Below are 57069 nucleotides of genomic sequence, written 5' to 3' on the forward strand. Positions count from 1 at the left end.
GTGGAAGCCGCCGCACAACTCGCGGAAGAAGGTATTGACGCCACTGTTATCAGCGTTCCATCTATTCGTCCCTGTAATACCCAACAGCTGCTGGCGGCCATCGCCCCCTGCAAGGCGGTGGTGAGCGTCGAGGAGCATAACGTCAACGGCGGCGTCGGCAGCCTGGTAGCGGAAGTGCTGGCCGAAGCCGGATGCGCCGTGCCGCTGAAACGTCTGGGGATCCCGGATGGACAATACGCGATAGCCGCCGACAGAGCGTCAACGCGGGCACGTCATGAGATTGATGTCGCTGGGGTGGTGAAACACGCCCGGGAAATGGTGACGCGACAGGTTTGCTGAAAATAACAACAACATCTTACTGGAGAAAAAGCAATGTCCCGAATTCCTCAACAACTGACGATGGGCGTGGTCATCGGCAACCGCGGGTTTTTCCCGAGCTATCTGGTGGCAGAGGCGCGCGAGCAGGCCATCGCCCTGTTTGGCCGCCTCGGTATCAACACCATCATGCTCGATCCGAGCCAGACCGAACTCGGCGGCGTCGAAACCCGTCAGGATGCCAAAGCCTGTGCCGAGCTGTTTCGCGCCCATCGGGATCGCATTCATGGCGTGGTGGTGCTGCTGCCCAACTTCGGCGATGAAAAAGCCATCGCCGAAACCCTGCGTCTCTCCGGCCTGAACGTGCCGGTGCTGGTTCAGGCCGAGGAAGATAACCTCGATAAAATGGGGCTCGCCACCCGCCGCGACAGCTTCTGCGGCAAGATCTCCCTGTGCAACAACCTGCGTCAGTATGGCATTCCCTTTACCCTCACCACCCAGCACGTCTGCGCCCTCACCGGCGAGGTGTTTGCGCAGGATCTGCGGCGCTTCGAGCAGGTGTGCCGCGTGGTGAGCAGCATGCGCGGGGTGCGCGTGGGGGCGATCGGTGCCCGTCCGGCGGGCTTCAACACCGTGCGCTACAGCGAGAAGCTGCTGGAAAGACTGGGCATTGCCGTGGAAACCCTCGACCTGTCCGAAGTCTTTACCCGGATTAAAACCCTGCGCGATGACGATATTCGCGTGGATGAAAAGCGCCGGATCCTGATCGACAACGCCGACGCCAGCCGCATTCCGGCGGATAAACTGGTGACCATGGCGAAGCTGTTTGTGGTGATCAGCGAGTGGGTGGTCGCCAACGACATCGACACCACCGCCATTCAGTGCTGGACCTCCCTGCAGGAGAACCTCGGGATTAACGTCTGCTCGATCATGAGCGTGATGTCCGGCCAGCTGATGCCGAGCGCCTGTGAAGTGGACGTGATGGGAGCGCTCTCCATGTTCGCCCTGGCGAGCAGCAATATGAATCCCGCCTCGATTGCCGACTGGAACAACAACTTCGGCGACGATCGCGACAAATGCGTCCTGTTCCACTGCGGTAACTTCGCCGCCTCCAGCCTTGAGTCTCCGCACATGGGCACCGCCGACATCATCGGCACCACGGTGGGGAAAGAGAACACCTGCGGCGCGGTCCACGGTCGTCTGAAAAGCGGGCCGCTGACCTACTTCCGCCTGAGCACCGACGATCTGACCGGCGAGATCAAAGCCTACGTGGGCCAGGGCCAGTCGGTGGACGATCCGCTGGATACCGTGGGCTGCCGGGCGGTGATCCAGGTTCCGCATCTGGAGAACCTGCTGAACTGGATCTGCCGCAACGGCTTTGAGCATCACGTGGCGATGAACCACTCCGCCAGCGCGGAGATCCTGCATGAGGCCTTTACCCGCTACCTCGGCGTCTCAACCTATCTCCATCGTTAAGCCAGGAGGCCGCCATGTCGGTAAGCAAGGAGATCATTATTGCCCTCGATGAGGGCACGACCAACGCCAAAGCGGTGGCGCTGGACGCAGGCGGTCACGTGGTGGCGAGTTTCTCCCGGGCGCTGGCGATCCAGACTCCGCACGACGGCTGGGTAGAACAATCCGCCGAACTGCTGGTGGAGGCCTCCCTCGACGTGGTGGCCCGCGCGATCGCCACCGTCGGGGTGGAGAGGGTTGCCGCGCTGGCGATCGGCAATCAGCGTGAGACAGTCGTGGGCTGGGATCGGGTCACGGGTAAACCTGTTGCCCCGGCGCTCAGCTGGCAGTGTTCCCGCACCGCGGCCTTTTGCCATCAGCTGCGGGAGCACGGCCACGGGCCGAACATCAAGGCGGTGACGGGCCTGCCCATCGCGCCGCTGTTTTCAGCCTCCAAAATGCGCTGGCTGCTGGATAACACCCCCGATGGCGCAGAGCGCGCCGCCCGGGGTGAGATCTGCCTCGGCACCGTTGACAGCTGGCTGCTGTGGCAGCTGACTCAGGGCCAGGCCTTCAGCTGCGACTACGCCAATGCCGCCCGCACCCAGCTGATGAACCTGCATACCGCCGACTGGGATCCGCAGATGCTGGCGCTGTTTGGCATTCCGCGCGCGGCACTGCCGGAGATCAAGCCCTCCAGCGGGCTGTTTGGTTATACCCGCGGCTGCCCGTCCATTCCTGACGGCCTGCCGGTGATGGCGATGATCGGCGACTCCCACGCCGCGCTTTTTGCTCACGGTCTGGGTGCCGAAGGCTGCGTGAAAGCGACCTACGGCACCGGTTCGTCGGTGATGGCCCCGGTCGCTTCCGCCCGCTGCGACGTCAGCGCGCTGGCGACCACCGTGGCGTGGCATGACGGCGACACGCTGGTCTACGGGCTGGAGGGCAATATTCCCCATACCGGCGACGCGGTGGCCTGGATGGCAGACAGCACCGGCCTCAGCGAGCTGCCCCAGGTGGAGCTTGCCCATGCGCTGAACACCCTGCCCCGCTCGGTGGACTCGACTCTCGGCGTCTACTTTGTTCCGGCGCTTACCGGTCTTGGCGCACCCTGGTGGGATGAAAACGCCCGCGGCATGATCCACGGCCTGAGCCGGGGAGTAACGCGAGCGCACCTGATCCGCGCGGCGCTGGAGTCCATCGCCTATCAGATAGCCGACGTGGTGCAGGCGATGCACACCCATCCGGGCTTTACCCTCAACGCACTGATGGTGGACGGCGGGCCGACAAAAAACGACTGGCTGATGCAGTATCAGGCCGATCTCCTCGGCTGCCCGGTGCTGCGCAGCGACGTGCCGGAACTCTCAGCCATCGGGGCCGCCCTGCTGGCGCGTAAGGCGCTGTTTAACCTCACCACCGCGCAGCTGCGCCAGTATCTGCCGGAACACGTCACCTTTACACCGGACATGGCGCGTCACGCCCGACTACAGAGCCGCTGGCAAGCCTGGCAGGAGGCGGTTGAGCGGGTAAGAACGTAAAAATGCCCCGTCCGGCTCATCACCAGACGGGGCAAATAAACGGGTGCCCGAACCAAACCGACAACCGGATAAGCGGGGATTGCTCCCCGCGTACCGCTACTTCTTCGTTTCGTAAGCGAGAACAGCTTTCACTTCCATATCACGCTCCTTAAAGCTCAGTTCGCATAACTGCTCGTGAACCAGAAACGTGACTCCCAGCACTGTTAAACTCAGAACCAGGATCGCCGCAAGGGCGTACTTGTTAAGCATGTCATTGCCTCCTTGCCAAGAAGGGGCTACCATCCAAATTGTTCAGGTTTGGTGTGGTAGCCCCGGTTGATGGAAACATCTCCGGGGCTTTTGCTTTCTGCCTCACCACACCTGCCTGAGCTCAGAAAGCATCAGGCACCCGCTGCAATACTACTCTCGTATTGCCGAAAAAATCGCTCTTTAACTGTATATTTAACCAGTTGAATAGCCTTTTCAGAATACGTTCAGATTACCGGGAAATCAGGCCGTTTCCGGACGCACATGAAACGTCTCAAGGCGTCTGATTTGTCGCCCTTCACTATCAAAATTGTCCGCCGCCAGCCAGGCGCGGATGGCCGCGTCCCGCTCTGACCATTCGCTGTCGATGATCGACAGCATATCGCTGTCGCGGTTACGGCCTTTACGCACCAGTTTCTGCCGCAGCCGCCCTTCCCAGCTAAAGCCGAGCCGCTCGGCGGCACGGCGCGAGGCAATGTTCATCGAATCGCACTTCCACTCCAGCCGACGGTAGCCCCGCTCAAATCCGTATTTCAGCAGCAGCCAGACCGCTTCGGTGCCGAGCGGGGTGTTTTTCATTTTTCGCGACCAGGTGACATGACCGATCTCCACCGAGCCCAGCTGCTGTTCGATCGCCATATAACAGACCAGCCCGACGGCGCGTTCGCTGTGACAATCGATCACCGCAAAGGGCACCAGCGCCTCGTCCTGCACTTTGCCCTGCAACCAGTCAACGGTCTCCTCTACGCTGGCGGGCTGATTGCTGGCAAGCCAGGTCCAGTCGCTGTCGTCGCCCAGCGCGTACGCCTCGAACAGATCTACCGCGTGTTCTACCGCATCCAGCGGTTCAAGGCGGCAAAAGCGTCCTTCCAGTACGCCACGCTCTAATACGTTGGCACCCTGCCAGCCGGGAACAGGATCGTTAACGGTCTGCCCCCATTTATTGATTTCCGGCACGCTACTACCTCTTTTTTTTGTTAAAAAATTGTTATTTCACAATACAGGATTGTTGGCTTAACGGTAACGCTGACCGCGCTAATAACCATAAATAATTCGTTATGCGCGACAGGAATAAGCTAAGCAGAATTAAGACTTTCCTAATTTCTGTCGGCCCCCCTAACGTAACGGTCTATAAAACAATCAAAAACAAGAATTTCAGGGATCGCTATGAACAAAAAACTCCTGCCGTTACTGGTGCTGGCTGCACTGTCAGCTACCGCACATGCCGCTACGCCGCCTGATACGCTGGTTGTTGCTCAGGGTCTGGATGATATCGTGAGCCTCGATCCGGCCGAAGCTAACGAGCTCTCCAGCATTCAGACCGTGCCCAGCCTGTATCAACGTCTGGTCCAGCCGGACCGCGATAACCCGGAAAAAATCACCCCGATTCTGGCCGAGAGCTGGGAAGCGGATGCGGTAGCAAAAACCCTGACCATCAAGCTGAAACCGGACGCGAAATTTGCCTCCGGCAACCCGCTGCGCCCGGAAGACGTGATTTTCTCGTATACCCGCGCCGTCACGCTGAACAAATCCCCGGCCTTTATCCTCAACGTGCTGGGCTGGGACGCCAGTAACATCGCCAGCAAGCTGAAAAAGGTGGATGACCACACCCTGCAGCTGCACTGGACGGCAGACGTCAGCCCGTCCGTGGCGCTGAACATTCTCTCCACGCCGATTGCCTCTATCGTGGACGAGAAGCTGGTCGCCGCCAACGTGAAGGGCGATGATCAGGGTAACGCGTGGCTGAAGATGCACTCGGCGGGCAGCGGCGCGTATAAAATGCGCGTCTATCAGCCGCATCAGGCTATCGTGCTGGAAGCCAACGCCAGCGCGCCGGGCGGTGCGCCAAAGCTGAAGAACATTATTATTAAAAACGTCCCGGATCCGGCCTCACGTCGTCTGCTGATTGAGCAGGGTGATGCGGACGTCGCCCGCGATCTCGGTGCCGACCAGGTCGGTGCCCTTAACGGCAAGCCGGGCGTCACCGTGCTGAGCATCCCCTCTGCGGAGCAGAACTACCTGGTCTTTAACGCGGGTAACAGCGCCAATCCGCTGCTGAATAACCCGGCCTTCTGGGAAGCGGCACGCTGGCTGGTGGATTATGAAGGCATCACCAAAGATCTGCTGAAAGGCCAGTATTTTGTTCACCAGAGCTTCCTGCCGGTCGGCCTGCCTGGCGCACTGGAGAACAATCCGTTCAAATTTGATCCGGCCAAAGCGAAAGCGATTCTGGCGAAAGCGGGTATCAAAGATGCGCACTTCACGCTGGACGTAGAGAACAAACCGCCGTTTATCACCCTCGCTCAGTCGATGCAGGCGAGCTTCGCCCAGGGTGGCGTGAAGATCGACCTGCTGCCCGCCGCCGGGAGCCAGGTGTATGCCCGCGTGCGGGCTAAACAACACCAGGCCGCTATCCGCCTGTGGATTCCGGACTACTTCGACGCCCACTCCAACGCCAGCGCCTTCGCCTGGAACGACGGTAAATCCAGCACCGTGGCCGGGCTAAACGGCTGGCAGATCCCGGAGCTGAATAAAGCCACGCTGGCGGCGGTCGCCGAGCCGGATCCGGCCAAACGCCTTGACCTGTATAAGCAGATGCAGGAGCAATTGCAGCAGACCTCGCCGTATGTGTTTGTCGATCAGGGCAAAACCCAGATTGTGGTGCGCAATAACGTGAAGGGTTATCAGCAGGGGCTGAATGCGGATATGGTCTGGTACGACCGCGTAACCAAGTAAGTTTTGTAGGCCGGGTAAGGCGTAGCCGCCACCCGGCATCTGGCCGCACAGACAGCCATTGCCCGGCGGCGCTGCGCTTGCACGGGCCTACGTCCCCTGGAACCACCCGGCAACAAGAGATTCCCATGCCTCATCTATCCACCCACGTGGCGCGCGTTTTACAGGGTCTGCTGACCCTGTTCCTTACGCTGCTCGGGCTTTTACTCGTGACCTTTGCGCTCTCCGCGCTCTCGCCGGTCGATCGCGTTTTGCAGATCGTCGGCGATCATGCCAGTCAGTCCACCTACAATCAGGTTCGCCACCAGCTCGGGCTGGATCGGCCGCTGCCGGTGCAGTTCTGGCACTATCTGGTTAATCTTGCGCAGGGCGATCTCGGCACCGCCAGCGCCACCGGGCAGCCGGTATTGCAGGATCTGCTCCACGCCTTCCCCGCCACCCTCGAGCTGGCTACCCTGGCACTGATTGTCGGGGCCGTACTGGGGGTGATCGCTGGGGTGCTGTGCGCCCGCTATGCCGGTTCGCCGCTCGACCTGGTTATCCGCACCCTCACCCTGCTCGGTAATTCGGTACCCATTTTCTGGCTCGGGCTGCTGATGCTGGCGCTGTTCTACGCGAAGCTACAGTGGAGCGCCGGGCCCGGTCGACTGGACGATATCTGGCAGTACACCGTTGAGCCGCGCAGCGGATTTGCGCTGATCGACACCTGGCTTTCCGGCGACATGGCGGCCTTTAAAAACGCCGTCAGCCATCTGGTTTTGCCGGTGCTGCTGCTGGCTTACTATTCGCTGGCGAGCATCACCCGCCTGACCCGCTCGGCATGTCTGAGCGAGATGAACAAAGAGTACATCCTGCTGGCGCGGGCCAAAGGGGCGGGCGAGATGACCATCCTGCTGCGCCACGTGCTGCCCAATATTCGCAGCACCCTGCTGACGGTAATTGCGCTGGCGTACACCACCATGCTGGAAGGGGCGGTATTAACCGAAACGGTCTTCTCATGGCCGGGAATTGGTCGCTACCTCACCACCGCGCTGTTCGCCGGGGATACCACCGCCATCATGGGCGGGACGCTGCTTATCGGCGTCTGTTTTGTGCTGATCAATAACCTGACCGACCTGCTGGTGCGGTTCACTGACCCAAGGGTGCGCTGATGCCGTTTTATCTGTTTTTACGTCGGCTGCGCCGCTCGCCAGCGGCATTTTGCGGGCTGGTCATCATTACCCTGCTGCTGCTGGTAGCGCTGTTTGCGCCGTGGCTGGCACCGCTGGATCCGAACTGGCAGGATGCTGCCGCCCGTCTGCAGCCGCCTGGTGCCCAACACTGGCTCGGCACTGACAGCTACGGGCGCGACCTGCTCTCAAGGCTGATCTACGGCAGCCGTCCGGCGCTGGGGCTGGTAGCCTTAGTAACGGTGATTACCTTGCCCGCGGGGCTGCTGGTGGGGATTTTATCCGGCTACTACGGCGGCTGGCTGGAGCGGGTGTTGATGCGCTTTACCGACGTGGTGATGTCGATGCCGCGCCTGATCCTCGCCTTTGCCTTTGTCGCCATGCTCGGTCCGGGGCTGGTCAACGGCGCGCTGGCGCTGGCCTTAACCACCTGGCCGGCTTACGCCCGTCAGGCGCGCAGCGAGATCCAGCGTCTGCGCCACAGCGACTATCTGGCGGCGGCCGAGATGATGGGCATCCGCGGTTTTCGCCTGCTGCTGGGGCATATTCTGCCGCTGTGTCTGCCCTCGGCTATCGTGCGTCTGGCGCTGGATCTGGCCGGGATTATCCTCGCCGCAGCCGGACTGGGCTTTCTCGGCCTCGGCGCGCGTCCGCCGATGGCGGAATGGGGGGCGATGATCGCTGACGGGATGCAGGTCATTTTCGATCAGTGGTGGATTGCCGCCATTCCGGGCGGGGCGATCCTGATCGCCAGCCTGGCCTTTAATCTGCTGGGCGACGGCCTGCGCGACGTGCTGGAGCCACAACATGACTGAACCCCGCATTATTGTCGATTCCCTGACGATTGATTATCCCGCCGCGCGGGTGGTCAACAACGTCAGCTTTACCCTGGGCAATGAACGCCTGGCCCTGGTCGGGGAGTCCGGCTCGGGCAAGTCGATGACCGCCCGGGCGCTGATGGGTCTGGTGCGCAAGCCAGGCCGGGTCAGCGCACAGACGCTCAACGTGCTGGGGCACGACCTTACCAGCCTGTCGCCGCGCGGCTGGCGGCAGTTGCGCGGCAACGAGATTGCGATGGTGCTTCAGGATCCGCGCTACGCCCTCAACCCGGTGAAGAACGTGCAGGCGCAGCTGGATGAGGCGTTAACCCTGCACCAGTCGCTGCCGCGCCGGGAGCGTCTGGACCGTATTCGGGAGCTGATCCACGCCGTGGGTCTGACCGACGCGGTGCTTGGTCGCTATCCGGGAGAACTCTCTGGCGGCATGGGCCAGCGGGTGATGATCGCCATTGCGCTGATCAACAACCCGCGGGTGCTAATTGCTGATGAACCCACCTCAGCCCTCGACGCCCGCCTGCGCAACCAGATCCTTGAGCTGCTGGTGGAGCAGTGCGCGCAACGCCAGATGGCGATGCTGCTGATTAGCCACGATCTGCCGCTGGTGGCGGAACATTGCGACCGCGTGCTGGTAATGTACCAGGGCGAAAAGGTGGATGAGATGGCGGCAAGCCAGCTTTCTCAGGCCACCCACCCCTACACGCAGACGCTGTGGACCTGCCGCCCTGATGCCAGCACCTACGGACAGATGCTGCCGACGCTTGATCGTACTCAGCCCTGGAAGGAGGCACCTCATGGCACTCGTTAATGTGGATCAACTGCAGGTGACCTTCGGGGAGAAAACGGCGGTCTCTGCCGCCAGCTTTGCCATTGAGCAAGGGGAAACCTTCAGCCTGATCGGTGAATCGGGCTGCGGAAAATCGACCATTCTGCGGGTGCTGGCCGGGCTGCAGCGCCAGTGGCACGGCAACGTTCAGGTGCTTGGCGACCGGCTCCAGCCCGGCGCGCGCTTTACCGGCGCGCTGCGGCGCAACGTGCAGATGGTGTTTCAGGATCCCTGGGCCTCGCTGCATCCGAATCACACCATCTCGCGCACCCTGGCGGAGCCGTTACAGATCCACGGCGAAACGCGGATCGCCGAAAAGGTGGCGGAGGCGCTGCAGCAGGTGGGGCTGGGTGTCGATGCGGGCAAGCGTTATCCCCACCAGCTCTCCGGCGGGCAGCGTCAGCGCGTGGCGATTGCCCGGGCGCTGCTGTTACGCCCCCAGCTTCTGCTGCTGGATGAACCCACTTCGGCGCTGGACATGTCGGTGCAGGCGGAGATCCTTAATTTGCTCAATCGCCTGAAACAGCAGCACGGGATGACCTATCTGCTGGTGAGCCATGATGCGGACGTGATCGCCCATATGTCAGACCGGGCGGCGTTTATGGCGCACGGAGAAATCCAGCACGTGTTCGATCGGGAGGCCATGCTCAGAGGTGAGCATCGGATGGGGTAGTGTCGTGCGGCGGTTTTGTAGGCCGGGTAAGGCGTAGTCGCCACCCGGCCCTGCAGATTACATCAGGTTCTTAAGCTGTTTCACCGTGGCATCAATATCGATTTCATCTTCGGAGAAAATGAAGGTTTTGCCCTGGAAGGTGGTGATCGCCAGTTTCTTCAACGTGCGCAGCTCGCCTGATTTCGCCGTGGATTTCGGGGCGATATTCCCCATCAGGCTCTTCACCGACAGCACCTCTTTATCAACTTTGGCGTCAGCAGACTCTTCTTCGCTGTAAACCAGATAAGACTTGATGGAGGTGATCTTATGTCGTTCGCCATCAATGAAGATGTATTTGCTTTCCGGGATAACTTTTACCGCAAACGCTGACAAACCCTTGTTGTTGGTGGTGGGTTCAAACGTCACTGCGGCATCTTTCTTAATCAGATCGGGGTTGGAGACCTTAATCACGTGAAAATAGCGGTTATCGCCGTTTTCATCTTTGATAAATCCAAAACCCTTATCTGCAAACCACGTTGTGATTGTTCCGTTCATCGCCTTTACCGCCTGATTAATCGTTTACCAACTCAATTTTTTGCCGCGCGCAGTGTAAAGCACATCGCCTGCCCAGACTACGTCTTTCGCGCAGGAACTACTCATTACCCCACTGATTGAGGAAATTGGCGATATCGTCAATGCGCTGGGTGTTGATGCCCGCTTCCACCGCCATCTCGGTCTGGGCCTCTTCGCTGATCTCTTCGTTATTCATTAAACGGGTGATCAGCAGCTGGAAATAGAGCGCCAGGGGATCGCGTTCGGCTTCACTCACCGGCGTTGCGGCTTCCGTCGTGTACTCATCCACGATGTCATAATATTTAATCGGTACGTCGTTGCTCATTCGTTATCCTCTGGGTGTCGGTTGCTGCCTGGATAATAGCATCCTCAGCTCTTTTTTTCCGCGAGCTCCACAATAGACTTGCTCATGTTGACCCCCGTAATCCCAAAACCGCTGGTCTCGTAGAGATGCCGGGCACGGGCATTATTACCCGCCACACGGAGTCTGATCTCTTTAAAACCCTTCTCACGTAGATGCGCTTCTAAATTGCGGAGAGTCTGTTTACCCAGCCCCTGCCCCTGACAAGCTGTGAAAATATGAAAATCATAGATAAACACTGAACGCATCATCGTATCGGGTTTGTACCAGAGATAGCCGACATGCCTGTTGATTTGATCTATCGGCGCAACAAGAGAGAGTAAAACGTGCCCATGCGTATTAACGCCCTCAGGAAGCATTTCGGCGATTTCCTGCTTTGCTCTGGCAAGAGAATCATGTTGAGAGAGCCCGTAGTTTGAGGCGATCTCCCCGGCATAATCATGAATAAAATAATCCAGATAAGCAGGATACTCATCTTCTGTCAGCGGACGAAATGAGACCATTGCTTACTCCTTAGTGTTAATAATCAGGACACTATTAATAACGATAAGGGCTCTGAAACGTCAAGGCAGACGGGTCTCTCCCACAGAGAGAGGGCGATTATCATCCGTTGTCTATACTCAACGCATTACAGACAACGGAGTGCGCTATGCCTTTACCCGACTTTCATTCCTCTGAACCCTACACCCTGGGCATCGAACTGGAGCTGCAGGTGGTTAACCCGCCGGGCTACGATCTGAGCCAGGACTCCTCTGCCCTGATCGACGCCGTTAAAAACGACATCAAAGCCGGTGAAGTGAAGCACGACATCACCGAAAGCATGCTCGAAATCGCCACCGGCGTGTGCCAGAACATCGACCAGGCAGCAGCGCAGTTTTCCGCCATGCAGCAGAGCATCCTGCGCGCGGCGGCGGTGCACCATGTCCAGATCTGCGGCGGCGGCACGCATCCGTTTCAGAAATGGCAGCGTCAGGAGGTGTGCGAAGACGAGCGTTATAACGCCACGCTGGAGCGCTTTGGCTATCTGATTTTGCAGGCCACGGTGTTCGGTCAGCACGTGCACGTGGGGTGTCGAACCGGCGATGACGCCATCTACCTGCTGCACGGCCTGTCGCGCTTTGTCCCGCACTTTATCGCCCTGGCGGCCTCCTCTCCCTATATGCAGGGCACCGACACGAAGTTCTCTTCATCGCGGCTCAATATCTTCTCGGGGTTCCCGGATAACGGCCTGATGCCGTGGGTCAACAACTGGCAGGCGTTCGAGGGGCTGTTCCGCCGCCTGAGTTCGACCAGCATGATCGACAGCATTAAAGATTTGCACTGGGACATCCGCCCCAGCCCGCATTTTGGCACCGTGGAGGTGCGGGTGATGGATACACCGCTCACCCTCGCCCACGCCATTAATATCGCCGGGCTGATCCAGGCCACCTCGCACTGGCTGCTGACCACCCGGCCTTATAAACATCAGGAACAGGATTTTCTGCTGTACCGCTTCAACCGTTTTCAGGCCTGCCGCTATGGGCTGGAAGGGATCCTGACCGACGTGCATACCGGCGAGCACAAAACCATCCAGGAAGATCTCGCCTGGCTGCTGGAGCGCGTTGCACCGTCAGCGGAGAAGCTGGGCGCAACCAGTGCGATTCAGGAAATTGCCCTGATGCTGAAACAGGGCAAGAGCGAGGCCCAGCGCATGCGGGACTTTATCGCAGACGGTGGCTCGCTCATCTCCTTAGTGCAAAAACATGCCGAGCTGTGGGCTACGAGTCCGTAAGCCGATGCCCCCACTCGCGCAGGCGCTGGAACACCACGAACAGCGCGGGGATGAAGATAATCCCCACCACCGTGGCCACCAGCATACCGCTGAACACCGTGGTGCCGATGATGCGGCGGCTCTGGGCTCCCGCCCCGGTCGCCAGCATCATCGGCAATACGCCGATAATGAACGACACGGCGGTCATCATCACCGCGCGGAAGCGGCGCGATGCCCCTTCCCGCGCCGCATCGACAATCGCCATCCCCTCCATGCGCCGCGCGCGGGCAAACTCCACGATCAGGATCGCGTTCTTGGCGGCGAGGGCTATCAATAGCACCAGACCAATCTGCACGTACACGTCATTGGCGTATCCCGCCAACCACAGCCAGACCAGCGCCCCGCCGATGGCGAACAGCACCGAGAGCATCACGCTCGCCGGGAGCGTCCAGCTCTCGTACTGGGCGACGAGGAACAGCCACGCCATGACCACCGCCGCCAGCACGATCCACATCGCCTGGTTGCCGGTCTGCTGCTCCTGATACGACATGCCGCTCCAGGCGTAGTCGTACCCGGCTGGCAGGTTTTCCGCCAGAATCTCTCCCATCGCCGCCATCGCGGTGCTGCTGCTCACTCCTTCCGCTGCCGAACCGCTTACCGAGACCGACGTGAACTGGTTGTACTGCTGCAGGAACGGGGCGCCGACCGTCGGCGTAATGGTGACGAGGTTGCTCAGGCGCACCCGCTCGCCGTTATTACTGCGGACAAACAGCTCGCTGATTTGCCCGGCGCGCTCGCGCCACTGCATCTCGTTTTGCATGACGACGTGGTAAACGCGGTTATTCACGCTGAAATCCCCGGCGCGCGTGCCGCCAAAGGCGGTCTGCAGGCTGCTGAAGATGCGCGACACCGGCACGTCGAGACGGGCAGCGCGCTCGCGGTCAACGGTCAGCGTCAGCTGCGGCACGTTGCTGCTCCAGGTGGTAAACACGCGGTTCAGCTGCGGGTGCTGGTTGGCTTTCGCCAGCACCTCACGCGTCACGCGCTCCAGCTCCGCCGGGCTCTGCCCCGCCTGCGCCTGAATGCGCAGGTCAAAGCCGGAGGCGTTGCCCAGCCCCGGCAGCGTCGGCGGCGCGAAGGTCATAATGGTCGCTTCCGGCAGGGCCAGCAGCTGGCGCTGCAGGGTGCCCATCACCTCATCCAGCGGCGGCCGCTCGCTCCAGTCCTTCAGCATGATGGAGATAAACCCACCATTGGAGGCGCTGGTGCCGTTGAGAATGTTAAACCCGGAGACCTGAATCACGTCCTCCACCGCCGGGTTTTTGGCGATTAATTCGCGCGCCGTAGCCATCACCGCCTCGGTGCGCTCCAGCGAGGCCGCTTCCGGCAGCTGAACGCTGGCGAAGAAGTAGCCCTGATCCTCCTGGGGCAGGAAGCCTTTAGGCATCGACATAAAGCTGAACGCCACCACGGCCGCCGCGCCTGCGGTGGCCAGCAGCGCCAGCCACGGGTGCAGGTTTAAAACGTTCACGATGCGGGTGTAGAAACCGCGCGTGGCGTCCAGCCCGCGGTTAAAGGCGCGATAGAGTGCCGCAGGTTTCTCCGGACGCGGACGCAGCAGCATCGCGCACAGCGCGGGCGTCAGGGTCAGTGCCAACAGGCTTGAAAGCGTCACGGCGGTGGAGAGCGTCACCGCGAACTGGCGATAAAGCTCGCCAACAATCCCCGGCAGCAGCGCCACCGGCACAAACACCGCCAGCAGCACCAGCGTCGTCGCAATCACCGGCCCGGCAATCTGGCGCAGCGCCAGCGCGGTGGCCGCCGTGCGGCTCTGCCCTTCCGCCATCAGCGTTTCGACGCTCTCCACCACCACGATGGCGTCATCCACCACCATGGTCAGCGCCAGAATAATGGCGAACAGGCTGAGGGTGTTGGCGGAGTAGCCGAGCGTGTAGAGCACCGCAAAGGTGCCTACCAGAGACACCGGGATGGCAAGCGCGACAATCAGCGTCGCGCGCCAGCTTTGCAGGAACAGGGAAACGACCACCACTACCGCCAGCATGGTCAACGCCAGCGAAACGCCGATCTCCTTGATGGTGGCGGCAACAAAGGAGGTGGTGTCGAATTTCACCTCATACATCAGGTCGTCCGGGAAGCGCGTCGAGAGGCGCTCCAGCTCCGCGCGCACAGCGTCGGCCACGCGCAGGGCGTTGGCGGACGGCGTCGGGTAGATGCCGAGGTAGGCGGAATCATGCCCGTTCAGCTGCGCGCCGGAGCTGTAGCTGCGCGAGCCAAGCTCGATACTTGCGACGTCCTTCAGGCGCACCAGCTGGCCCATCTCACCCGCGCGGATGATGATGTCGGCAAAGTCTTCGGCCTGGTTTAAACGTCCCAGCCCGTTGATGGTGAGGGTCTGCTGCTGGCCGTTAAACACCGGCGGCGTACCGACCTGGCCCGCCGCGCCCTGCACGTTCTGCTCGCGCAGCGCCTGCGCCACGTCGTCGGTGGTGACGTTCAGGGCATTCATGCGGTCCGGACGCAGCCAGATGCGCATGCTGTAGTTGCGCGCGCCGAACATCTGTACCTGCCCGACGCCCGGCAAGCGAGACAGCGCCTCGCGCACCTGGGTGCTGGCGTAGTTGCTGACGAACAGCGGCGTGTGGGTGTTATTCGGTGAGTAAAGACTTACCCCCATCATCAGGTTGGTGGCCCGCTTGCGTACCTGCACGCCATTTTGCTGCGCCTCGGTCGGCAGTTGCGCCACGGCCTGCGCCACGCGGTTTTGCACGTCGATGGCGGCAAGATCCGGATCGGTACCCGCCGCAAAGGTAATGTTCAGGCTGTACGAGCCTTCGTCCGAGCTCGTGGACTCCATATAGAGCATGTGGTCCACGCCGTTCAGCTGGGTCTCCAGTGGCGTGGCGATGGCCTCCGCCACGTCAGCCGAGCTGGCGCCGGGCCATGACGCTGACACATTCACGACCGGCGGCGTGATCTGCGGGTACTGCTCTACCGGAATAATCCTCAGCGCGATGGCCCCCAGCAGGGTGATGACCAGCGCAATCACCATCGCAAAGCGCGGGCGTTTGATGAAAAACGTCAGCATGATGGCTCCTTAATTCAGTATCTGAACGGTAGCGCCTGGCTGCACGCGCTGCGCGCCGTCAGTAATCGCTCGCTCACCGGGCTTCACGCCGGATGCAATCTGGAACTGCTGGCCAATCTGTCCGGCGACCTTCAGCGGGCGCATTTCGGCTTTGCCGTCGGCATTAATCACCCAGGCAAAGAACCCGTCGCCGTTCTGCTGGACCGCGGCGGCGGGCAGCGTAAGCACCGCCTTCTCGCTCATTGGGCGCAAAGTCACATTCACATTTCCGCCGGGCAGAAGCTGATGGCGCGGGTTAGCGAACTCGGCGCGCAGCATCACGCTGGCAGTGCGCGGGTCGATTCGGTTATCCACGGACGTCAGTTCACCGGGGATACGCTGACCGTTGCTGTCGATTAACGCCTGCCAGGCCTGCTTCATGGCGCTGATATCCGCATGCTGTCCGGCTTTGGTCGCAAACGCCCCCTCTTCCAGCGCAAAGGCGATGCGGATCGGATCGAGCTGGACCACCTCCACCAAAACGCCGCTCGCAGGGTTGACCAGGCTGCCGACGTGGAACTGGCTGTGCCCCACGCGTCCGTCAATCGGAGAGGCGATGCGGGTGTAGTTCAGGGTGACGCTGCGGGTGTCGAGACGGGCTTTCGCCTGCTCCAGCGCGGCGCTGGCGACGTCCCGCTGCATGCGGGCGTTATCCACGTCGTGACGGCTGATGGCGTTACTGCTGCCCAGGCTTTCAAAGCGGGAAAGCTGCTGCTGCGCCTGACGCAGCGTGGCTTCGGCGCTTTTCACCTCGGCCTGCGCCAGGCGCAGGGCGGCGCGCGGCTCGGCGTCGTCCAGCTCGAACAGCACGTCGCCCTTTTTCACGTACTGCCCGTCGCGGAAGTGGATTTTGGTAATCACGCCTTCCGTGCGGGCGCGCAACTCAACGGTGTGAATCGCTTCGATGCGACCCGGGATCTGACGCTCGGCGGCGTGGGCGGTCTGCTCCACGGCGGCGACGCGGACGGGAATGGCGGCAGCGAATGCGGGTTGCAGGGTGCAGGCGAGGAGCGCGAACAGGAGTGGGAATTTCATGGGAGTACCTCAGATGTGTTCCCCTCACCCCGCCCCTCTCCCGCAGGGAGAGGGAGGTCTGAGTACCCTCTCCCTGCGGGAGAGGGTTAGGGTGAGGGCAAAAAGTTATGCAGCCTTACGGAACCTGCGGGTCAGTCGCTTCTCGATTTCAACGACGAAGAACATCACGCCCGCCACCGCCAGAGTCACGAACCAGTAGCGCAGCGGCAGCGCTTCGGTGCCGAACAGCATCTGCATAAACGGCAGGTAGATAATCGCCGCCTGCAGCAGGAACAGCACGCCCGTCACCAGCCAGATACCTTTGTTTGCCAGCAGGCCACGGTTCAGGGAGAACCCTTCGGTGTTGCGGCAGTTAATCATGTACACCCACTGGGCGCAGACCAGCATCTGCAGCAGCACGGTGCGGATGAACTCCGCGCTGTGGCCGCGCGGGGCCAGCCAGGCTTCCAGCGCAAAGGCGGCAACGGCAATCAGGGTGCCGACGAAGGCCACGCGCCAGACGGCGTAGGCGTCCATCACGTGCTGCCCGGTCTGGCGCGGCGGACGGCGCATGATGTTGCGCTCGGCGGCCTCAAAGGCCAGGCCGAAGGAGAGCGTGGCGGAGGTCGCCATGTTCATCCACAGAATCAGCACCGGCGTCAGCGGAATGATGTTCCCCGCCAGCAGCGCAATCACAATCAGCAGCCCCTGCGCAAGGTTGGTCGGCATGATGAAGAGGATGGTCTTCTTCAGGTTGTCGTAAACGCGACGCCCCTCTTTCACCGCGCTGGCGATGGTAGCGAAGTTATCGTCCGTCAGGACCATGTCCGCCGCTTCTTTGGTCACTTCCGTCCCTTTGATGCCCATCGCGATGCCCACGTCCGCCTGACGCAGCGCCGGCGCATCGTTCACGCCGTCGCCGGTCATGCCGACTATCTCGCCTTTATCCTGCAGCGCTTTCACCAGGCGCAGCTTATGCTCCGGGCTGGTGCGGGCGAAGATGTCATACTTCACCGCCGCGTCCGCCAGCTCGGCGTCGTCCATTTTCTCCAGCTCGTAGCCGGTCACCGCCTGCTCGCTGTTGGCGATCCCCAGCATCTGGCCGATGCTCATGGCCGTCTGCGGGTGATCCCCGGTGATCATCTTCACGCGGATCTCCGCCTGCTGGCAGGCGCGAATGGCGTCGATCGCCTCCGGGCGTGGCGGATCCATCATCCCGGCGATGCCGAGGAAGATCAGGCCGTGGCTGAGAGTATCGTGGGTCAGCTCCTGCTCACCGTTCGCTGGCTTAAACGCGGCGGCCACCATGCGCAGCCCCTGACGGGCATAGCGCTCCATCTCCGCTTCCCAGTACGCGCGGTTGAAGGCTTCGGCACCGTGGCGGGTCTGCTGCTGTGCGCAGAGGGCGAAAATCACGTCCGGCGCGCCGGTGATTAAAATCTGCTCCTCACCGCCGATCTGGTAGTGGGTGCTCATGTACTTGTACTGCGAGTCGAACGGGATCTTGCTGATAAGCGTGGTCATGACCGGCTCAAGATGCGCCTTCGCCGCCAGCACCTTCAGCGCGCCCTCGGTCGGGCCACCGGTGATGCTCCACAGGCCGCGCTCGTCCTGGATCATCTGGCTGTCGTTACACAGGTCGATGGTGCGCAGGTACTGCTCCAGCACGGTGCCCGGCTGGATCTGCACCGGCTCGTCACTGCCCTCAAGGCAGATGTTACCTTCCGGGGCATAGCTGTCACCCCCGACGCGATAGCAGCTGTCGGCGGTGATGATCGCTTTGACGGTCATCTCGTTCATGGTCAGGGTGCCGGTTTTATCCGAGCAGACCACGGTCATTGCCCCTAAGGTCTCTACGGTAGGCAGCTTGCGGATGATGGCCCGCTTATGCGCCATCGCCTGCACGCCCAGGGAGAGGATAATCGAGATAATGGCTGGCAGACCTTCCGGTACCGACGCCACCGCCAGGCTAATCAGGGAGAGCAGCAGCTCGCCCATCGGGATCTCGCGGAACGCCAGGCTGAAGATAAACAGCGCGGTCATCATGGCGAGGATAATGGCGAAGATCGCCTTGCCGAGCTTGTCCATCTGCACCAGCAGCGGCGTGCGGTGCTTTTCAATCCCGGCCATCATCTGGTTGATGTAGCCCAGTTCAGTCTCTTGACCGGTAGCGATGACCACACCCATTCCGCCGCCCGCGCTGACGGTGGTACCGGAAAACAGCAGATTGGTGCGATCGCCGAGGGTTAATTCCCCGGTTAAGGGCTGAATATGTTTATCGACCACCGTGGATTCGCCGGTAAGAATCGCCTCTTCCACGCGTAAATTATGTGCCTCAATCACCCGCATATCCGCAGGAATACGATCCCCGGCGCGCAGGACAATAATATCCCCCGGAACTATTTCAGTGGTCGGTATAGTTTCATGAGCGCCGTCACGAATAACGCGCGCATCGCTGGCGAGCATATTTCGGATGCTGCTCAATGATTTCTCGGCGTTGCTCTCCTGAACATGACCAATTAAGGCATTAATCACCGCCACACCCAGAATCACCAGGGTATCGACCCAGTGGCCCATCACTGCTGTTAATACCGCTGCGGCCAGCAGGACGTAAATTAAGACATCGTTAAAATGGGCCAGAAAACGCAGCCACGCCGGTCGGGCTTTTTTTTCTGGCAGTGCGTTGGGGCCATGCTGCTGCAGGCGCGCCTGGGCTTCGGCACGGCTCAGGCCGGAGGTGGTGCTGCTTTGTGCGGCCAGAGTCTGTTCGACGGTCTGCTGATAAGCCTCTGTCGGCTTGTGGTGGTGATGCATTTTAGTCATGTTTCAGCTCCTTTAATTCGCAGTGAGCAAAAGCCAGAATTCCATTCCTGCTTTATGAATCGTCTGGCGATAATTTAATGGCTTGTCACGGCAATTAATTTATCGCACTATTATTTCTGTCGACGGCATTAAACAGATTACGTTTCATTTCAATACGACGATTTTTACAAATTATTTCTAAACCTAAACTAAACGAGGGGTCAGCATGTTTGGAATTTATCGCGGGCGTCGTCTGGCGTTATATATTATCGCTGCCATTGTTATTGCGACGTTAATTGGATATAGCACTTATACCTTTGTAAAACTATTAACCGGAGGGTGACAATAATTTACATTAGTGCAGATTAATTGAATTAGTGGCTATCGGGCGGGAAAATATTAGCGAATTAATGGGCGATTATTTATCGCCCGCACGTTTTACGGTTGAGATTGCTTTACGAAGCCCTATCCGTGACAATGTTATTTTTAACTGACGATTAACATAAATATGAAGCACCCACTGGAATCGCTCTTAACGGCAGGCGGCATCCTGCTGATGGCCTTTCTCTCCGTTTTGCTGCTGCCTGCACCTTCCCTGGGGCTGGTGGTGGCGCAAAAGCTGATGAGCACCTTCCATCTGATGGATCTCAACCAACTCTATACCATTATCTTCTGCCTGTGGTTTTTACTGCTCGGCGCCGTTGAGTTCTTTGTCCTGCGCTTCCTCTGGCGCCGCTGGTTTTCACGGGCGGCGTAAGCCGGTGAAATCGCGCATTTCGTGGATTAGCGCTTCACACCAGGCCGCATAGTCGTGGCCGCTGGACCGGTGGTTTCGAACTTCCCGGCCTGCAGCCAGAAGCGTACCGGATACGGGTGCCGTAAGCCGTTTTTTGTAGGCCCGGTAAGCGCAGCGCCACCGGGCAATGTGCGGGCACCGTGCCAACAAAAAAGCCGGGTGGCGGCTACGCCTTACCCGGCCTACGTTCGATGCGCTTAGTGCGCCCGGCTGTGGTTATCCTTGCGATACGCCCCAGGCGGCTGATTAAAGGTGCGGGTAAAGACGCGGGTAAAGGTCTGCTGGGAGTCAAAGCCGTAGCGCAGACAGATGTCGTAGACCTTTTCATCCGATTCAACCAGATCGCGCGCCGCCAGCCGTAGCTTGCGTTCACGAATATAGCGCCCCAGACTCTCGCCTTTATACTGCATAAACAGCCGCTGTAGATGCCATTTGGAATAGCCCGCGTGACGGGCAATATCCTCGATCCGCAACGGCTGATGAAGGTTGTCGTCGATCCACTCGACAATGGTGTCGATAACCTGAGCGGAAATAGTCATGCTGCTCTCCCCCTCTGCTCTTCGATTAAACATTATTCCCACCACGCGCGAAATTGTTGCGTGGCATCATCCACTCTGACCGGCTCACCCAGCTCAGGGGTCAGCAGGCGATAGGGCTTGTCCTCGCTGGCCTGTGAAAGCTTGATCAGCGGGTCGTTCCAGGTATGTTTTGCCAGCACAAAGCGGCCGGAGTGGCCCGGCACCACCGCCCTGGCATTCAGATCCACGGCGGCCTGCGCCGTTTCGGCAGGCTGCATATGGATGTATTTCCAGTCCTGGTCGTACTGCCCGTTCTCCATGATCGCCAGATCGACGCTGCCGAACCGCTCCCCGATAGCGCTAAAGTGCGGGCCGTAACCCGAATCTCCGCTGTAGAACACCTTCTGCTGCGGAGTAACAAACATAAAGCTGGCCCACAGCGTCTGGTTGCGCTTCAGCCCGCGCCCGGAGAAATGGCGCGCCGGCAGAACGTGAACTATCAGCTCATCGCTGATGCGCACCGACCGATCCCAGTCCCGCTCCTCAATGATGGCCGGATCCATGCCCCAGTAGCGCAGGTGTGACCCGACCCCGAGCGGAGTAACCACGCGTTTGACTTTCGGCATCAGCGCCTTGATGGTGGCGTAATCGAGATGATCGTAGTGATCGTGCGAAATAATCAGCAGATCGATGTCGGGCATCTCATCGGCATGCCAGGGGTACTCCCCGGCAAAGGCTTTATTGAGGAAGGAGAACGGCGCGGCGTAACTGCTGAAAACCGGGTCGATCAGAATGCGTTTGCCCGCAAGTTGCAGATACCACGAGGAGTGGCCGAGCCAGACCAGGGTGTCCTGATCCGGTGGCAGCGTTGCCAGATCGGTTTTTACCAGCGGCAGCGGCTGGGCCGGACGTGCGTTTTCACGCTTTGTCACCAGAAAATCCCACCATGCTGCCAGCATATTTTTGTTGCCGGTAAATCCCGGTGTCGGGAGGGTGTTATGGAACTGCCCGTCGCGATACTGCGGCGAAGCGGCAAACTCGCTCAGCTGCTCGCCCTGTGGCGGCTGGCCGAATCCGGCATTCAGTACAAACGGCAAACTCGCCGCGGATGCAATAATCATCACTACCACCAGGCTAATAATAAAACGCTTTTTCATATCCCGACCCGAATTCGCGCCCCTTCCGATGGCTTGCGCGGGCAAAACTTGATTATGAGTGAGTAAGCACTCATTATAGAAGTGATGCGAAAGTCGTCAAGACGTTTTAAGATCTTTGACATTCCGCGTTGCAGCCCCGCAAAGAGCATGATTCAATCAGGGTTTTTGCACATAAACTGGAGGAAATGCAGTGGCTCGTCCGAAAAGTGAAGATAAAAAACTGGCGTTGCTGGACGCGGCAACCACCGCTTTTGCCCAGTCGGGCATTGCGGCCTCTACCGCGTTAATCGCCCGCGGCGCAGGAGTGGCTGAAGGCACTCTGTTTCGCTATTTCGCCACCAAAGACGATCTGCTCAATGCCCTCTACCTGCACCTGAAACAGGATCTGTGCCAGACCATGCTGGCAAATATGGATCGTGCCCTCACCCAGCCGAAAGAGCATACCCGCAATATCTGGAACAGCTACGTCGACTGGGGGATCCGCAACCCGGTGGCCCACGGCGCGATCCGCCAGCTCGGGGTGAGCGAGAAGATCAACGCCGAAACCGAACAGGCAGTTCATGAGATGTTCCCGGAACTGCACGAACTCTGTCGTCGCCATATCCGCCCGGTGTTTATGTCAGAAGAGTTTCGTCTGTTTGGCGATGCCCTGTTCCTGTCGCTGGCGGAGACAACGATGGCCTTCGCCACCCGCGAACCGGCGCGCGCCGCCGAATTCAAGGCGCTGGGTTTTGAAGCCATGTGGCGTGCACTGGCGGAAGAGGATAACCATGGACAGTAAAACGCTCGCGGCCTGCGCTAAGCAGGTGGCGCTGGATCTGCCCTTTACCGAGCACTGCTGGCCGTTTGGCCCGGAATATGACGTGTTTAAGGTGGGCGGTAAAATTTTTATGCTGATGGGCGTGGCGCACGGGCGTCAGCACGTCAGCCTGAAGTCCGATCCGCAAAAATCACTGCTCAACCAGCAGATCTACCGGGGGATCGAGCCCGGTTATCATCTCAATAAAAAGCACTGGATCTCGATTTACGCGGCGGAGGATATCACCCCGGCGCTGATAGCCGATCTGGTGAACGATTCGTGGCATCTGGTGGTGGATAAGCTGCCGAAAAAAGAGCAAAAAAAGTTACGCCCCGACGGTTAAGCGCTCTGAATGCCCTTACCATTTTCCCCTTCCCTTTGTATTCTTTTCCCTTTTGCACTGAATCCCAGGAGTCGTTATGGATATCATTTCTGTTGCCTTAAAGCGCCACTCAACCAAGGCCTTTGATCCGAGCAAAAAACTGACTGCCGACCAGGCGGAACAGATTAAAACCCTGCTGCAGTACAGCCCGTCCAGCACCAACTCGCAGCCGTGGCACTTTATCGTTGCCAGCACCGAAGAAGGCAAAGCGCGCGTGGCGAAGTCCGCGGCCGGTGGCTTTGTCTTTAACGAGCGCAAAATGCTGGATGCCTCTCACGTGGTGGTGTTCTGCGCCAAAACCGCGATGGACGATGCCTGGCTTACCCGCGTTGTGGATCAGGAAGAGGCCGATGGCCGTTTCGCCACCCCGGAAGCGAAAGCCGCTAACCACAAGGGCCGCACCTTCTTCGCCGATATGCACCGTGTCGATCTGAAAGATGACGATCAGTGGATGGCGAAACAGGTGTATCTCAACGTCGGTAACTTCCTGCTGGGCGTGGGCGCCATGGGCCTGGACGCGGTGCCCATTGAAGGTTTCGACGCGGCGGTTCTCGATGAAGAGTTTGGCCTGAAAGAGAAAGGCTTCACCAGCCTGGTGGTAGTGCCAGTTGGGCATCACAGCGTGGAAGATTTCAACGCCACGCTGCCAAAATCGCGCCTGCCGCTGAGCACGATTGTGACAGAGTGCTAATACAAACGGGCCGCAGATAGCGGCCCGTTACTTTTTACTGATAACCAGTCTGCGATGCGGATGCACGTCGCGATCGTGTCCCCAGGCGAACGTAATCCAGCGCTCTTCCAGCTCAGCGTAAGAATTAACCGGCGTTAAGTGCCACTCCTCCCCCACCGTGCCGTCCGCCACGCTAATCTGATAATTCATGCTAAACGCCCAGTCGATCATCCGTAGCCAAAAACGCTGTCCATCACCGGTTTGTTCGCTGTCCGACACCACAATGTCGTATTCGCTCAGCACCCACTGAAAGAATAATTGCGGTAATCCGCTTATCACGCGTTGATGGACAGCCCGTGGGGTACGCCAGACCATCACCTGCGTAGCGGCACCCTGTGGAAAGGTAATTTCTTTATGAAATGTTAGCTTAACGGCATAGGCCGTATAAGGCTTGCCGTCGTCGGTGGTCACGAGACGGTATTCATCGCCATAGCGCGATTTCAGGAGCTGATACCCGGCAGGAAGCAAAAAACCCGGCAGGTGAAAATCCATCGTGCCCCGAGCCAGAAACGCTTCGGTATGTTCGACGTTTCGGGAGATAAGCCCGAGTTTTTGGCTGAAATCTGCGGAATCAATCATCAGTGGCGACATGGGTGGTTTCTCATCGCGTGAGTATAGACGACTTAACACCTCATCGAAATCATGACGATTAAGTCGGTTGGTTTAATCTGAACCTCACCTTACACCAGCCTCAGCCACTTAGCAGATTTGGCTATAACTCCCTGAAAGCAACTCGCAAAAAACTTATTTCCCCTGCTCCGCCAGCCACGCCAGGGCGCGCTCGCCCTCGTCATCCACCGGTAAATAGACCAGCAGGCGCGAGCCGTTGCGCGGGGCGGAGTACCAGTACATCTGCTGGAGATGAATATCCCCCAGTTCGGGATGGGTAAAGAGCTTGAGCTGGTTTTCCACGCCGCGCACGTCGTTTCGCTGGTGCCACAGAGACTTAAACTCCTCTGAGACGGCAAAGAAGCGCGCCAGTCTGGATTCCCACTGCGGGTCGCCCCGGTGCTCGGCCATCGCCGCGCGGAAGTAGGAGACAAAAATCGCCAGCACATCATCACGTCGGCCAAGACGGGCGCGCCACGCCGGATGCGTGAGATAGAGGTAGATGCAGTTGCGGTCTTCCGGCGGGATATCGTTAAAGTCGACGCCCATCAGATGGCAGAAGCTGTCGTTCCACGCCACGATATCGAAATTTGGCTTCTGAATGCTGGCGGGTTTTGGCATCAGGGTATCCAGCAGACGACGGGTGCCTTCGCTGATCCCCTCGCAGCAGACCGCCTGCGGCGCTTCGCCCGGCGGCAACCCCGCCAGCACAAACAGGTGGCGGGCTTCGGTCGGAGTGCACTGCAGCGCTTTCGCCACCGCCGCCATCACCGCGCTCGACGGGTTGACGTCCCTGCCCTGCTCCAGCCAGGTGTACCAGGTCACGCCCACGTCGGCCAGCAGGGCCACCTCTTCCCGGCGCAGACCCGGGGTGCGACGGCGACCGCTGCGCGGTAAACCCAAGCGCTGCGGATCGAGACTCTCTCGCCGGGCGCGTAAAAATGCGCCCAGCTGTTTACGGGTGTCATCCTGGAGTGAGGTGACGGGTTCAGACATCTGCGCCATAGTTGCCCCCTGCATGGTAGTGCCAGTACCAGTATAAGTAAGAACTGGTACCCGTTTATAAGATGGTTGATGCTACGACGCTACGCTGTTTGACGCAATGGAGTCACCATGAATACGTCAGTTGTTTCACCGGGCCGGGCAGGCCTGATATTGCTGTTAACCGGCCAGATGCTGCCGCTGATTGATACCTCAATCACCAACGTGGCGCTGGACGCCATCACCCACTCGCTGCACGCCACCGCCACCGAGCTGGAGCTGATTGTCGCCCTCTACGGCGTGGCCTTTGCCGTCTGCCTGGCGCTCGGCAGCAAGCTGGGGGATAACCTTGGCCGCCGTCGTCTGTTTATGTGGGGCGTAGCGAGCTTTGGCCTGGCTTCGCTGCTGTGCGGCATGGCGGGCAGTATCGAGCAGCTGCTGGCCGCCCGCATCGTTCAGGGCGCAGGCGCGGCGCTGATCATGCCGCAGATTCTTGCAACCCTGCATGTCACCCTGAAAGGCCCCGCCCACGCCAAAGCCATCAGCCTGTTTGGCGGCATCGGCGGGATTGCGTTTATCGTCGGGCAGATGGGCGGCGGCTGGCTGGTATCGGCGGATATCGCCGGGCTGGGCTGGCGTAACGCCTTTTTTATCAACGTGCCGATCTGCCTGCTGGTGCTGGCCCTCAGCCGTCGCTTTGTGCCGGAAACCCGCCGCGACACCCCGTCACGCATCGACTGGCCGGGCACCGCCCTGCTGGCGGCGATCCTCTGCTGCCTGCTGTTCCCGATGGCACTGGGGCCGCAGTGGCACTGGTCGTGGCCGCTGAAGGCCGCATTGATCGCCATTATCCCGCTGGCATACTTAATGGCGCTGAATGCGCGTAAAAAAGAGCGCGAAGGGGCTCACCCGCTGATCCCGCCGCGTCTGATGCAGCTCGGCAGCATCCGCTTTGGGGTGCTGATTGCGCTGCTCTTCTTCAGCGTCTGGTCTGGGTTTATGTTCTGCATGGCGCTGACCATGCAAACCGGCCTGGGGATGGCTCCATGGCAGTCCGGCAACAGCTTTATCGCCCTCGGCGTGACCTACTTTGTCTCGGCGTGGTTTGCCCCGCGGCTGATTGCCCGCTATCGCTCGAGCACGATTTTGCTCACCGGGCTGGCGATCCAGATAACCGGCCTGCTGGCGCTGATCGCCACCTTCCGCTACTGGGGAATGGAGAATACCGCCCTGACCCTTGCCCCGGCCACCGGGCTGGTGGGCTACGGCCAGGCGCTGATTGTCAACAGCTTCTACCGGATCGGGATGCGCGATATTCAGCCTGACGATGCCGGAGCCGCCAGCGCCATTCTCAGCACCCTGCAACAGGCGGCGCTCGGCCTCGGCCCGGCGATCTTCGGTGCGATTTTGCTCCACGCCCTGCACGACCATCAGGGAGATTACGCCCGGGCGATAAACGTCTTCCTGGTGGTGGAAACCCTGATGATGATCGTCCTGGCGCTGACCACCCTGCGATTGCGCCATCGCCTGTGCCTGCCGGTGGTGAAAACCTGTCAGGCGGTAAAATAGGCCTGGCGAATTTGCATAATAGATCCTCAGCCGCCATTATGGCGGCTGCTTTAATACAGGAGACGTTATGCAGGAGTTCATTTCTCTGGTCGAAGAGACAGGTATTGAAATTAATCACACCACCTCCCTCGCGATCATTTTTGGCATTATTTTTCTTACTGCCCTGATTATTCATTTTATTCTGCACAAAGTAGTGCTGCGGGCGTTCGAGAAACGCGCCCGGGCCAGCAGCCATTTATGGCTGCAGATCATTACCGAGAATAAGTTATTTCACCGTCTGGCCTTTACCCTGCAGGGGATAATCGTCAACGTTCAGGCGGTATTGTGGCTGCAAAAAGGCAGCGACGCGGCGGAAATACTCACCACCTGCGCCAGGCTGTGGGTGATGGTTTACGCCCTGCTGGCCTTCTTCTCGCTGCTGGACGTGATTTTCAACCTGTCGCAAAAGATGGCTACCGCCTCCCAGCTGCCGCTGAAGGGAATCTTCCAGGGGATCAAGCTGGTGAGCGCCATTCTGGTGGGTATCCTGATTATCTCCCTGCTGATCGGCCAGTCCCCCGCTATTCTGATTAGCGGTCTGGGCGCGATGGCCGCGGTACTGATGCTGGTGTTCAAAGACCCGATTTTAGGCCTGGTGGCAGGCATTCAGCTCTCGGCCAACGATATGCTCAAGCTCGGCGACTGGCTGGAGATGCCGAAATACGGCGCCAACGGCACGGTGACCGACATCGGCCTGACCACCGTCAAGGTGCGCAATTTCGATAATACCATCACCACCATTCCCACCTGGGCGCTGGTCTCGGACGCCTTTATCAACTGGAGCGGCATGTCAGCCTCCGGCGGGCGGCGGATTAAACGCAGCCTGAATATTGATACCACCAGCATCCATTTTCTCGACGAGCAAGAGCAGCAGCAGCTGGTTCAGGCGAAGCTGCTGAAGCCCTATATGGCTACACGTCACGAGGAAATTACCCTGTGGAATCAGGAGAACGGCGAAGGCGATTCGGTACTTAATATGCGCAAGATGACCAATATTGGCACCTTCCGCGCGTATCTGAATGAATATCTGCGCAACCATCCGCGTATTCGTCAGGATATGACCCTGATGGTGCGGCAATTAGCGCCGGACGCCAACGGCCTGCCGATAGAAATATATGCGTTTACCAACACCGTGATCTGGGCGGAATATGAGGCGATTCAGGCCGATATTTTCGACCATATTTTCGCGGTGATTGATGAATTTGGTCTGCGTATTCACCAGACCCCGACCGGGAACGATATTCGCTCCCTGGCGGGCGTACTGGCGAAATAATTCAGGCGCTGGCGCGGGAAATAAAGCGCCAGTTCATCATCACCCGCTCGGTGGCGGCGTCGGGGTTGTCGATTTTGTTCAGCAGCAGATCCACCGCCTTGCGCCCGATATCCCGCGACGGCTGTTCGATGGTGGTCAGCGAGACCATCTCCGACAATTCGGTGCCGTCGAAACCCACCACGGCGATATCCTGCGGCACGCGCAGCCCCGCCTTTTCGATAGCGCGGAGCGCCCCCGCGGCCAGGGTATCGGAGACGGCAAACACCGCATCCGGGCGCGGCTCTGTCGCCAGCAGCTTGCTCATCGCCGCCATCCCGGCTGCGGCGCTGAGATCGCTGGCGTACTCCACCGCCTGATACGCTAAATCGCGCAGATGCAGCACGCTTTTATACCCGCGCTCGCGCAGGCGGGCATATTTGTAGCTCAGGTCGTGGTTGATAAGCGCAATGCGCTGACGCCCACCGTCGGCCAGGCGACTGACCACATGCTGGGCGGCATCCACATCGTTGATCCCGACGCAGGAGACCGCCCCGGCATCGGCGTATTCGGCGCACTGCACCCAAGGGGCATCGCCAATCAGCGCCGCCAGTTCGGTCAGGCGGGTAAAGGCATCCATGGTGATAATGCCGTCGACCATTTTGCCGGTCAGCAGGCTCAGGCCCGAGCGGGAGCGTTCAATATCGGAGCCGGAGTTGCACAGCAGAATGCGGTAGCCGTTTTTCTCCGCCTGCTCCTCAATGCCCTTCACCACTTCGGCGCAGAACGGGTTGGCAATGTTGGAGACCATCACCAGGATCATGTAGCTGCGTGAGGTGCGCAGCTGACGAGCAAGAAGATTGGGCTGGTAGTTAGCCTCTTTAATCGCCTGCAAGACGCGATCGCGGTTTTTGGCTTTGACGGTATCGCTGTTGTTGAGCACGCGCGATACCGTCGCCACCGATACGCCCGCCAGTTGGGCGATTTTCTGAATTGACATAGCGACGAGTGATCCTGCAGTTAGCGTTAGCAGCAGGCTACCATAAATTTGTTGCCCGGCGTACCGGGCAAGGCGTTAGTGCGCGACGCTGATCCAGCGCTGCTGTTGATGGCTTTTCACAATTGCGTCAATGATATACATCACGTTCGCCCCGTCGTGGAAGGTGGCAAACAGCGGTTGCTCCGGCATCCTGCCCGCCTGCACCGCGCGATAAAACTGCGCCATCATATTCTTAAAGGCGTCCGGCCAGCCTTCGATGTGGCCACCGGGGAAGTGGGCGCTGTCGGCCACGTCGCGGTTCATCAGGCCCGGATCGTCCGTCAGGGTCTGGTTGGCCTGCGCGCGATGGCCCACCCACAGCTGCTGGGGCACCTCCTGATCCCAGGCCACGGAACCCTCGCTGCCGTTGACCTCGAGGCTGAGGCGGTTTTTGCGCCCGGCGCTCACCTGCGAGACGGTAAAGCTGCCTTTGCTGCCATCGTCGAAGCGGAACAGCACCGAGCCGAAATCCTCGGTGGTGACGGGTTTATCTTCATAGACCGCATCGCCCGCCTGGCTGAAGGTCTGGTTTCCGGCCACGTTGGCCTTGCGCGTCGGCCAGACGATGGACAGGTCGGCCATCACCTCGGTGATACGTCGTCCGGTCAGGAACTGAATGGTGTCGCACCAGTGGGAACCGATGTCCGCCACCGCCCGCGATGCCCCGCCGAGCGCCGCATCGACCCGCCAGTTGTAGTCGGTTTCCAGCAGCATCCAGTCCTGCAGATAGCTGCCGTGGGCGGCAAACAGCCGTCCGAGCGACCCTGCGGCCACCATGCTCGCCGCCTGGCGCACCATGGCAAACTGGCGATAGACAAAGCTCACGCCGTGTATCACCCCCGCCTGCTCGGCCAGGGCCACCAGCTCCCGCGCCTCGTCCGGGGTCATGCACAGCGGTTTTTCGGAGAAAACATGCTTTCCGGCGCGCAGGATCTGGCGGTTAATCTCCGCATGCAGATGGTTGGGCGTGCAGTTGTGCACCACGTGCAGATCCGGGTGGGCCAGCAGTGCGTCTACGCTGCCGTAGGCGTGGGGAATATTCAGCGCCCGGGCCTTCTCCTGCGCCTGCCCCAGCGAGCCATCGCCCAGGGCGACGACCTGCACGAAGCCAAGACGGCGCAGGGCTTCGATGTGAGCCGGGCCGATAAAGCCGCTGCCGATAATGCCGACGTTAATCATGAAGTTCTCCTGCGGCGAAATCGTCAAATGCCCGATCGGAAACCGGAATAATGTGACGGGAGATAAACTCGCGCCCTTCCCGCGCCCCGGTGTCACCATCCTTCAGGCAGCACTCCCACTCCAGCACCGCCCAGCCGTCGTAGTCGTACTGGGTCAGCTTGCTGAAGATGCCCTTAAAGTCGATCTGGCCGTCGCCCGGGGAGCGGAAGCGCCCGGCGCGGTTGATCCAGCTCTGATACCCGCCGTATACCCCGCTGCGCCCGTTGGGGCGGTACTCGGCATCCTTGACGTGGAACGCCTTAATGCGGGTGTGGTAGTGGTCGATAAAGGCCAGATAATCCATCTGCTGCAACAGCAGGTGGCTGGGATCGTAAAGAATGTTGCAGCGCGGGTGGTTGTCCACCAGAGCCAGGAAACGCTCGAAGGTGACGCCGTCGTGCAGATCTTCCCCGGGGTGGATCTCGTAGCAGACATTCACCCCCTGCTCGTCGAAGGCATCCAGAACCGGCCGCCAGCGGCGGGCCAGCTCGCTGAACGCCTCCTGGAAACGCGCCTCGTTATGCGGCGGCCAGGGGTACATAAACGGCCAGGCCAGCGATCCCGAAAAGGTGGCGTGGGCGGTTAACCCGAGCCGGGCCGAGGCCAGCGCCGCCTTAGTGACGATATCGGTCGCCCAGGCCTGGCGGGCGGCCGCGTTGCCGCGCACCGCCTGCGGGGCGAAGTTATCGAACGCCTCGTCATAGACCGGGTTAACGGCGATCAGCTGCCCTTCCAGATGGGTGGAGAGCTCGCTGATGACCAGCCCGTGGTTCGCCAGTTTGCCGCTGATCTCGTCGCAGTAGGTCTGGCTCTCTGCCGCCAGCTCTACGTCAAAAATCGCTTTGTGATTGCAGGGAATTTGCAGCGCCTTGTAGCCCTTTTCCGCTGCCCAGCCTGCCAGCCCGTCGAGGGTGTTAAACGGCGGTTGCCCGCCGATAAACTGCGACAGAAAAATTCCCGGGCCTTTAATTGTCCTCATACCACCTCCTGAACATTACGCCTTGTCATCGTCATATTTGAACGTGACAAGGAAAATCAGCGCGATGACCGCAGCCGCCACTGCCGGGATCCACCAGAAGGTGACCCAGGCCTGTGGCACGGTCTGCCCCGCCACCAGGCGGTTGTACAGCGCGCCGGAAATCTGAGAGCCGAGCAGCATGCCGATACCGTAAGTGAACATCACGATCATGCTCTGCGCCTGGCCTTTTACCTTTTCGCCCGCCACGCGGTCGGTGTAGATAAAGCCCACCACAAAGAAGAAGTCATAGCAGACGCCGTGCAGCAGGATGCCGAGATAGAGCAGGAAACGCCCTTCCTCGCTGACGCCGAGGGCAAACATGGCGTAACGAACGAACCACGCCAGCATGCCGATCAGCAGCATGTATTTGACGCCCAGACGGCGGAACAGCAGCGGGATCACCAGCATGAAGAAGATTTCAGACATCTGGCCGAAGGACATGGCGGTACTGACGTCGGCGATCCCCGCATCCGCCAGGTACGACGCAGTGTAGGCGTAGTAGGTGCCCAACGGGACGGAGATCAGCATTGCGCACAGGCAGAAGATAAAGAAGTGACGGGTTTTCAGCAGTGCGAAAGCGTCGGCGCAGAACAGATCCCGCATTTTGACCGGCATCCCTTTAGCCGGGGCCGGCGTATGCGGCAGGGTCAGGCTGTAGAGCGCCAGCAGGACGGAGCTGGCCGCCGCCACCTGGAAGATGGTGACGCTTGCGGCCACGCCGGTCACGCCGATAAAGATCCCGGCGACAATCCAGCCGATGGTGCCAAACACGCGGACCACCGGGAAGGTCTTGTCGACGTTCGCCAGGCTGTGGAAGGCGATGTTGTTGGTCAACGCCAGGGTCGGCATGTAGCAGAGCGTATAGCCAAACAGCAGGCCGATCAGCAGCGCACCATTTTCCGCAATCAGTGCCCCCGGCACGAACCACAGGATCGCCGCGCCGGCCAGGTGCATCACCGCCATCACCTTTTGCGAGGCGAAGAAGCGGTCCACCAGCATCCCGAGGACGAACGGCGACAGAATCGAGGCAATCGGCCCGGCGGAGAAGGCATCGCCGATCAGCAATGACATGTTGTACTGGGTCATCACCAGACCGAGGGTGACCGACCAGCTACCCCAGATAAAAAATTGCAGGAACATCATCAGCGACAGGCGCGGCACCAGCATCCGGTGCTGCCCTATCACCTTTCCACTACTTTCAGTTGTTGACACCATGATCTGCCCCACCCTTAAAAAGTAATCGATTACAAAACCGTATCACATGAAAAGTAATCGATTACAAAACAAAGATCCTGTGGATCGATTAAGAAGTGGGAGGGGGGTCACGATAAAGGTGTGGATCGGTGTGGGAGGTGCCGGGTGGCGGCTTCGCCTTACCCGGCCTACGGGTCCTGACGCTTTTGTAGGCCCGGTAAGCGTAGCGCCACCGGGCAAAGGCGTATTACTTCTTGCGTGACAGCTTAAACGCCACAAACAGGAACACGACCCACACCGGCAGCAGGATTGCCGAGGTGCGCATCCCGTCCATGGTGCACATCAGGACCAGGATCATCGCCAGGAAGGCGATACAGATGTAGTTCCCTGCCGGATAGAGCAGCGCCTTGAACTGGGTCTCGCGCCCTTTGCGGCGCATCGCCGCGCGGAAGCGCAGGTGCGCCAGGCAGATCATGATCCAGTTCAGCAGCAGGGTCGCGACCACCAGCGCCATCAGCAGGCCAAAGGCTTCGTGCGGCAGCAGGTAGTTGACCAGCACCACCAGCGAGGTGATGGCTCCGGAGAGCAGCAGCGAGTTGACCGGTACGCCGCGACGGCTGACGCGGGTCAGGAACTTCGGCGCGTTGCCCTGTACGGAGAGGCCAAACAGCATCCGGCTGTTGGAGTAGACGCCGCTGTTGTAGACCGACAGCGAGGCCACCAGAATCACAAAGTTGAGCGCCGATGCCACCACGTTGCTGTTCAGATCGTGGAAAATCATCACAAACGGACTGCTGTCGGACTTCACTTCCACCCACGGATAGAGCGCCAGCAGCACCACCAGCGAACCGATATAGAACAGCAGAATACGGTACACCACCTGGTTGACCGCTTTCGGAATGCTTTTATGCGGATCCTGGGCTTCGGCGGCGGTAATGCCGATCAGCTCCAGCCCGCCAAAGGAGAACATGATCACCGCCAGGGAGAGCACCAGCCCTTTCCAGCCGGTAGCGAGGAAGCCGCCGTGCTGCCAAAGATTATCGATGGTCGCCCGCTCGCCGCCGTGTCCGGAGAAGAGCAGCCACAGGCCAAAGCCGATCATGCCGATGATGGCCAACACCTTGATTAAGGCGAACCAGAACTCGGTCTCACCGTACAGGCGCACGTTCACCAGGTTAACGGCGTTAATGATGATGAAGAACACCGCCGCCCAGATCCAGGTTGGCACGTCCGGCAGCCAGTACTGCATATAGATGCCCGCGGCGGTCAGCTCCGCCATGCCCACCAGCACGAACATCACCCAGTAGTTCCAGCCGGAGAGGAACCCCGCAAACGGGCCCCAGTATTTGTAGGCAAAATGGGCGAAGGAGCCGGATACGGGTTCTTCCACCACCATCTCGCCGAGCTGGCGCATGATCAGAAAAGCGATAATACCCGCGATGGCATAACCCAGCAGCACCGCAGGGCCAGCCATCTGAATGGCGGGACCGATGCCGAGGAACAGCCCGGTGCCGATAGCGCCACCGAGGGCGATAAGTTGAATATGTCGGTTCTGTAAACCACGATGCAGCGTCGGTGTCTGTTCCGACGAGGCTTCAGCAACACCATTGCCTGAAGCGGATGACGCGTTTTTCACGTCTGACCCCTGTCTCTTTTTATGGAAGGGGCACCTTTTAACACTTCGGACAGACGGGAGCAAGTTAAACGCCGGGCAACGGTTGCTGCCCGGCGGGAGGCGATCACGAACCGATAATGCCGCCATCCGCTCTGGTGATGACCACCGTCGAGGCGCGGGGGCGCCCCTGCGGATTATTGTCCGGCCAGTTAGAAACGGCGCGCGGGTTTGCCGGATCGGTAATGTCGTCCCCGCCCTCGCCTGGATGCTGAATATTAATAAACAGCGTACGGTTGTCCGGGGTGAACGCAATGCCGGTGATTTCGCAGCCGCGCGGGCCGGTCAGGAAGCGGCGATATTCATTGGTGCCCGGAATGGTCGCCACCATCTGGTTATTGCCCATCCCCTCATACGATTTCTTGTTAATGGTGCTGGAGGAGACGTCGGTCTGGATCCAGAGCACGCCCTGATGGTCAAACGACAGGCCGTCCGGGCTGCCAAATTCGGCCCCCTTCATGCTGCCCTTCGCCTTTTCATCCGCGGTATCCGTTCGCCCGGCCAGCACCAGAATGTCCCATTTGAAGCGTAACGCAGCAGGATCGCCGCCCTCTTCGTACCAGTGCATAATGTGACCGAAGGCGTTATTGGCCCGGGGATTGGCCGCATCTACTGGCGCTTTGCCCTCTTTGCCACGATCGCTATTGTTGGTGAGCGTGCAGTAGACGCTGCCACTGCTGTGTGGATCCACCGCGATCCACTCCGGGCGATCCATTTTGGTCGCCCCCACGGCATCGGCCGCCAGACGGGTTTTAATCAACAAATCTCCCTGGTTTTCGAACCCTTTGCTCTTATCCAGGCCGTTCTGACCAAAGACCAGCGGCAGCCACTCGCCGGAGCCGTCGTCGTTGAATCTGGCGACGTAGAGCGTGCCGGCGGTCAGCAGCTGCAGATTGGCTTCGCGATCCGCCGGACTGTATTTATTGTCGGAAACAAATTTGTAGATGTACTCAAACTTCTGGTCATCGCCCATATAGGTGACCACGCGCTTATCTGCGGCCAGGGAGACGGCGGCACCTTCATGCTTGAAGCGCCCCAGCGCAGTGTGCTTGCGCGGCGTGGAATCGGGATTGTAGGGATCGATCTCGACCACCCAGCCAAAGCGATTCGGCTCGTTAGGCGTTTTATCCACGTTGAACCTGTCATCCACTTCACTCCAGCGGTAGGACTCATCGCTGTCGCTGATGCCGTAGCGTTTCTCCAGGGCGTTACGCTCGCCTTTCTTGACGAAAATATCCGACCAGTTCTCTTCGCAGGTGAGGTAGGTTCCCCAGGGGGTGTAACCGTTAGCGCAGTTTTGCATGGTGCCGAGCACCTGCTCGCCCTGAGGATCGACGGCGGTTTTCATTAACTCTTGCTGACGCGCCGGGCCGGTGAGCTGCATAGGGGTGTTCACCGTGATGCGGCGGGCAAAGCCGGAGGGGCGCACCACTTCCCAGTCGCTACCGTTCTTTTTCACTTCGATAATCGATACGCCCATGGCGTTCTGGCCTTTGCGCGCCTTCTCCAGGCTCCAGCTGGCAGTGCCGTCACTAAAGAGCATGCCGTTGTCGATGTACTCGTGGTTCATCGCCAGCAGGCCGTGGCCGGGACTCTCCTCCCCTTGCGGCAGGCTAAACCACGCCATACCGTCATGGTGCATGCCCGCCTGCGCCGCCTGCTCGTCTGCCGTGTTGCTGGCGTCGAATTTGAATGCCGGCATATTCCCCTTGATGCCGGTGGCGTCGCCCCAGCGGTAGAAAGGACGCGCGATGTAGCCCTCGGGCACCCTGACCCTATCCTCGGTCGAGACCGGAATGCTGGTAAAGCCGAGCGACACCGCTTTGCTCAGGGCTGAAGGCTGTGAAACCGCAGCCAGAGCGTTTTCAGGCTTGAGTAAAAAGGGGAAGGAGGCGGCGGCACCGGCAACGGCACCCATCTGCAGGAAACGGCGGCGGGAGAGGAACATCTCCGCCACGCTGGAAAATACCGGATTAGCGCTGGGATTACTGACATCGTCGCGATGTTCTTTTTTGAATACGGACTTAAGAGGTTTACCCACGATGGCTTCCTTTCTTTAGGCTAAGAAATGACAAAGTGGGAACACTATAAGAACAATTGATTACATTTTTATAACAGTCAGAAGGAGGGGCATCCCTGCCCCGGATAACGAGGGTCGAACTCAGAACTCGTAGCCGACGGAAACCTTAAAGGTGCGCGGCTCGCCCTGGAACAGGTAGGTGCCGCCGTCGTCCACGCTTGACCAGTAGTTCTCGTCGGTGACGTTTTCGATCCCGGCGCGAACGGTCATCTGGTTCTGGTCATTGTTGACCGCGAAGCGGTAACGCATGCCCAGATCCAGGGTGGTGTAGCTGTCCAGCTTTTTGCTGTTCGCCAGATCCGCATACTGCGATCCGGAGTGGTTCACGCGGGCGGTGGCGGTCAGGCCGTCGATGGGCTTGATGTCATACTCCGCGCCCAGCACGCCGTAGAACGACGGAACGCCGATGGCGTCGTTGCCCTGGTTCACCCCATTGTTGGTTTTGGTCAGCTCCGCCTGCAGCCAGGTGGCGCTGGCGTTCAGACGCAGGCCCAGCATCGGCTCGCCAAAGACGTTCAGCTCCACGCCGCGGTTACGCTGCTCGGCATCCAGACCGTAGTGTTTGGTCTGGCTGTCGAGAATGGCGGACGGCATTTTGATCTCAAACAGCGCCAGCGAGCCGCCAATGCGACCGAAATCGGCCTTCACGCCCACCTCATTCTGCTTAGAGTGGACGATCCCGGTGCTCTGGCCGTAGTTGGTGGCGGTGTTGGGCGCGGTTTTACCCGGCTGCAGCGCCTCGGTGTGGTTGGCATACAGCGATACCGTCTCCCACGGCTTGTAGACCACGCCGTAGGTCGGCATCCAGCGGTCGCCATCGAAGCTGTCACCGGCGTTTTCCATGCCGGTCACTTTGTTATAGCCGCGGATCACCACTTTCTGATGACGCGCGCCGACGGTGAAGAGCAGTTTGTCATCCAGCACGCCGAGGGTGTCGCTCAGCAGCCAGCCCTGGGTGCGGGTGCGGCCGCTGGTCAGCGGATCGCTGTAGTTACCGCCTGCCCCATTGGAGTTGGTGCTTGGTGGCGCATCCACGCCGGTATTGTGGTAGATGTTGGTGACCGGGTTGTTCGCCGCCGCCGACATCTTCCAGGCGATTTTCTCGTTTTTGGTCATCGCCGAGTAGCCGACGTTGACCTTGTGGGTCACAAAGCCGGTAGCAAAGTTGCCGCGGATGCCCGCCATGCCACTCACGCTGTCGCTGATACGGTTGGTATCGAGGCGGGTTGCCGTCGCTTTGCCGCTCTTGTCCGCCAGCTTCGCGCCGCTGTACAGCCCCTCTTCATGGGCGTGCTGGGCCCCCAGACCGGTATAAGCGGTCCAGCTGTCGGTGATGTCGTACTCGCTGCGCCACATGCCGAATTCGTTTTCGATATTGCTGTAGGCCCATTTCTGCGAGTAGTTGCGATCGTTTTTCGGCGGCTCGGGCACGAAGTTCACCCCAGCCACGTTGACGCCGGTTTCCGAGCCGTGGAAGGTTTTCTTCTGATAGCCCAGGTCCAGGGCGCTGCGGAACGAGTCGCCCGCATAGTCCAGACCGGTGGAGAGCAGCGTGGTGCGGCGACGATCGTTCGCCACCGGCGCTTCGCCTTCACGGTGAACGACGTTAACGCGGGCACCAAACTGGTCGCTGTCGCCAAAGCGACGCCCGGCATCGAGGGTGGTGCCAATCTGCGAATCGGAGGTATAGTCGACCCCCACTTTCGCCTGCGGGGTTGCCCCGGCATGTTTCGGCTCGAGGTTGATCATCCCGCCGACGCCGGAGCTGGCCGCGCCGTTCATTAGCGAGTTAGCGCCTTTGAAGATCTCAATGCGATCCACCATCTGGGCATCCACCACCTGACGCGGCAGCACGCCGGAGAGGCCGCCGAAGGTCATGTCATCTCCGTCGAACTTCAGGCCGCGAATGCGGTAGCTCTCCGCGCTGTTGCCGTAGCCCTGCACGGACTGGACGCCCGCATCGTTCGCCACCACATCGGCAATGGTGCGCGCCTGCTGATCTTCCACCAGCTTTGAGGTGTAGCTGATGATGTTAAAGGGCACGTCCATGGCATTTTGCTGACCGAGCATCCCCATGCGCCCGCCGTTCGCCACCTGCCCGTCGAGGAAGGCCGGTACCAGCTGGTCGCCGCCGGGCTTGAAGTCGCTGGCGGCGGACTGGACCACAATGGTCTCTTCTTTTTTGCTGTCGGCGGCAAACGCCGTGTGTGAGGCGGCACTGATAGCGATCGCCAGCAGCGTTTTATTCATTTTTCTGGTGTGGTTCATGATTAATCCGTTCAAAGTTCGCGCAAAATGGCCCGTTACCGGGCCTTAATCGTTATGAGAAAGATTATTTCAAGGCGATACGCACCACGCTGTCCGGCCCGTTGGTGGAGTGGTCTTTGTTAAAGGCCTGCTTCACGGTGACGTACAGGGTTTGCCCATCCGCCGACAGCAGCAGGCTGTTCGGGTTCGGCGGCAGATCCCAGCGCTGCTTCACGGCATAGGTGGTGGCATCCAGGCTCAGCAGCTTGCCGCTTTCGCGCTGGGTGATGTACAGCTCGTTGCGCGCCGGGTTGAACTTCACCGCCAGCGAATCGCCCACGTCGAGCTGCTTGATGACTTCACCGGTACGGATATCCAGCACCAGAGTGGTTTTCGCTTTGGAGTTGTCGGTCACGAACAGGCGGCCAGTGGCTTTGTCTTCCGCCAGGTTGAGCAGCAGGGCCGGTTTGTCGCCGAGCGGCTTCCAGCGTTTTTCGATCTGGTTGCGCTTGGGATCGAGGATCAGGATCTCACCGCCGCCGTTGGCCACATAGATGCGCTGGGTCTGTTCAGACCACATCAGGCCAGTGACCCACTGTCCTGCGTTTTTGATGGTCTTTTTCAGCTTCAGCGTTTTGGCATCCACCACCCAGATCACCGCCGGATCGGCCACGCCGCCGATGTACAGCAGGTTGTTATGCAGCAGCACCTGGCGCGCGCCGTAGGGGTAGCCCTCTTTATTGCGCTCGGTAAACAGCAGGCGCTGTTTCACCTTGCCGTCGGCGGTGCTGATGGCGCTGATCCCGCCGTCCAGCGAGTTGGTGGCATAGAGGATCTGACCGTCTTCAGAGATGGCCAGTGCGAAGTTTTTCAGGTCGGTATGGCTACGCCCGAGAGTTTTCAGGGTCGTCGGATCGAGCTTGTACACCACCCCACCCTGCACATCCTTGAAGCCCTCCGAGCTGGCAACGTACAGCGCATCGCCCTTTGGATTGAGGACCATCTCGTACAGGCCGTCGGCGAGATCGCGTTTGACGACGTTGGTCTGCGCCGGGGCAGCAGGTTTCGGGGTTTCAGCGGTGGTCGCAGGGTGCTGAGCGGCGCAGCCACTGAGTGAGACAGCCACCAACAGCGTCAGGGCGGACAATTTTTTTGACATCAGGGACATCCTTTACCGTGCAAATCAAATTTGAGGAGGACGCCTGCGTCGCATAATGGTTGCGATTATGGTTAGGGTTTCAGGCCGTCAGGCCAGTGCAGCGTCCACCGATAACACTCAGTGTTCCGTGTGAGATCTGCACTCACTGTTAATGCAGGATAGTCCCTACGCGCCCGCAAACACTAAAGAGAATGAGAACTATACTCATTATCCATCTGTAATCAAGTGTAAACAGGGGCAACAAAGTAAAAAAACGATGAGAAAACAACCCAGAGGGGGCGAGACTATCCTTTGGTACTGCGCAACGGCGCCGGGAGCGGTGCCCCCACTACTGGCGTTGGGCTCTCCGACAGCGCCGCCATCCCCAGCGCCGAGGCTATCCCGCTCGCGATCGTCTCATCGCTAAAGGGTACCTTCCCGTTCTCCTGATGAATAATGGCCTTGCTCAGCGCGGTTAATATCGCGGGGGAAGCCACATCCAGCCGGGTGGTCGGTGAGACCCCCAGGGCCAGACTGACGTTCTGAATATAGGCGGTCGTATTGTTATTATCCTGCGGCGGTGCCCAGCGGGAGATAATTTTGCTGACGGTATCCAGCCCGCGCCGCTGGTAGGCAAGCAGGTTAACGCCCAGGGCGCGGATCCCGTGTTCCGGGGACGCAAAGGTGGCAAAACGCCCGTCGGTGCCATTCTGTCCCTGCCAGGTGAAGGCCCAGCTGGCCTCGAGGTTACCGGGATTGTTGTTGCGGATCCCGCGCAGGCCGCCCACCGGGGACCACGCAGGCCCGGTATGGCTGTTCCGGTACTGAGGTAAACGCTTCATCAGCGCGAGCTGATTTTCACTCCAGCCCTGCAGGCTGGCGTACTGCCCAAGCTGTTCAAAAGAGGCGGGCGTGACGGTAACCGATGCCTGGCGGCGGTCGGCGGATTGCGGTGCGCTCATCGCCGGCTGGGCGATAATCGGCTGCGAAGAATGGGTTAACTGCGAAAAAGAGGCGGGTACGCTGGTCTGCGTCATCCCGGCAGAGGACGTCTGGGCCGATAGCGTGGCCACTTGCTGCGGGCTGCTTATCTGCTGGTGTTCATAGTAATGCGCAATACCGGACATCATTCCCTCTTAATACTTACCCGACATCCATGCGGATGCTGCCAGCGCGTTCGCCGGTATTATACAGATGCGGGTCAGGGTAGCGAGCAGGATCAATGACGCGCCTGTCAGTAGCTAGCTGATGAGACTCCTCGCGACGCGGTACACCGTTTTCTGGTCGTTGACGCTGGCTTCCTCCACCAGCCCTTCTCGCACCAGCGCACGCAGATCTTTACGGGCCGTGTTATCCGACATACCCAGCGCATCGCTAACGTCAGCGGCGGTATATAACGTCGCAGGCGTGGCCAGCATAATATTTAACAGCGTCACCTGGCGGGAGGTCAGTCGCGATAATGCACGGGACTCAAATAAGATCCTGTCGATATTTGCCGCTCTGACAACCAGATCGTCAACATGCTGAAGCAGGTTGTCCAGGGCGCGGCGGATCACACCGGTTTGATACTCCAGAAAGTAGGTCAGATCCATACCGTCAGTTTCCGTGTACTGATAACTCTGGGCATAGTTAACCGGTGCGGCGTGTAACAGGCTGCTGATAGAAATGTATTTAAATGCCTCATACCCCGATTTCAGCATAAACCAGTAAAACAGCGCCCGGCTGGTGCGTCCGTTTCCATCCCGGAAAGGATGTTCATGGGCGATCATAAAATGCAGAGTACAGGCCTTTACCAGCGGATGAACGTACCCGGAGTTGCTGTTTACCCAGTCACATACCCATTGCAGGCGGGCAGTTAACTGTTCTGCCGCTGGCGGCTGGTGAACAACGTTCCCGTCGTAATCGGCAATCACAATATCGTTTGTCGTGCGAAATTCACCAGGCTGGTATTTGTCATCATTGATCCCTTCCATGCCAATGGCATGAAAATGGCGAATGAGGTCTGTTGTCAGAGATTCATTCAGCATCTGCGGAATTTCTGCCATCAGCCGTGCGTTACCCACGATCATATGTTCGTCTTCAGTACGCGGTGCCCGACCCGATTCCAGCATGCTTCTCGCTACCAGCGTAGTGGTATTTGCGCCTTCCAGTTGTGAGCTGGTGATCGGCTCATCGAGCTGGAGCTGAATCAGCGCTGCGCCTGCGCCACGCAGCCTGGCGATAAGGTCGTTGAGCGCCAGACGTGTGGCCTCTTTATCGACCCGTTCACAGGTAGCGGAAATAGCGGGTGTATGAATAAATCCTGCCTGTTCCCCTGCTGCGTTCCAGTAATCGATCCGCTGCAGGGCAGCATCACGGGTGCGGCGGGTCAGCGTCCAGGCAAGGGTTACGTTTTCATGTTGAGGTAAGCGGTGTCTGAACGTATCAAAAGGCAGATAGCGCCCTTTATCGTCCGTTATGCGCAAATAGCGTTGATAGGCGGCTATCTCTGCCCCCGAAAGGGATTCCAGTGGTATCAGTCTGGGAGGATGTTTAATCGCCACGGTGTCACTATCTCAAAATAACGCGAATTTGAGATAGTTTAACTGACTCGCGAGAAAAGGCCTACCGCAGAGCAAGATTCTCAGCTGGAAAGAGGAAACAAGGGGATGTGGGTTTGAATGGTACGCCCTAAAGGATTCGAACCTTTGACCTACGGCTTAGAAGGCCGTTGCTCTATCCAACTGAGCTAAGGGCGCACAGAGAAGAATATCTTCGCAGTGGTGAAGCGCGTGGAATTATACGGTCAATGACCGTTGAGTCAATGCATTTTAGTACAATCCTCTTGCAGTTCATACCGATGGCTGACAACCGACCTGCTTAACAGGAAAATCCGCAAAGTGTGACTGACAGCAGCGCGCGCTTCTGACAAAATATGCGCATCCCCCCTTTCACTCCTTACAGATGGAATCTTCTCTCTGATGGCAGCAAAGATTATTGACGGTAAAACGATTGCGCAGCAGGTGCGCTCTGAGGTTGCGGAAAAAGTGGCAGCACGTCGGGCCGCTGGAAAACGCGCTCCCGGGCTGGCTGTTGTACTGGTCGGCAGTAACCCGGCTTCACAAATTTATGTCGGCAGCAAACGCAAAGCGTGCGAAGAGGTGGGCTTTCTCTCCCGCTCTTACGATCTGCCGGAAACCACCTCCGAAGCAGAGCTGCTTGAGCTGATTGATACCCTGAACGCCGATAAAGAGATCGACGGCATTCTGGTCCAGCTGCCGCTGCCTGCGGGCATCGACAACGTGAAAGTGCTGGAACGTATTGCGCCAGACAAAGACGTGGACGGCTTCCACCCGTATAACGTTGGCCGTCTGTGCCAGCGTGCGCCGCGTCTGCGTCCATGTACGCCGCGCGGTATCGTCACCCTGCTGGAGCGCTATAACATTGATACCTACGGCCTGAACGCCGTGGTGATTGGCGCGTCCAATATCGTTGGCCGTCCGATGAGCATGGAGCTGCTGCTGGCTGGCTGCACCACCACCGTCACCCACCGCTTTACCAAAAACCTGCGTCAGCACGTCGAAAATGCCGACCTGCTGATCGTGGCCGTAGGTAAACCGGGCTTTATTCCGGGCGAATGGATCAAGGAAGGCGCGATTGTCGTGGACGTGGGGATTAACCGTCTGGAGAGCGGCAAAGTAGTGGGCGACGTGGTTTATGAAGATGCTGCCGCCCGCGCCTCTTACATCACCCCGGTTCCGGGTGGCGTAGGGCCGATGACCGTAGCAACATTAATTCAGAATACCTTGCAGGCGTGCGAGGAGTATCACGACGTAGAGGAAGCGTAAGATGGCCACTTTTTCATTAGGTAAACACCCGCACGTCGAGCTGTGCGATCTGCTGAAGCTCGAAGGCTGGAGCGAGAGCGGCGCGCAGGCCAAGATCGTCATTGCTGACGGACTGGTCAAAGTGGATGGCGTGGTAGAGACCCGCAAGCGTTGCAAGATTGTCGCCGGTCAGACCGTCAGTTTTGAAGGTCAGAGCGTAACAGTTACCGCCTGAGCTGGCTGATGCCCGGTGGCGCTTCGCTTACCGGGCCCAGGTACTGGCTCCGTTTGTAGGCCGGGTAAGGCGCAGCCGCCACCCGGCTTTTTTCTGCAACATTCCCCCACACCCATCACGGCTAATTATCGATCAACTTCAAATAATCACTATTTCATCTGTTGAAAAGTGAAAATCTGGTTGCGCGAATTTCAGGCTTTCATCACGATAAGTAGAACGTTCTACTAAAACGTTCTACTCACTATAACAGCGCTCACAGAGTGCACTCGGGGGAAATCAGAATGGGTCTGATATCAGGTTTTGTTAAATCGCTGTCGAAATTATCGATGATTGGTCGCGCCTTAATGCTGCCAATCTCACTGCTTCCCGCTGCGGGCCTGCTGTTGGCCTTCGGGGATAAGTTCCACCTGCCGCTGATGATGAACGCGGGCGGGGTCATTTTTGATAACCTGCCGATGCTGTTCGCTATCGGCTCGGCCGTCGGCCTGGCATCCGAATCCGGGATCGCGGCGCTGTCGGCGGCGGTGGCGGTGTTTGTCACCAACATCACCATCGGCACCGTGCTCGGCATTACGCCGGAGATGGCCTCCCAGGGCGGGAAGTACGCCATGGTGGTGGGCATTCCGACATTGCAGATGGGCGTCTTTGGCGGCCTGCTGTGCGGTATTATCGCCGCCTGGTGTTATAACCGCTTCCACACCATGCAGCTGCCGGAATTCCTCGGCTTCTTCTCCGGGAAGCGTTTTGTCGCCATTGCTACAGCGTTCCTGTCCTTCGTGATGGGCCTGCTGCTGCCTTATATCTGGCAACATATCCAGGCCGGTATCGACGCCCTGTCGATAGTGGTCAACGGCGATAACCAGGCGGCATCGACCTTTATCTTTGGTCTGGTGGAACGCGCCCTGATCCCGCTGGGTCTGCACCACATCTGGTATCCGTCGTTCTGGTACTCCTTCGGGGATTACACCACCCAGGCGGGCCAGGTGATCCATGGCGACCAGACCATCTGGTTCAAGATGCTGGAAGAAGGCACCAAATCCTTCAGCAGCGATACCTACCAGAACGCCGGTAAGTTCATGCAGGGCGAATTCCCGCTGATGCTGTTCGCGCTGCCGGCGGCCTGTCTGGCGATGTATCACGAAGCCCACACCAAAAACAAAAAGATCGCCGCCGGTATTCTGTTCTCTGCGGCCCTGACCTGCTTCCTGACGGGGATCACCGAGCCGGTAGAGTTCACCTTTATCTTCGTGGCACCGATCCTCTACGTCTTTAACGCCATCATGGCGGGCCTGGCGTACATGACCATGTATCTGATGCATGCGCATATCGCCAAATCCTTCTCTGCGGGCTTTATCGACTACCTGTCGTTCGGGATCCTGCCGTCGTTTAACGGCTACCAGACCAACTTCCTCAACGCCATTATCATCGGTATTCCGATGGCGCTGATCTACTACTTCACCTTCCGCTTCGTGATCCGTCGTTTCGACGTGAAAACGCCGGGCCGCACCGAAGTGACCGCCAATGCGGATGACAAAACCGATACCGAAATCGCCACCGAAATCATCAGCCTGCTGGGCGGCGCGCAGAACATCGACTCCGTCGGCTCCTGCATCACCCGTCTGCGTCTGGAAGTGGCCAAGAGCGATATGGTGGATAAAGACGGTCTGAACGGCCTCGGCGCACGCGGCGTAGTCTTCGTCGGTGACTCCGGCATTCAGGTTATCTTCGGCGCCCGGGCGCAGTTTATCGCCCAGACGATGTCCACTATGATCGGTAAATAATAAGCTGCCTGTCCGACACGTCTCCTGTACTCTTACGGGAGACGTGGTTTTATCAGGCATTTCAGGGAGAAGATGTGAAGAAGGTCAGCATCATTGATGTCGCCAGAGAGGCAGGGGTCTCCGTCTCCACCGTCTCGCTGGTTCTGCGTCAGAAAGGAAAGATCTCCGAGGCGACGATCGACAAAGTTAACGCCGCCATCACCGCCCTGGGTTACGTGCATAACGTGGCCGCCGCCAACCTTCGCGCCAACACCTCCAATCTGATCGGCCTGATCCTGCGTGATTTCAGCGACAGCTTTTCCATCAAGGTGATGGCGAGCATCGTCCAGGAGCTGGAGAAGCAGGGTTATATGGTGTTTCTCGGCCAGCCGCTGAACGACGGTGAGCACCTCGAGCGCTGCCTGCTCTCCTTCAAACAGCAGGGCGTCGCCGGGGTGATCTACCTGGCTTCCAGTACCCGCCGTGCAACCCTCCCGGCGCTGATCCGTGAATGTCCGCTGCCGCTGGTGGCGGTATCGCAGTCGCTGCTGGATGAGAGCTGCAATCTGGTGATGCGCGATAACCGCCAGGCGGCGCATCTGGCGACCCGCTATCTGATTGAGCGCGGACACCGCAATATCGCCTATATCGGCGGCATGGAAGGCGATCTGATCCGCGAGCAGCGCCTGCTCGGTTTTCGCAGCGCGATGACGCAAAACGGGCTGGTGTTCCGGGAGGAATCCGCCCCGGCCTGCAGCGACGACACCCAGGCGGTGAGCTTCGCCACCCGGCAGCTGCTGGAGAAGAACAACACCATTACCGCCCTGCTCTGCCACTCCCCGGATGCGATGCTTGGCTCCATCTCCGGCATTCATCATGTCGGGCGCACGGTAGGAAAAGACGTATTTCTCACCCAGCAGGTAGCGCTGGTGGGGTTTGAGGATATGCTGCACGTTAACCTCACCTCCCCCTCCTTTACCTATGTCTCCTCCGCCAGCGAAGAGACGGGGCGGCAGGCGGCGGGGCTGATGATTCGCAAGCTGAAAGAGCCTGAGCTGCAAACCCAGCGCATTACCCTGTCGGGGCAGCTGATCGCCCGGGAATCGGCATAATTCAGATTTGCGCCCGGCACGGGGTTCAGCCGCGCTCTGCTATATTTCCATGATTTGCCATGGATCCTTATTATGCCAACCATCATTACCCACGCCGCGGTGCCGATTTGCCTGGGCTTAGGGCTGGGCACCCGGGTTATTCCCCCTCGCCTGCTGTTCGCCGGAGTTGTCCTCGCCATGCTGCCGGATGCCGACGTGCTGGCCTTTAAGTTTGGCGTCGCCTACGGCAATATTTTCGGCCATCGCGGTTTTACCCACTCCCTCATGTTTGCCTTTGTGGTGCCATTACTCTGCGTGTTAATCGGACGACGATGGTTCAGGGCCGGGCTGGTGCGCTGCTGGCTGTTTTTAACGGTGTCGCTGCTGTCCCATAGCCTGCTGGATTCGGTGACGACGGGCGGAAAAGGGGTCGGCTGGCTGTGGCCGTGGTCGGATGAACGCTTCTTTGCGCCGTGGCAGGTGATCAAGGTCGCGCCCTTTGCGCTGTCGCGCTACATGACGCCCTACGGGCACCAGGTCATTCTCTCTGAGCTGATGTGGGTGTGGCTGCCGGGGGTGATTGTGATAGGGATGTTATGGTGGCGACGGCGGTAAAAAAGCCGGGTGGCGGCTGCGCCTTACCCGGCCTACAAAACCGTAGGCCCGGCAAGCGAAGCGCCGCCGGGTGTTACGGACTTACTTACGGCGCCAGGTGGTCCCCTGCGGGCCATCTTCCAGAATGATCCCCATCTCGGTCAGACGGTTACGCGCGGCGTCGGCTGCGGCCCAGTCTTTCGCCTGACGGGCTTCCAGGCGGGCTTTGATCAAGGCTTCAATCTCCGCCACTTCGCCGTCGTCCGACTGAGCACCGCTCTGCAGGAACACTTCCGGTGCCTGCTCCAGCAGACCCAGCACGCCAGCCAGCTTGCGCATATGGGAGGCCAGCGCGTTAGCGGCTTCCATATCTTCCCCTTTCAGGCGGTTCACTTCACGGGCCATGTCAAACAGCGCCGAGTAGGCTTCCGGGGTGTTGAAGTCGTCGTTCATCGCTTCGATAAAGCGGGCTTCAAACGCCTCACCACCAGCCGCGGCGACTGAGGTGTCGGTCCCGCGCAGGGCGGTATAGAGACGCTCCAGCGCGGAACGCGCCTGCTTGAGGTTCTCTTCGCTGTAGTTCAGCTGGCTGCGATAGTGGCCGGACATCAGGAAGTAGCGGATGGTTTCGGCATCGTAATACTTCAGCACGTCGCGCACGGTGAAGAAGTTGCCCAGCGATTTCGACATTTTCTCGCGGTCAATCATCACCATCCCGGAGTGCATCCAGTAGTTCACATACTCGCCGTCGTGGGCGCAGGTGGACTGGGCGATTTCGTTTTCATGGTGCGGGAACATCAGATCGGAACCGCCGCCGTGAATATCGAAGTGGTTACCCAGCTGCTTGCAGTTCATTGCCGAACATTCGATATGCCAGCCCGGGCGGCCCGCACCCCACGGTGATGGCCAGCTCGGCTCGCCCTCTTTGGACATCTTCCACAGCACGAAGTCCATCGGGTTACGCTTCACGTCAACCACGTCAACGCGGGCCCCGGCCTGGAGCTGATCCAGATCCTGACGGGAGAGCTGACCATAATGTGGATCGGTCGGCACGTCGAACATCACGTCGCCGTTGTCCGCCACGTAGGCGTGACCTTTGGCAATCAGCTGTTCGGTGATCTCAATGATCTCAGGGATATGGTGCGTGGCACGCGGCTCGAGGTCCGGGCGCAGGATATTCAGCGCATCAAAATCCTTGTGCATTTCGGCGATCATGCGATCGACTAACGCGACGAAGTTTTCGCCGTTCTCGTTAGCGCGCTTGATAATTTTGTCGTCGATATCGGTGATATTGCGTACATACTTAAGGTTATACCCGAGGAAACGCAGGTAGCGTGACACCACGTCGAAGGCGACAAAGGTACGGCCATGGCCGATATGACAGAGATCGTAAACGGTAATACCACACACGTACATGCCGACTTCCCCGGCATGAATAGGTTTGAATTCCTCTTTTTGGCGCGTCAGTGTGTTGAAGATTTTTAACATCGAAGATTCCATGTGAGACGTGTGTGGACGAAAACGGCGTATTCTACCTGTAATTCAAACCTGAAGCAGCACACAATGCAAGGTGATCGCGCCGTGAGGTTATGCTATAACAAGCGCTTATTGTGGCCCCCCACGGGGTCGAAGCACCACTATAACGGAACAGGATGCAAAAATGGTTACTTTCCACACTAATCATGGCGATATCGTAATCAAAACCTTTGATGACAAAGCGCCTGAAACAGTTAAAAACTTCCTGGACTACTGCCGCGAAGGTTTCTACAACAACACCATTTTCCACCGTGTGATCAACGGCTTTATGATCCAGGGCGGCGGTTTTGAACCTGGTATGAACCAGAAAGAGACCAAAGAAGCGATCAAAAACGAAGCGAACAACGGTCTGAAAAACACCCGCGGTACCCTGGCAATGGCCCGTACTCAGGCACCGCACTCTGCCACCGCGCAGTTCTTCATCAACGTGGCTGACAACGACTTCCTGAACTTCTCCGGCGAAAGCCTGCAGGGTTGGGGCTACTGCGTGTTCGCAGAAGTGGTTGAAGGTATGGACGTCGTTGACAAGATCAAAGCCGTTTCTACCGGTCGCAGCGGTATGCACCAGGACGTTCCAAAAGAAGACGTCATCATCACAAGCGTGACCGTCAGCGAATAATTGGTGGCGACACTCTTTATTGCAGATCTGCATCTGCAAACAGAAGAACCGGCGATCACCGCCGGTTTTCTGCGTTTTTTACAGGGTGAAGCCCGACACGCCGATGCGCTTTACATCCTGGGGGATCTGTTTGAAGCCTGGATTGGCGACGACGACCCGAACCCGCTGCACCGCGAGATAGCGAGTGCGCTTAAAACGCTGGTTGATTCCGGCGTCCCCTGCTTCTTTATCCACGGCAACCGCGACTTTCTGCTCGGCAAACGCTACGCCCGCGCGTGCGGCATGACCCTGCTGGCGGAAGAGACCGTTCTCGACCTGTACGGTCGCCGCGTACTGATTATGCATGGCGACACGCTCTGCACTGACGATACCGGCTATCTGGCGTTTCGCGCCAAAGTGCATACCCCCTGGATCCAGACCCTGTTTCTCGCCCTGCCGCTGTTTATCCGCAGCCGCATTGCGGCGAAGATGCGCGCCGGCAGTAAAGCCGCCAACAGCAGCAAATCGATGACCATCATGGACGTCAACCCGCAGGCGGTCGTCAGCGTGATGGAAAACCATCAGGTGCAGTGGCTGATGCACGGCCATACCCACCGCCCGGACGTGCATGACCTGACCGTCAACGGCGAACCCGCTCACCGCGTGGTGTTGGGAGCCTGGCATACCGAAGGCTCCATGGTAAAAGTCACGCCCGATGGCGTGGAGCTGATCGCTTTCCCGTTCTGAAATCCCGCCTGAAATTCATTCAATTTTTTTGAATGCTACGCGCAAATTGTTTTGATTTTAATCACACTCTGGTCGGCCTATGATTACTCACATCAGGGCAACAACGCCCTATCCCAAACAAAATCGCTTAAGGAATACGACCATGAAATCCATCAAAACTTTCGTTGCAGTTGCCGCTCTTTCTCTGATCTCTTTCGGTTCTTTTGCGCAGAGCGTTAGCGCTACCGCCTCTACCCTGGACCGTGCCGAAGCCAAAATTGCCGCTCAGGCCGCGAAAGAAGGCGCAGCGTACAAAATCACCAGCGCTCAGTTCGACAACCGCGTGCACATGACCGCTGAACTGACTAAATAATTTTACTGATTGCCGTGCCGCCAGATAACAGACCCGCGACAGCGACAATACGATGAAGAAGGAAAAGAGAATGAAAAATATCAGCATCGTCAGCGCCCTGCTGCTGGCCGCAACACTCTCCTCTGGCGCAATGGCAGCAGCACATCACGTCTCCACCCCGGAGGCGGGCTCGAATATCGACACGGCGCTGCATCAGAACCATATTGATGTGAACCATGCCTTCGACAAAGAGAACCTGACCGCAGGCAATCTCCTGTAGCAAGGGATAAGCATCCTGTGAAAGACCGCCGAAAGGCGGTTTTTTTGTTGCCGCTCCAGACCGACGTTGGCAGAAGTTTTAGCCGCGCAACCGTTTTCCTTGCCTGTAGATCGTGCTATTCTCTGTCACCTCAAAAGCCGAGAGTTGTGCACCACAGGAGTTTTAAGACGCATGTCTTCCAGCAATAATCCGGCGCGTGTCGCCATCGTGATGGGGTCCAAAAGCGACTGGGCTACCATGCAGTTCGCCGCCGAAATCTTTGACATCCTGAACGTTCCTCACCACGTTGAAGTGGTCTCCGCACACCGCACCCCCGATAAACTGTTCAGCTTCGCCGAAGGCGCGGAAGAGAACGGCTATCAGGTGATTATTGCCGGTGCCGGCGGGGCCGCACATCTGCCCGGCATGATTGCCGCCAAAACCCTGGTGCCGGTGCTCGGCGTCCCGGTTCAAAGCGCAGCCCTGAGCGGCGTCGACAGCCTCTACTCCATCGTGCAGATGCCGCGCGGCATTCCGGTGGGGACGCTGGCGATTGGTAAAGCGGGTGCCGCTAACGCCGCCCTGCTGGCCGCGCAGATCCTCGCAACCCACGATAAAGAGCTGCACCAGCGCCTGGTCGCGTGGCGTAACGCCCAGACCGACGAGGTACTGGAGAACCCGGACCCGCGAGGTGCGGCATGAAACAGGTTTGCGTCCTCGGTAACGGTCAGTTAGGCCGCATGCTGCGTCAGGCGGGTGAACCGCTGGGGATCGCCGTCTGGCCGGTCGGGCTGGACGATGAACCGGAAGCCGTACCCTTCCAGCAGAGCGTCATTACCGCAGAGATTGAACGCTGGCCGGAAACCGCCCTGACCCGCGAGCTGGCGCGTCATAACGCCTTCGTTAACCGCGACGTCTTCCCGATCATTGCCGACCGTCTGACGCAGAAGCAGCTGTTCGACGATCTGCACCTCGCCACCGCGCCGTGGCAGCTGCTGACCGAGAAAGGCCAGTGGTCCGGCGTGTTTGCTACCCTGGGCGAGCTGGCGATCGTCAAACGCCGCGTGGGCGGCTACGACGGCCGCGGCCAGTGGCGTCTGCGCGCCGGTGAAACCGATCAGCTGCCGGATGAGTGCTACGGCGAGTGCATCGTTGAGCAGGGCATTAACTTCAGCGGCGAAGTGTCGCTGGTGGGTGCCCGCGCCCACGACGGCAGCACCGTCTTCTATCCCCTGACCCACAACCTGCATCAGGACGGCATTCTGCGCACCAGCGTGGTCTTCCCGCAGGCCAATGCAGCTCAGCAGGCGCAGGCTGAAAGCATGCTCTCCGCCATTATGCAGGAGCTGGGCTACGTCGGCGTAATGGCGATGGAGTGCTTCATCACCCCGGATGGCCTGCTGATCAACGAGCTGGCCCCGCGCGTGCACAACAGCGGCCACTGGACGCAAAACGGTGCCTCCATCAGCCAGTTTGAGCTGCACCTGCGCGCCATTACCGGCCTGCCGCTGCCGCCACCGGTGGTCAACAGCCCGTCGGTGATGATCAACCTGATCGGCACCGATCTGAACTACGACTGGCTGAAACTGCCCCTGGTGCATCTGCACTGGTACGACAAAGAGGTTCGTCCGGGGCGCAAGGTCGGCCACCTGAACCTGAACGACAGCGATATCCCCCGCCTGAGCGCCACGCTCGAAGCCATTATGCCCCTGCTGCCGCCAGAGTATGCCAGCGGCATCGCCTGGGCGCAGGCAACACTGAGCTAAGTCATACCGCCGGGGAGTTGATCTTCCCCTTCCCCGGCGTAAAATCCTGCCCATCGCTGTTTTGAGGGATCCTTATGAACGATGGGACGGACTACCGCGCCATACTTGCTGCCGACACGCCGATAATCGACGTGCGCGCCCCGGTTGAATTTGCCCAGGGTGCCATGCCTGCGGCAGTTAACCTGCCACTAATGAATGACGACGAACGCGCCGCCGTGGGCACCTGCTATAAACGCCAGGGGCCGGAGGCAGCGCTTGCGCTCGGCCACCGTCTGGTGAGTGGCGAAACCCGCGACCAGCGCCTCGAGGCCTGGCGCGCCGCCTGCCTTGCGCAACCCCAGGGTTATCTCTGCTGCGCCCGGGGCGGGCAGCGCTCGCATATCGCGCAGGCCTGGTTGAAAGAGGCAGGCGTAAATTATCCGCTGATCCGCGGCGGCTATAAGGCGCTGCGCCAGGCGGCGATGCAGGCCACCGTTGAACAGGTGCAAAAGCCGACCGTGCTGATTGGCGGATGTACCGGTAGCGGCAAAACGCTGCTGGTGAAGGCGCGTCCTGACGGGATCGATCTTGAAGGGCTGGCGCACCATCGCGGCTCGTCGTTTGGCCGCACGCTGACGCCGCAGCTTTCGCAGGCCAGCTTTGAAAATCATCTCGCGGTGGAGCTGCTGAAAAAGGACGCCGCGCGCTGGGTGCTGGAAGACGAAGGAAGGATGATTGGCTCTAACCATCTGCCGGAGTGCCTGCGGGATCGCATGGTGCAATCGCCGATTGCGGTGGTGGAAGATCCCTTTGACGTGCGCCTTGAGCGCTTGCGGGAAGAGTATTTCGAGCAGATGTGGCAGGCCTTTCGCGCCGCGCGCGGGGAAGAGGCAGGCTGGCTGGAGTACGGCGAGTACCTGCACCACGGCCTGTTTGCCATCCGCCGTCGGCTGGGGTTGCAGCGTTTTGCGGAGTTTACTGCTCTGCTGGATAGCGCCCTCGTTGAACAACAGCGCACCGGCCGCACCGAGGCCCACTTTAGCTGGCTTGCGCCGTTGCTCAATGACTATTACGACCCGATGTACAACTATCAGCTGGAGAAAAAGGCGGACAAGATTGTTTATCGGGGCGTATTTAACGACGTAGCCGCCTGGCTGGCGGCCTGAAGGTCAGCGGCGATCGCGCTTATCGGCGCGTTTCGCCAGCCAGTCACCGAGCACCTGGACAATTTGCACCAGCACTATCAGGGCAATCACTGTCACCACCATCACCTGGGTTTCGTAGCGGTAATAACCGTAGCGGATCGCCAGATCCCCGACGCCACCGCCACCGACAATCCCGGCCATAGCGGAGTAGCCGATCAGGCTGACCAGGGTGATAGTCAGACCGCGCAGCAGGCCGGCGCTCGCCTCCGGCAGCAGCACGGTGCAGATAATGCGCATCGGGCTGGCACCAAAGGCTTCGGCCGCTTCAATAATCCCTTTATCCACTTCGCGCAGGGCGCTATCCACCAGCCGGGCATAGAATGCGATGGCCGCCACCGAGAGCGGCACCGAGGCGGCAATGGGCCCAATGGTGTTGCCCAACAGGAACTGGGTTAACGGCAGCAGCAGCACCAGCAAAATCACAAAGGGCACCGAACGGATGATGTTCACCAGTACGGAGCTGAAGAGGTAGACAACACGGTTTTGCCAGAACAGATGGCGGTCGGTGACGAAAATCAGAAAGCCCAGCGGCAGACCGCCGAGGATCGCCAGCACCGTTGAGATAGCCAGCATCTGGAAAGTTTCATTAAACGCCAGACTGAGATCGAGCAGTAAATCATCCACGGATCACCTCCACCTGGGCAGTGCGTTGACGGATATGTTCCACGGCTAAGGCCACGGCAGGCAGATTGTCTGGTGCAGTAAGCTGCACCACCAGGATCCCCAGCGCGCGCTCGCCGATATACTCAATTTTGCCGTGCAGGATGTTCACTGCCACACCAAATTTCACCGCAACCTCTGACAGCACCGGCTGTTCGGCAGAGTCGCCGATAAACAGGATCTTCAGCAGTTGTCCTGGCAGATGCTGGCGCAGACGCTCCGGCAGGGTCAGGTTCAGGGTGTGCGACACCAGCTGCTGCGTAAAGGCATGCTGCGGATGGGCAAAGATATCAAAGACCTCCCCCAGCTCCACCACTTCACCGCCAGACATCACCGCCACGCGATCGCAGATGGATTTAATGACGTTCATTTCGTGGGTGATCAGCACGATAGTGATCCCCATCTGCGCGTTGATCTGCTTTAACAGCGCCAGAATGGTGGCGGAGGTTTCCAGATCCAGCGCCGAGGTCGGTTCATCGCACAGCAAGACATCGGGATGGTTGGCAATGGCGCGGGCAATGCCAACCCGCTGTTTTTGCCCACCGCTGAGCTGCACCGGGTAGCGATTGGCTTTATCGCTCAACCCGACCAGAGCAAGGATTTCACTGACGCGCGGAGCAATTTTGCTGCGCTCCCAGCCGGCAGCCTTCAGGCTAAAGGCCACGTTCTGTGCCACGGTGCGGGTGTGCATTAAGTTGAAATGCTGAAAAATCATGCCAATACGCTGGCGGGCCTGCCGCAAGTTCACGCCCTCAAGGGCAGAAATTTCCACACCGTTGATGTTAACGCTCCCTGACGCCGGGCGCTGGAGCGCGTTCAGGGTGCGTAGCAGCGTGCTCTTGCCTGCACCGCTGGTGCCGACAATGCCGAATATTTCCCCGGCGGCGATACGCAGGCTGACGTCTGACACCGCCCGGGTGGCAGGGCCGCGCCCGGTCTGGAAATCGACGCAGACCTTATCTAACTCAATCATGACTACCTCAGAAATGCGAAAAGGGCAGCCGCTGCTGCCCTGGTGTATGCCCATTGCTATCAGGGTTTCGCGGCCGTCATCCAGTCTGGTTTCTGGAACGCGTTATAGACATTTTTCGGATCGTCGATGACCGCGCGATAGGCCGGGGACTGCACTACGGTGACGATATCTTTGGCAAAAGGCTTATCCGCATCTTCCGTGCGTACCGCAATAATATTTTTCAGGTTCTCGTCCAGTTGCTCCTGGGCAAGCGCGCTGGAGAGATCAAGCCCGGCAGCAATGGCAAAGTTACCGTTAACCAGCGAGGCGGTGACGCTGTCCAGGGTACGAGGCAGCTGGGCCGCTTCCAGCGGTTTAAACACCAGCCCCTTCGGATTACTGGCAATATCACGCTCAGAGGCTTTGGTTGGATCGATATTCTCTTTGATGGTAATCAGCTTGAGCGACGCGAGGAAACGCAGGCCACGCGCAAGGTTAGTTGGATCGTTGGAGAGGGTAACAATATCGCCTTGTTTCAGTTCATCCAGGCTCTTCACCTTGCGGGAGTAAAAACCCATCCCGGCAGTAGGTACGGTGAGTAATTTGCTGAGCTTCAGATTTTTATCGGCGGTGAACTTGGTGAAATAGAGCGTGTGCTGGAACAGGTTGGCATCAATGCTGCCGTTCGCCAGCGCCATATTAGGCTGCACGTAGTCGCTGAATTCGCGCACCACGACCTTGTAGCCTTTCTCTTGCAGCGACGGGGCAATGGCCTGTTTGACCATATCGCCATACGGACCCGGCGCAACGCCGAAGACGATAGTGTGTGGATCGCTGTTCGCGTGGGCAGCCTGCAAACCGCAGACCAGCAAAAGCGCGCCAGCGGCAGCGCGAAGCGTATGACGTAATCCCATGAGATCTCCATTTCAAAGCGGTGATGCGTGATGTGGATGCGCCGTACGATGCGACGCAGCTCCCGTTAACATGACACAGATCACAGGCCGCGTCCTTGAAATTATTTCATGATGTTGCGAATTATGTCGTTGAATGTACTACAGATGCTTATGCGATTTTTGGGATAACTTTCCCGGCGGGGTAATAAATACCCCCGGCAGCGACGCGCCGCCGGGGAGAGACGACTTAGAAGTCGTAGCGCAGACGCACCAGGTTCATATCGCCCAGATCGTCGGTGCTGGAGGTGAACACGTGCTCGTAATCCACACGGAAACCGTAATCCAGCTGGAAACTGATCCCCACGCCGTTGTCGATGCGCTGGTAGTTACGGCCATTCATGGTCTCGATGCGGTCGCCCATGAAGTAAGGCTGGATGGATTTCACCGCATACTGACTAATCGGGAATTTATAGCCCGCGAAGTACTCAATACCCCACGCATCGCCCGCGAAGTAGTCGTTTACCGACACTTTTTTGCTGGTCATAAAGTTCTGATACCAGCCGCCGCCTGCGGAGAAGGTCCAGTTGTCCGGGGTCCAGCTCAGCGCGGTACCGAGGATGTTCTGATCCCAGGACTTGCTGTCGCCGTTATCCGGGTTACGCATGTCGGCACGGGTGTAGTTCCAGGCCGCGCCCCAGGTCAGATCGGTGGTCAGACGATAATCCAGACCCAGTGAACCGCCGCCTTTACGCTTGTAGCGCAGGCCATTGCCCGGCAGGTATTCGCTGTCTTCGAACAGGTAAGAGGCGT

The 57069-nt window shown here is 59.1% G+C and carries 54 protein-coding genes and 1 tRNA gene (2 of these 55 cut by a window edge); 27 read left to right on the plus strand and 28 right to left on the minus strand.

Annotated features, from left to right (window positions below; all coding sequences use genetic code 11):
* The 3 genes in view from WFO70_RS11140 to WFO70_RS11150 are tightly spaced (at most 33 nt apart) and all read left to right on the plus strand, a layout consistent with a single transcriptional unit that may run on beyond the window.
* Positions 1-339, plus strand: the final stretch of a protein-coding gene (locus tag WFO70_RS11140) for a transketolase family protein (RefSeq protein ID WP_337016124.1). The gene continues 612 nt to the left of window position 1, outside the view; the window shows 339 of its 951 coding nt (coding positions 613-951); its start codon lies beyond the left edge, outside the window; its stop codon occupies positions 337-339.
* A 33-nt stretch (positions 340-372) separates the two neighbouring features.
* Entirely contained in the window at positions 373-1791 is a 1419-nt protein-coding gene (locus WFO70_RS11145) for an L-fucose/L-arabinose isomerase family protein (RefSeq protein WP_337016126.1), read from the plus strand.
* 14 nt (positions 1792-1805) lie between these two features.
* Positions 1806-3305, plus strand: coding sequence for an FGGY family carbohydrate kinase (locus tag WFO70_RS11150; RefSeq protein WP_337016128.1), 1500 nt, complete (start codon positions 1806-1808; stop codon positions 3303-3305).
* A gap of 96 nt (positions 3306-3401) precedes the next feature.
* Here WFO70_RS11150 and WFO70_RS11155 read toward each other — a convergent pair whose 3' ends face one another.
* Together WFO70_RS11155 and WFO70_RS11160 are read right to left on the minus strand one after the other, a co-directional pair.
* Entirely contained in the window at positions 3402-3554 is a 153-nt protein-coding gene (locus WFO70_RS11155; RefSeq protein ID WP_337016129.1) for a Hok/Gef family protein, read from the minus strand.
* A gap of 240 nt (positions 3555-3794) precedes the next feature.
* Complete coding sequence (locus tag WFO70_RS11160; protein ID WP_337016131.1) at positions 3795-4508, minus strand: GNAT family N-acetyltransferase; 714 nt, start codon at positions 4506-4508, stop codon at positions 3795-3797.
* 210 nt (positions 4509-4718) lie between these two features.
* Here WFO70_RS11160 and WFO70_RS11165 point away from each other — a divergent pair, with 210 nt between their 5' ends.
* From WFO70_RS11165 to WFO70_RS11185, 5 genes are all read left to right on the plus strand, one after another.
* Positions 4719-6287 (plus strand): ABC transporter substrate-binding protein, encoded by a 1569-nt coding sequence (locus tag WFO70_RS11165; RefSeq protein WP_337016133.1) that lies wholly within the window; start codon positions 4719-4721, stop codon positions 6285-6287.
* 125 nt (positions 6288-6412) lie between these two features.
* Positions 6413-7435, plus strand: a complete 1023-nt coding sequence (locus WFO70_RS11170) for an ABC transporter permease (protein WP_337016135.1) — start codon at positions 6413-6415, stop codon at positions 7433-7435.
* On the plus strand, positions 7435-8268 hold the full coding sequence (locus WFO70_RS11175; RefSeq protein ID WP_337016136.1) for an ABC transporter permease: 834 nt from the start codon (positions 7435-7437) through the stop codon (positions 8266-8268). Before WFO70_RS11170 ends, WFO70_RS11175 begins: the two co-directional genes overlap by 1 nt.
* A complete protein-coding gene (locus WFO70_RS11180) occupies positions 8261-9097 on the plus strand; it encodes an ABC transporter ATP-binding protein (protein WP_337016137.1) in 837 nt (278 codons plus the stop codon). Before WFO70_RS11175 ends, WFO70_RS11180 begins: the two co-directional genes overlap by 8 nt.
* On the plus strand, positions 9084-9788 hold the full coding sequence (locus WFO70_RS11185) for an ABC transporter ATP-binding protein (protein WP_337016138.1): 705 nt from the start codon (positions 9084-9086) through the stop codon (positions 9786-9788). The genes WFO70_RS11180 and WFO70_RS11185 overlap by 14 nt, the downstream gene beginning before the upstream one ends.
* Before the next feature lie 57 nt (positions 9789-9845).
* Here WFO70_RS11185 and WFO70_RS11190 read toward each other — a convergent pair whose 3' ends face one another.
* The 3 genes from WFO70_RS11190 to WFO70_RS11200 all read right to left on the minus strand — a co-directional run bounded on the left by WFO70_RS11190 (position 9846) and on the right by WFO70_RS11200 (position 11204).
* Positions 9846-10322 carry a cold-shock protein gene (locus WFO70_RS11190; RefSeq protein ID WP_337016140.1) on the minus strand — a complete coding sequence of 159 codons (477 nt, stop codon included), beginning with the start codon at positions 10320-10322 and terminating at the stop codon, positions 9846-9848.
* Positions 10323-10419: 97 nt separating this feature from the next.
* The gene (locus tag WFO70_RS11195; RefSeq protein WP_337016142.1) at positions 10420-10665 is read right to left on the minus strand and encodes a YmjA family protein; all 246 of its coding nucleotides are present in this window, start codon (positions 10663-10665) and stop codon (positions 10420-10422) included.
* 44 nt (positions 10666-10709) lie between these two features.
* Positions 10710-11204, minus strand: a complete 495-nt coding sequence (locus WFO70_RS11200; protein ID WP_337016144.1) for a GNAT family N-acetyltransferase — start codon at positions 11202-11204, stop codon at positions 10710-10712.
* 146 nt (positions 11205-11350) lie between these two features.
* Here WFO70_RS11200 and WFO70_RS11205 point away from each other — a divergent pair, with 146 nt between their 5' ends.
* Positions 11351-12472, plus strand: coding sequence for a YbdK family carboxylate-amine ligase (locus WFO70_RS11205; protein WP_337016146.1), 1122 nt, complete (start codon positions 11351-11353; stop codon positions 12470-12472).
* On the opposite strand, the gene WFO70_RS11210 is transcribed toward WFO70_RS11205, so the two are convergent.
* The 3 genes from WFO70_RS11210 to WFO70_RS11220 form a co-directional block, all read right to left on the minus strand.
* The gene (locus WFO70_RS11210) at positions 12459-15557 is read right to left on the minus strand and encodes an efflux RND transporter permease subunit (protein ID WP_337016148.1); all 3099 of its coding nucleotides are present in this window, start codon (positions 15555-15557) and stop codon (positions 12459-12461) included. The genes WFO70_RS11205 and WFO70_RS11210 overlap by 14 nt on opposite strands.
* Positions 15558-15566: 9 nt before the next feature.
* Positions 15567-16631 (minus strand): efflux RND transporter periplasmic adaptor subunit, encoded by a 1065-nt coding sequence (locus WFO70_RS11215; protein ID WP_337016151.1) that lies wholly within the window; start codon positions 16629-16631, stop codon positions 15567-15569.
* Between the two features lie 105 nt (positions 16632-16736).
* Positions 16737-19433: a cation-transporting P-type ATPase gene (locus WFO70_RS11220; RefSeq protein ID WP_337016153.1), complete on the minus strand. Its 2697-nt coding sequence runs from the start codon at positions 19431-19433 to the stop codon at positions 16737-16739.
* 487 nt (positions 19434-19920) lie between these two features.
* Between WFO70_RS11220 and WFO70_RS11225 the strand changes: the two genes are divergently transcribed.
* Positions 19921-20169: a DUF1158 domain-containing protein gene (locus tag WFO70_RS11225; RefSeq protein ID WP_337016155.1), complete on the plus strand. Its 249-nt coding sequence runs from the start codon at positions 19921-19923 to the stop codon at positions 20167-20169.
* Positions 20170-20405: 236 nt separating this feature from the next.
* Here WFO70_RS11225 and WFO70_RS11230 read toward each other — a convergent pair whose 3' ends face one another.
* A complete protein-coding gene (locus tag WFO70_RS11230) occupies positions 20406-20747 on the minus strand; it encodes a RamA family antibiotic efflux transcriptional regulator (RefSeq protein ID WP_337016157.1) in 342 nt (113 codons plus the stop codon).
* Positions 20748-20779: 32 nt separating this feature from the next.
* Positions 20780-21883: an MBL fold metallo-hydrolase gene (locus WFO70_RS11235; protein WP_337016159.1), complete on the minus strand. Its 1104-nt coding sequence runs from the start codon at positions 21881-21883 to the stop codon at positions 20780-20782.
* A 190-nt stretch (positions 21884-22073) separates the two neighbouring features.
* Here WFO70_RS11235 and WFO70_RS11240 point away from each other — a divergent pair, with 190 nt between their 5' ends.
* The 3 genes from WFO70_RS11240 to nfsB all read left to right on the plus strand — a co-directional run bounded on the left by WFO70_RS11240 (position 22074) and on the right by nfsB (position 23755).
* Complete coding sequence (locus WFO70_RS11240; protein WP_337016161.1) at positions 22074-22664, plus strand: TetR/AcrR family transcriptional regulator; 591 nt, start codon at positions 22074-22076, stop codon at positions 22662-22664.
* Entirely contained in the window at positions 22654-23025 is a 372-nt protein-coding gene (locus WFO70_RS11245) for an MmcQ/YjbR family DNA-binding protein (protein WP_337016163.1), read from the plus strand. Before WFO70_RS11240 ends, WFO70_RS11245 begins: the two co-directional genes overlap by 11 nt.
* 76 nt (positions 23026-23101) lie before the next feature.
* Positions 23102-23755, plus strand: a complete 654-nt coding sequence (gene nfsB, locus WFO70_RS11250) for an oxygen-insensitive NAD(P)H nitroreductase (protein WP_337016165.1) — start codon at positions 23102-23104, stop codon at positions 23753-23755.
* A 27-nt stretch (positions 23756-23782) separates the two neighbouring features.
* On the opposite strand, the gene WFO70_RS11255 is transcribed toward nfsB, so the two are convergent.
* Both WFO70_RS11255 and WFO70_RS11260 read right to left on the minus strand, forming a co-directional pair.
* Complete coding sequence (locus WFO70_RS11255; protein WP_337016167.1) at positions 23783-24385, minus strand: hypothetical protein; 603 nt, start codon at positions 24383-24385, stop codon at positions 23783-23785.
* A 153-nt stretch (positions 24386-24538) separates the two neighbouring features.
* Positions 24539-25423: a helix-turn-helix transcriptional regulator gene (locus tag WFO70_RS11260; protein ID WP_442913362.1), complete on the minus strand. Its 885-nt coding sequence runs from the start codon at positions 25421-25423 to the stop codon at positions 24539-24541.
* A gap of 93 nt (positions 25424-25516) precedes the next feature.
* Between WFO70_RS11260 and WFO70_RS11265 the strand changes: the two genes are divergently transcribed.
* Entirely contained in the window at positions 25517-26953 is a 1437-nt protein-coding gene (locus tag WFO70_RS11265) for an MFS transporter (protein WP_337016171.1), read from the plus strand.
* 67 nt (positions 26954-27020) lie between these two features.
* Positions 27021-28265 carry a mechanosensitive ion channel family protein gene (locus tag WFO70_RS11270; protein ID WP_337016173.1) on the plus strand — a complete coding sequence of 415 codons (1245 nt, stop codon included), beginning with the start codon at positions 27021-27023 and terminating at the stop codon, positions 28263-28265.
* 1 nt (position 28266) lies between these two features.
* Here WFO70_RS11270 and WFO70_RS11275 read toward each other — a convergent pair whose 3' ends face one another.
* From WFO70_RS11275 to WFO70_RS11325, 11 genes are all read right to left on the minus strand, one after another.
* A complete protein-coding gene (locus WFO70_RS11275; RefSeq protein WP_337016175.1) occupies positions 28267-29241 on the minus strand; it encodes a LacI family DNA-binding transcriptional regulator in 975 nt (324 codons plus the stop codon).
* Positions 29242-29316: 75 nt separating this feature from the next.
* Positions 29317-30459, minus strand: coding sequence for a Gfo/Idh/MocA family protein (locus WFO70_RS11280; protein ID WP_337016177.1), 1143 nt, complete (start codon positions 30457-30459; stop codon positions 29317-29319).
* Positions 30452-31477 (minus strand): sugar phosphate isomerase/epimerase family protein, encoded by a 1026-nt coding sequence (locus tag WFO70_RS11285; RefSeq protein WP_337016179.1) that lies wholly within the window; start codon positions 31475-31477, stop codon positions 30452-30454. Before WFO70_RS11285 ends, WFO70_RS11280 begins: the two co-directional genes overlap by 8 nt.
* 15 nt (positions 31478-31492) lie before the next feature.
* Positions 31493-32731 carry an MFS transporter gene (locus WFO70_RS11290; protein WP_337016181.1) on the minus strand — a complete coding sequence of 413 codons (1239 nt, stop codon included), beginning with the start codon at positions 32729-32731 and terminating at the stop codon, positions 31493-31495.
* A 226-nt stretch (positions 32732-32957) separates the two neighbouring features.
* Positions 32958-34346, minus strand: a complete 1389-nt coding sequence (gene pheP, locus WFO70_RS11295) for a phenylalanine transporter (protein ID WP_337016183.1) — start codon at positions 34344-34346, stop codon at positions 32958-32960.
* A 103-nt stretch (positions 34347-34449) separates the two neighbouring features.
* Positions 34450-36423: a PhoX family protein gene (locus WFO70_RS11300; RefSeq protein WP_337016185.1), complete on the minus strand. Its 1974-nt coding sequence runs from the start codon at positions 36421-36423 to the stop codon at positions 34450-34452.
* A 120-nt stretch (positions 36424-36543) separates the two neighbouring features.
* On the minus strand, positions 36544-38730 hold the full coding sequence (locus WFO70_RS11305; protein WP_337016187.1) for a TonB-dependent receptor: 2187 nt from the start codon (positions 38728-38730) through the stop codon (positions 36544-36546).
* A gap of 64 nt (positions 38731-38794) precedes the next feature.
* On the minus strand, positions 38795-39868 hold the full coding sequence (locus WFO70_RS11310) for a YncE family protein (protein WP_337016189.1): 1074 nt from the start codon (positions 39866-39868) through the stop codon (positions 38795-38797).
* A 284-nt stretch (positions 39869-40152) separates the two neighbouring features.
* On the minus strand, positions 40153-40974 hold the full coding sequence (locus WFO70_RS11315; protein ID WP_337016191.1) for a hypothetical protein: 822 nt from the start codon (positions 40972-40974) through the stop codon (positions 40153-40155).
* 114 nt (positions 40975-41088) lie between these two features.
* Positions 41089-42390 carry a Fic family protein gene (locus tag WFO70_RS11320; RefSeq protein WP_337016193.1) on the minus strand — a complete coding sequence of 434 codons (1302 nt, stop codon included), beginning with the start codon at positions 42388-42390 and terminating at the stop codon, positions 41089-41091.
* A gap of 118 nt (positions 42391-42508) precedes the next feature.
* Positions 42509-42585: transfer RNA gene (locus tag WFO70_RS11325), tRNA-Arg, on the minus strand.
* Between the two features lie 222 nt (positions 42586-42807).
* Between WFO70_RS11325 and folD the strand changes: the two genes are divergently transcribed.
* The 5 genes from folD (at position 42808) to WFO70_RS11350 (ending at position 47354) form a co-directional block, all read left to right on the plus strand.
* Complete coding sequence (folD, locus tag WFO70_RS11330) at positions 42808-43674, plus strand: bifunctional methylenetetrahydrofolate dehydrogenase/methenyltetrahydrofolate cyclohydrolase FolD (RefSeq protein WP_285128639.1); 867 nt, start codon at positions 42808-42810, stop codon at positions 43672-43674.
* Position 43675: 1 nt separating this feature from the next.
* Positions 43676-43888, plus strand: a complete 213-nt coding sequence (gene ybcJ, locus WFO70_RS11335) for a ribosome-associated protein YbcJ (protein WP_023334767.1) — start codon at positions 43676-43678, stop codon at positions 43886-43888.
* 281 nt (positions 43889-44169) lie between these two features.
* The gene (locus tag WFO70_RS11340) at positions 44170-45669 is read left to right on the plus strand and encodes a PTS transporter subunit EIIC (RefSeq protein WP_337016198.1); all 1500 of its coding nucleotides are present in this window, start codon (positions 44170-44172) and stop codon (positions 45667-45669) included.
* A 74-nt stretch (positions 45670-45743) separates the two neighbouring features.
* Positions 45744-46760, plus strand: coding sequence for a Mal regulon transcriptional regulator MalI (gene malI / locus WFO70_RS11345; protein WP_337016200.1), 1017 nt, complete (start codon positions 45744-45746; stop codon positions 46758-46760).
* Positions 46761-46832: 72 nt separating this feature from the next.
* On the plus strand, positions 46833-47354 hold the full coding sequence (locus tag WFO70_RS11350) for a metal-dependent hydrolase (RefSeq protein ID WP_337016202.1): 522 nt from the start codon (positions 46833-46835) through the stop codon (positions 47352-47354).
* Positions 47355-47435: 81 nt separating this feature from the next.
* Here the strand turns inward: WFO70_RS11350 and cysS are convergent, their stop codons facing one another.
* Positions 47436-48821, minus strand: coding sequence for a cysteine--tRNA ligase (gene cysS / locus WFO70_RS11355; RefSeq protein WP_337016204.1), 1386 nt, complete (start codon positions 48819-48821; stop codon positions 47436-47438).
* Positions 48822-48993: 172 nt separating this feature from the next.
* On the opposite strand from cysS, the gene ppiB reads away from it, so the two are divergent.
* The 7 genes from ppiB to mnmH all read left to right on the plus strand — a co-directional run bounded on the left by ppiB (position 48994) and on the right by mnmH (position 53715).
* The gene (gene ppiB / locus WFO70_RS11360) at positions 48994-49488 is read left to right on the plus strand and encodes a peptidylprolyl isomerase B (RefSeq protein WP_337016205.1); all 495 of its coding nucleotides are present in this window, start codon (positions 48994-48996) and stop codon (positions 49486-49488) included.
* Positions 49489-49491: 3 nt separating this feature from the next.
* A complete protein-coding gene (gene lpxH / locus WFO70_RS11365; RefSeq protein WP_337016207.1) occupies positions 49492-50214 on the plus strand; it encodes a UDP-2,3-diacylglucosamine diphosphatase in 723 nt (240 codons plus the stop codon).
* A gap of 142 nt (positions 50215-50356) precedes the next feature.
* Entirely contained in the window at positions 50357-50566 is a 210-nt protein-coding gene (locus WFO70_RS11370) for a YdgH/BhsA/McbA-like domain containing protein (protein ID WP_039032584.1), read from the plus strand.
* A 70-nt stretch (positions 50567-50636) separates the two neighbouring features.
* Positions 50637-50825 carry a hypothetical protein gene (locus tag WFO70_RS11375; protein WP_337016210.1) on the plus strand — a complete coding sequence of 63 codons (189 nt, stop codon included), beginning with the start codon at positions 50637-50639 and terminating at the stop codon, positions 50823-50825.
* Positions 50826-50996: 171 nt separating this feature from the next.
* Positions 50997-51506: a 5-(carboxyamino)imidazole ribonucleotide mutase gene (gene purE, locus WFO70_RS11380; RefSeq protein WP_337016212.1), complete on the plus strand. Its 510-nt coding sequence runs from the start codon at positions 50997-50999 to the stop codon at positions 51504-51506.
* The gene (gene purK / locus WFO70_RS11385; protein ID WP_337016214.1) at positions 51503-52570 is read left to right on the plus strand and encodes a 5-(carboxyamino)imidazole ribonucleotide synthase; all 1068 of its coding nucleotides are present in this window, start codon (positions 51503-51505) and stop codon (positions 52568-52570) included. The genes purE and purK overlap by 4 nt, the downstream gene beginning before the upstream one ends.
* A 74-nt stretch (positions 52571-52644) precedes the next feature.
* The gene (mnmH, locus tag WFO70_RS11390; protein ID WP_337016216.1) at positions 52645-53715 is read left to right on the plus strand and encodes a tRNA 2-selenouridine(34) synthase MnmH; all 1071 of its coding nucleotides are present in this window, start codon (positions 52645-52647) and stop codon (positions 53713-53715) included.
* A gap of 3 nt (positions 53716-53718) precedes the next feature.
* Here mnmH and WFO70_RS11395 read toward each other — a convergent pair whose 3' ends face one another.
* The 4 genes from WFO70_RS11395 to WFO70_RS11410 form a co-directional block, all read right to left on the minus strand.
* A complete protein-coding gene (locus WFO70_RS11395; protein WP_337016218.1) occupies positions 53719-54378 on the minus strand; it encodes a methionine ABC transporter permease in 660 nt (219 codons plus the stop codon).
* Positions 54371-55387 carry a virulence-associated ABC transporter ATP-binding protein SfbB gene (gene sfbB, locus WFO70_RS11400; protein WP_337016219.1) on the minus strand — a complete coding sequence of 339 codons (1017 nt, stop codon included), beginning with the start codon at positions 55385-55387 and terminating at the stop codon, positions 54371-54373. The genes WFO70_RS11395 and sfbB overlap by 8 nt, the downstream gene beginning before the upstream one ends.
* Before the next feature lie 59 nt (positions 55388-55446).
* Positions 55447-56280: a MetQ/NlpA family ABC transporter substrate-binding protein gene (locus tag WFO70_RS11405; RefSeq protein ID WP_337016221.1), complete on the minus strand. Its 834-nt coding sequence runs from the start codon at positions 56278-56280 to the stop codon at positions 55447-55449.
* A gap of 226 nt (positions 56281-56506) precedes the next feature.
* On the minus strand, positions 56507-57069 hold the 3' portion of the coding sequence (locus WFO70_RS11410; RefSeq protein WP_337016224.1) for a porin. 583 nt of this gene lie beyond the right edge of the window; only the last 563 of its 1146 coding nucleotides appear in the window; its start codon lies off the right edge, out of view — the gene reads right to left on this strand; its stop codon occupies positions 56507-56509.

This window comes from Leclercia sp. AS011, assembly GCF_037152535.1.
Taxonomy (GTDB): Bacteria; Pseudomonadota; Gammaproteobacteria; order Enterobacterales; family Enterobacteriaceae; genus Enterobacter.

Bases quoted from the DNA above. Each gene is read 5' to 3' on its own strand.
- ppiB (WP_337016205.1), top strand. From the start codon at position 48,994: ATGGTTACTTTCCACACTAATCATGGCGATATCGTAATCAAAACCTTT.
- WFO70_RS11405 (WP_337016221.1), bottom strand. From the start codon at position 56,280: ATGGGATTACGTCATACGCTTCGCGCTGCCGCTGGCGCGCTTTTGCTG.
- WFO70_RS11260 (WP_442913362.1), bottom strand. From the start codon at position 25,423: ATGCAGGGGGCAACTATGGCGCAGATGTCTGAACCCGTCACCTCACTC.
- WFO70_RS11215 (WP_337016151.1), bottom strand. From the start codon at position 16,631: ATGAAATTCCCACTCCTGTTCGCGCTCCTCGCCTGCACCCTGCAACCC.
- WFO70_RS11185 (WP_337016138.1), top strand. From the start codon at position 9,084: ATGGCACTCGTTAATGTGGATCAACTGCAGGTGACCTTCGGGGAGAAA.
- WFO70_RS11200 (WP_337016144.1), bottom strand. From the start codon at position 11,204: ATGGTCTCATTTCGTCCGCTGACAGAAGATGAGTATCCTGCTTATCTG.
- folD (WP_285128639.1), top strand. From the start codon at position 42,808: ATGGCAGCAAAGATTATTGACGGTAAAACGATTGCGCAGCAGGTGCGC.
- WFO70_RS11170 (WP_337016135.1), top strand. From the start codon at position 6,413: ATGCCTCATCTATCCACCCACGTGGCGCGCGTTTTACAGGGTCTGCTG.
- WFO70_RS11270 (WP_337016173.1), top strand. From the start codon at position 27,021: ATGCAGGAGTTCATTTCTCTGGTCGAAGAGACAGGTATTGAAATTAAT.
- mnmH (WP_337016216.1), top strand. From the start codon at position 52,645: ATGAACGATGGGACGGACTACCGCGCCATACTTGCTGCCGACACGCCG.
- WFO70_RS11280 (WP_337016177.1), bottom strand. From the start codon at position 30,459: ATGATTAACGTCGGCATTATCGGCAGCGGCTTTATCGGCCCGGCTCAC.
- WFO70_RS11220 (WP_337016153.1), bottom strand. From the start codon at position 19,433: ATGACTAAAATGCATCACCACCACAAGCCGACAGAGGCTTATCAGCAG.
- cysS (WP_337016204.1), bottom strand. From the start codon at position 48,821: ATGTTAAAAATCTTCAACACACTGACGCGCCAAAAAGAGGAATTCAAA.
- WFO70_RS11310 (WP_337016189.1), bottom strand. From the start codon at position 39,868: ATGTCAAAAAAATTGTCCGCCCTGACGCTGTTGGTGGCTGTCTCACTC.
- WFO70_RS11305 (WP_337016187.1), bottom strand. From the start codon at position 38,730: ATGAACCACACCAGAAAAATGAATAAAACGCTGCTGGCGATCGCTATC.
- WFO70_RS11285 (WP_337016179.1), bottom strand. From the start codon at position 31,477: ATGAGGACAATTAAAGGCCCGGGAATTTTTCTGTCGCAGTTTATCGGC.
- WFO70_RS11275 (WP_337016175.1), bottom strand. From the start codon at position 29,241: ATGTCAATTCAGAAAATCGCCCAACTGGCGGGCGTATCGGTGGCGACG.
- WFO70_RS11290 (WP_337016181.1), bottom strand. From the start codon at position 32,731: ATGGTGTCAACAACTGAAAGTAGTGGAAAGGTGATAGGGCAGCACCGG.
- WFO70_RS11235 (WP_337016159.1), bottom strand. From the start codon at position 21,883: ATGAAAAAGCGTTTTATTATTAGCCTGGTGGTAGTGATGATTATTGCA.
- WFO70_RS11375 (WP_337016210.1), top strand. From the start codon at position 50,637: ATGAAAAATATCAGCATCGTCAGCGCCCTGCTGCTGGCCGCAACACTC.
- WFO70_RS11190 (WP_337016140.1), bottom strand. From the start codon at position 10,322: ATGAACGGAACAATCACAACGTGGTTTGCAGATAAGGGTTTTGGATTT.
- WFO70_RS11165 (WP_337016133.1), top strand. From the start codon at position 4,719: ATGAACAAAAAACTCCTGCCGTTACTGGTGCTGGCTGCACTGTCAGCT.
- WFO70_RS11230 (WP_337016157.1), bottom strand. From the start codon at position 20,747: ATGACTATTTCCGCTCAGGTTATCGACACCATTGTCGAGTGGATCGAC.
- sfbB (WP_337016219.1), bottom strand. From the start codon at position 55,387: ATGATTGAGTTAGATAAGGTCTGCGTCGATTTCCAGACCGGGCGCGGC.
- WFO70_RS11370 (WP_039032584.1), top strand. From the start codon at position 50,357: ATGAAATCCATCAAAACTTTCGTTGCAGTTGCCGCTCTTTCTCTGATC.
- ybcJ (WP_023334767.1), top strand. From the start codon at position 43,676: ATGGCCACTTTTTCATTAGGTAAACACCCGCACGTCGAGCTGTGCGAT.
- purK (WP_337016214.1), top strand. From the start codon at position 51,503: ATGAAACAGGTTTGCGTCCTCGGTAACGGTCAGTTAGGCCGCATGCTG.
- WFO70_RS11150 (WP_337016128.1), top strand. From the start codon at position 1,806: ATGTCGGTAAGCAAGGAGATCATTATTGCCCTCGATGAGGGCACGACC.
- WFO70_RS11195 (WP_337016142.1), bottom strand. From the start codon at position 10,665: ATGAGCAACGACGTACCGATTAAATATTATGACATCGTGGATGAGTAC.
- WFO70_RS11315 (WP_337016191.1), bottom strand. From the start codon at position 40,974: ATGTCCGGTATTGCGCATTACTATGAACACCAGCAGATAAGCAGCCCG.
- WFO70_RS11155 (WP_337016129.1), bottom strand. From the start codon at position 3,554: ATGCTTAACAAGTACGCCCTTGCGGCGATCCTGGTTCTGAGTTTAACA.
- WFO70_RS11210 (WP_337016148.1), bottom strand. From the start codon at position 15,557: ATGCTGACGTTTTTCATCAAACGCCCGCGCTTTGCGATGGTGATTGCG.
- WFO70_RS11255 (WP_337016167.1), bottom strand. From the start codon at position 24,385: ATGTCGCCACTGATGATTGATTCCGCAGATTTCAGCCAAAAACTCGGG.
- WFO70_RS11245 (WP_337016163.1), top strand. From the start codon at position 22,654: ATGGACAGTAAAACGCTCGCGGCCTGCGCTAAGCAGGTGGCGCTGGAT.
- WFO70_RS11265 (WP_337016171.1), top strand. From the start codon at position 25,517: ATGAATACGTCAGTTGTTTCACCGGGCCGGGCAGGCCTGATATTGCTG.
- WFO70_RS11175 (WP_337016136.1), top strand. From the start codon at position 7,435: ATGCCGTTTTATCTGTTTTTACGTCGGCTGCGCCGCTCGCCAGCGGCA.
- WFO70_RS11145 (WP_337016126.1), top strand. From the start codon at position 373: ATGTCCCGAATTCCTCAACAACTGACGATGGGCGTGGTCATCGGCAAC.
- purE (WP_337016212.1), top strand. From the start codon at position 50,997: ATGTCTTCCAGCAATAATCCGGCGCGTGTCGCCATCGTGATGGGGTCC.
- WFO70_RS11340 (WP_337016198.1), top strand. From the start codon at position 44,170: ATGGGTCTGATATCAGGTTTTGTTAAATCGCTGTCGAAATTATCGATG.
- WFO70_RS11225 (WP_337016155.1), top strand. From the start codon at position 19,921: ATGAAGCACCCACTGGAATCGCTCTTAACGGCAGGCGGCATCCTGCTG.
- WFO70_RS11180 (WP_337016137.1), top strand. From the start codon at position 8,261: ATGACTGAACCCCGCATTATTGTCGATTCCCTGACGATTGATTATCCC.
- nfsB (WP_337016165.1), top strand. From the start codon at position 23,102: ATGGATATCATTTCTGTTGCCTTAAAGCGCCACTCAACCAAGGCCTTT.
- WFO70_RS11205 (WP_337016146.1), top strand. From the start codon at position 11,351: ATGCCTTTACCCGACTTTCATTCCTCTGAACCCTACACCCTGGGCATC.
- WFO70_RS11350 (WP_337016202.1), top strand. From the start codon at position 46,833: ATGCCAACCATCATTACCCACGCCGCGGTGCCGATTTGCCTGGGCTTA.